This is a genomic window from Glycomyces rhizosphaerae (genome assembly GCF_042647865.1).
In the GTDB taxonomy this organism is placed as follows: Bacteria; Actinomycetota; Actinomycetes; order Mycobacteriales; family Micromonosporaceae; genus Glycomyces; species Glycomyces rhizosphaerae.
This window is the reverse complement of the sequence record NZ_JBHRWO010000021.1, coordinates 56913-100463: the sequence shown is the minus strand read 5'-3', so window position 1 is coordinate 100463 and position 43551 is coordinate 56913. Positions and strand designations below refer to the sequence as shown.

Genomic DNA, 43551 nt, shown 5'->3' with positions numbered 1-43551 from the left:
TGTTCCCGCTAAGGAATTCAGAATCCGGGAGCGTCCTCGCGAAGGGCCCTGTCGCTGCGGGCCGGCGTCGTCACGCCGGCGGAGTCCCAGGGCTCAGCTTTTGGGAGTTCGTCGGCGTTCGTCGTGAAGTTCTCGACGATGTCGCCGAACTTGGTGCCCTTGATCTTGTCCTGGGCCGCGTTCGCGACCTTGTTCGCCTGCGTCCGCACCGACGAGGCGGCCTGCTGGACCTTGTCGTTCCCGGTCACGCGCCTGGTGTACTCGACGATCTCGTCGTAGCGTTCCCGCCCGGCCTTCGCCCCCAGGATGTAGCCGACCGCGAACCCGGCTACGAGATACCACTTCCGCATATTTGCCTCCCCGGCCGACCCGCGGGCCGAACGCTGCTCTGGTTTCACTGTGCTCTGAAGTTCACTGTGCGTTGCCGCATATAGCGGCCATTCTGCCCCATACATGGGTGCCCACGCGGGCCATGACGGAAACGCGTCGCCCGTGTCGACTCCCCACCGGACGCCCCGGCACCAGCCGAACCAGTCCTCCCATTCCCCGCCGAACCGCCCCCGATCTGACCTACGCCACACCCACCCCGGTGGCACCCGCCCCCGTCGGTCCTGTACTGTCATATCCGGTTCGCACGGCGAAACGCCGAACTCGAACCCCTTCCCCAATAGCTCAATTGGCAGAGCAGCCGACTGTTAATCGGCAGGTTCTTGGTTCGAGTCCAAGTTGGGGAGCCACCTTGAGACAGTGGGAACGGCCCGGACGGCGAAAGCCGGTCCGGGCCTCTTCTTTTCTGGACATGTCTCGCCCTCTGATCCGACGAGCGTCGCCGAGGAGTCCGGCGATGCGTCCGATGCCGCGTGGCTGACTTCAATTCCATGCGGCCAAGACGTCTTCCGGCCCCCACACGAGGTCGGCGGCCACGCCGTCGGCCACACCGGACCGGCTGACCACCACCATGCCGCTCTCATCTTCCGAAGCCCCGGGGACCGCCCCCGCGGTCTTCCTGAGACTGTTCAGATCATGGCGGTCGAAGGGCGTGCCGAGCCATTTGATCGAGCCCGTATAGAAGACCTTCCTCGCCACGGGTCCACGGTCTGCTCCGACGAGGTCCACCTCGGGGTCGAAGCTTCGCGGCCACCAGCCACCGACCTCGACCGCCTCCGGCCACGGAAACTCGTCCGAGGCGGACGCGCGAGCGAGCGCTTCGCGAACCACCGGCTCGATCGCCCGGCCGCGCCAGCTCTCCCATCGCCGCTTGATCGTCCGCAGTGCCTGCTCATGGCGATCGCGCTTCACTTCCTCATGGGCGCCGGCGAGCATCGCCAGGTACAACCGCAGATACGAATCGGCGACGCGGTACAGCTTGCCGCCATTGCCGGGTCGGGTGGCGAGAGGCTGATCGAAGGCGATCGCGTACTTGTCGTGGAGCCGGTTGAGGATGGGACCGAGCGAGCCTGACTTGATCGGTTCGTCCGGGCCCCGCCCCGCATGGGCTGCGATATTGCCGAAGGTCCGCTCACCGCTCCCGATCGCCGAGAACACCTTGCGGGTCTGATCCGGTTGCGGGAACTCCGAGTCCAACATCTGCTCACCGATGGTGAACAGGGGACTCGTCGCTCTGCGGCACTGCTCGGCGAAGAAGTCCAGGGCGTTCGAACCGTCGCCCCACGTTCTGCAGAGCGCAGGGAATCCGCCGGTGATCAGGTAGGCGTCGAGCGCGTCGACTCCGCTCAAGCCGGTGAGCTCCGCAGTGTCCGCGGGGTTCAACGGCTTGACCACCATCGGATCCGCTCGCCCGTAGAACGGACGGTCATAGCCGATGAACGCCTCCATCATGTGGATATCGCTGCCCACCAGTAGCAGTAGCACTGGCTTGCCTTTGAGCAGCCGATCCCATGCTGTCTGCAGATAGCCTTCGAGGCGCGAATCCTGCTGGAACAACCATGGGATCTCGTCTATGACCACGACCGAAACCCGGTCCTCGGGCAGAGCGAGCGCGAGCAGCTCGAACGCCTCCAGCCACGTTCGGGGCCCCGCGTTCGGCAGAGCAGCGGCCCCCGGGAGGTCTGAGGCCCGAAGCGCGGCCATGAACAGCTCAAGCGATTCGGCGGTTCCAACCCCCCTGCTTGCTTGGAAGTACAACCTCGGCAGTGCCGCCTCGACGCAATACTGCTCGACCAGTCTCGACTTGCCCGCCTGCCGACGGCCCCGGATGGCGACCGCGGCACCCTCGCCATCACGTTCGACCAGTTCCTGCCTCCACCGCAGATCTGCCATTTCTCGTTTGCGCCCTACGAATGGAGCCTTGCGCATGCCGCCCCCGACGAGCTCGGATCTAACTTAGATGCTCCCTAAGTTAGCACGGATCTAAGTGAGCAGGTTCGGGGTCCATGAGAGCCGTGAGACGGTTGCGCATGGCTACTACCTGCGGGAATAGGCCTTGAGGAGGGGAGCCACCTTGAGACAGTGTGATCGGCCCGGACGGCGAAAGCCGCCCGGGCTTTTTCGTTTCCCGTTGCAAAGTCCCCGTCTCACCGCTGGTGCCGGGTCTGCTCCCAGGCCAAGGGCTCGGCTTCAAGAACCTCGCGGGCGAGCCGCTGAGCCGTATCGGTCTTCAAGGCCGCAAGGCTGCTGTCGATCCACCGGCCGACGGTGGCGACTCCCTGATGGCGGTACTCGACAGCCTGGATCAGGCATTCCAGCTTGTCGGCGTCCTTCGCGCAGACGGCCTCTGGCGTCTCCCCCGCTTCGAACTCGGCGATGGCGTCGCGAACGGTCTCGGTCATTCGGTCGGGGCAATCCGCAGTCTGGTCGGCGACGACCTCTCTTGGATCCGCGGCGGTGAGGTAGTCGCGGCCGATCTTGGGGATGTCACCGATACGAGTCTCCGGGGTGTCATGGAGAACGCAGAGCATGGCGGTCCGGGCCGGATCGGCGCCTTCGAGGCTTGCGATGACCATGCCGGTCAGAGCCGCCCGCCAGCTGTGTTCGGCAATGCTCTCGGGGTCACGAACGCCGGCGATCCACCAGCCGGAGCGGCGAGCGCGCTTCAGCATCCCGGCTTCGAGCAGATATCCGGCGGCACCTGCGAGATCGGTCATGACTGCCCCTTCGCTAGCGGAATCCGAGGCCACAAAGCCCCTCGGCAACTGAGCGTAGTTCGAGCCGGTACTGCTCGGATACCCAGCTGCGCCGGTCAGTCCTCGCGGCACCAGAGCTGGCGCAGCTGTTCGTTGAAGGCTATGGCCGCGAAGAGGATCGCTCCTGGCACGAAGTACCACACCGCGGGACCGGGAGTGTCATCCGTTTCGGGTTTCGCCGCTGCGAACGTGAGCAGGACGGGCGCGAGCGTGCCGATCAGCAGCAGAACGGCGACGATCTGGGCGGTCCGGACCAAGCCGGGACCAGCCCAGCGGCGCCACGTGGCGAAGCAGAGCCCGACCGCGGTGAGAATGCAGGCCAAGAGCCCCAGGAAGGCCAACCCCATCGCGGCCCCGAAGCCTTCCTCGTCCCCGTTCTCGCCGAGCGACCCGAAGACCTCGAATGGAGCGGTCAGCAGCCGTACCGTCATCGGGTCGAACGCCCGTGCGTCGGTGAAGGTCGGCAGCGCACTGCCGAGCATCAAGAGACACGCCGCAACGAAGGTCAGCGAGCGGATCGCGATCGACTCGAGGGTGTGGACCCGCACCTCGAGGTCCAGTAGTCGCCGCCGGATCCGTTCGACGTCGGTTTCATTGTCAGCCATGCTGTTTCTCCCCTTCGTGCTGCCTCTGCAAGCAGTTTGCGCTTCACCTGCCACCACGAGACAGTGGGAGCAGCCCGGACGGCGAAAGCCGCCCGGGCTAATTTGTTTCTCCGGTTTTGTGTGCTCGGGTTAGAGGGGTTCGATGCCTTCCAGGGTCGGCACGACGGGACGGATGGTGCCGTCGGTGTTGAAGTAGAGGCGGTCGATCATGGTTTCGCGGTGGGTGCCGTCGCCGTTCGGGATGGCGAAGCGGTGGTAGGCGATGTACCACTGGTCGGTGCCGGGGACCTGGACGACCGAGTGGTGGCCGGTGCCCTTGATGCCCTGGGCGAGGTCCTTCTGGAGGATCAGCCCCATGCGCGGCCCCCAGGGGCCGGTCGGCGAGGTGCCGGTGGCGTAGGCGACCCGGTAGTCCTCTGAACGGGTGTCGTTCTCCGACCACATGAAGTAGTAGGTGCTGCCGCGCTTGACGACGAAGCTGCCTTCGTTGTAGTTCGTGGGGTTGTAGGTGCGCACCTGCGAGGAGTTGAACGAGACCATGTCGGCGTTCAGCGGCACCTGGTGCGAGGCGCCCTGGCCCCAGTACAGGTACGACTGGCCGCCGGTGTCGGTGAAGACCATCGGGTCGATGGCCTGGCCGGTGTAGGCGCCGGCGGAGACGAGCGGTTTGCCTAGGGCGTCACGGAACGGGCCGGTCGGCGAGTCCGCGACGGCGACACCGAGGTGCTTGCGGGTGTCGCCGCTGGCGAGACCGGCCGAGAAGTAGAAGTAGTACTTGCCGTTCTTCTCGGCGATGCCCGGGGCCCAGGCCGAGTTGTCCGCCCATGCGATGTCGGCGGCGACGTCCAGGATCACGCCGTGGTCGGTCCAGTTGACCAGGTCCTTGGAGGAGAACACCCGGAACTGGGTGCCCGACCAGCCGGCGAAGCCGTCGGTGGTCGCATAGAGGTAGTACGTGTCGCCGAACCGCACGATGTTGGGGTCGGCGAACAACCCCGGGATCGCGGGGTTGGAGACCAGGTTCAGCTCCCACCGCTGGTTGGTCCCGGTGCCGCATGCCTGCTGCCGGAGCCGGGTGCCGTTCGCGGTCGAGGCGCCCGGGACCTCCAGGCATTTGCCGGAGTGCCGTGCGATGAGCCGCGTGTTCCCTGCGGTGTTCTCGATCTTCCACTGCTGGTTGGTCCCCGAGGAGCACGACCATTGGATGACCGCCGCGCCGTCGGCGGTCGAGGCGCCCGAGACGTCCAGGCACTTGCCCGAGTTGCGGGCGGCGAGCCGGACGTAGCCGTTGCCGAGGTCGTCGATCTGCCACAGCTGGTTGAGCCCGGAATTGCAGTCGTACTGGCCGACCTGGGCGCCGTCGGCGCTGGAGCCTGAGATCACGTCGGCGCATTTCTGCGAGTGCTGCGCAATGAGATTGACCGAGGTGCCCTCGGTCAGATGGTGGGCGGCCGAGGCCGGAGCGGCACCGGTCAGAAGCAGGACGGCGGCCAGTGCCGCCGCCAGGGCGAGTGAGAGGGCTCGTCGCATTATGGACTTCTCCTTGCGAGTGCGTCCGCCGAAGCGCGGGTTCGTGAGATGATATCGATAACACATCGAGACAGTCAAGAACTTCAATATTTGGGACGAGACGACTGTGTTGCGAGGAAGGGCTCTTCTGCTATTTGCGTTGTGCGCCTTCGGGCCAGATGACCGCGACCTGCAGTCCTCGGGCGCGGGCTTCGGCCACGGCGTCGGCCGTGCCTCCGGTCTTCGCGGACGGGACGCCGTCCCAGACGGCCAGCAGGAGGTCGATCGCGTCGAGCATCGCGGCGTTCGCCTCCGCATAGGCCTGCGTCGAGGAGGCTTCGGCGATGTACCGGACGTGCTCGGCGCGGTCCGCCAGCGCGTCGAACGCCGGCAGGTGATCGGCACTGACGCGGGTGCCGCGGTAGTCGGGGGCGGGGAGGATCGCCTCGACGCGGCCGCCGGTGTCGAGGACGGCCTGCGCGAAGATCGAGTCCGCGCCCTCGGCGAGGCACGACACTCCGGTGAGGGTCGCCGGGTCGAATCGGCCGAGTTCCCGCAGCAGGGCCGCCCGGACCAGGTCGACCGTGGCGTCCGTGAGGTTCATGTGTCCGGTGATGCCGATGCGCACCAGGCGCTCCGATCAGTTCGAGGTGAGCCGGCGCCGGGCTTCCATGAGGGCGAAGCCGAGCAGGTTCAGGCCCTTCCAGGTGCTCGGGGAGGCCGCGAGGGGGTCGGTCGCGCCGAGGCCGATGCCCCAGATGCGGTCGCGGGGGCTGGCTTCGACCAGGACCCGGCGCTCGGTCCCCCGGAGGTAGGCCGACAGGTCCTGGTGCTGCCCGAACTTGGCCACGTTGCCGCGCACGACGATGCCGAACCGTTCGGCCTCCCAGACGGTCTGGTCGAAGCCGCGGACCTTCCGGCCGAGCGCTTGGGCCTCGCCCGGGTGCCCGGCGGCGAGGATCTTCTTGGCCGCGTCGGCGTCGTCGAAGAGCCATGCCTTGTGCGCCATCATGTAGTGCTCGGCGGAGGCGAACCGGCGTCCGTCCTCGGTGAACGGCGCTGGCCACCATTGGCTCAGGCAGCCGCGGCCGGCGCTGCCGTCCGCTTCGGGCGAGTGGCCCCAGAAGTGCACGTACTCGAAGGACTGGCCGGCCGACTCGGACGCGACCGCCTCGGCGACGTTGCGCGGCAGCGCGAGAACCTCAGACATCCCCTCACCTTGCCACAGGCCGCGATCCGCCCATGGCGGAGTCGCCGCCGTCCTTTGCCTTGCCGGACGGCTAGTAGGGTCGGGGCACCGAAACTGGAAGGGTGTTCATGGGCGATCCGCAGCTGGCTGCCTTGGCGCAGCAGTACTTCGACTTTCACCTGGCCGACAACCCCACATCGGCCAGTTTCTACGGCATTCCCGGTTACGACGACAAGCTGCCGGACCCGAGCCGGGAGGGCGATCAGACCCGGCTCGCGCACCACGCGGTGGTGCGCGCCGGGCTCAAATCGATTGACGCGGGCTCGCTCGGCGGGCAGGACCGGATCACGTACTCGATGCTCGCGCGCCTGGTGGCCGACCAGACCGCGAGCATCAACGCGGCCCTCGGCGAGGTCGCGCTTTCCAACACCATCACCGGGCCCGTCTCCACGATGCTGTCCTCGCTGCCGCGCATGAGCCTCGACTCCGAGCAGCGCAGCCGGGACTACCTCGTGCGGCTCGGCTCGCTCGGCGACTACTTCGACGCCGTCCTGGACCGGTACCGGCAGGCCGCCGCCGAAGGGCGGCACCAGACCCGGCAGGGGGTCCTCGCCGTCATCGAGCAGATCGACGACTATCTCGACACTGCGGTGGAGCGGGATCCGCTCGTCGGGCCCTCCCCTACCGGGGTTGAAGCGGAGGGTTGGAAGGCGGAGGCCGCCGAACTGGTGGCCGCGCGGGTCCGGCCCTCGCTCCGGAGGTGGCGGGAGGCGCTCGAATCCGAGTTCCTGCCGGTCGCCCGCACTGATGAGCAGGTCGGGGTCTGCCACGTTCCCGGCGGGCTCGAGGGCTATGCCGCGGCTTCGCGGCAGTTCACCACGACCGATCTGAGTCCCGAAGCGGTGCACCAGATCGGGCTCGACGAGGTCGCGCGGCTGCGGGACGAGTTCGCCGAGATCGGGGCCCGGGTCCTCGGGACCGCCGATGTCGCCGAGGTCGTGGACCGGCTTCGCAACGACCTTTCGCTGCGGTACGAGTCAGAGGACCAGATCCTCTCCGATGTCACGCTCGCGCTTCGACGGGCCGAGGACGCGCTGTCCTCAGCGTTCCTGGACTACGACATCGCCCCCTGCTCCGTGGAGGTCATTCCCCCTGCCGCGGCGAAGGGTTCGACCCTCGCCTACTACACCGTCCCCGCCTCGGACGGGTCCCGGCCGGGCACGCACTGGGTGAACACGTACGAGCCCGCGTCGCGGGCCCGGTTCGAGTACGAGGCCCTCGCGTTCCACGAGTCGGTGCCCGGGCACCACCTGCAGTTCGCGCTCGGGCAGACCCTGGACGGGCTGCCGCAGTTCCGGCGGTTCGCGTACGTCACCGCGTTCGGCGAGGGCTGGGGCCTGTACACCGAGCGGCTCTGCGACGAGATCGGGCTCTACAGCGGCGATCTGCAGCGGCTCGGCATGGTGTCCTTCGACGCCTGGCGGGCCTGCCGGCTCGTGGTCGACACGGGCATGCACGTCTTCGGGTGGTCCCGCGAGCGCGCGATCGGGTACATGAGGGACAACACCGCGCTCTCGGAGGTGAACATCGCCAACGAGGTCGACCGCTACATCGCCTGGCCCGGCCAGGCGCTGGCGTACATGATCGGTCGCAGGCACATCGGCGCCCTGCGGGAGCGGGCCCGGAGCGAGATGGGGGAGGCGTTCGATCTGCGGCACTTCCACGACCGGATCCTCTCCAGCGGGTCGATCCCGCTGGCGACGATGACCGAGGTCGTGGAGGACTGGATCGCCGGGGCGAAGTAGGCGTCCTATGTGAATTCTCGGCGGCGGGGCTTTCGGCCCGACGCCGATTGCTTTGCGTCGCAAGGAGAACACGGGCCCCAGTGGGACCGGCCTCCGAGGCTGACGCCTTGGTGTCAGATTGGCGACAGACAGTACCCGCCCGTTCCGGCACGCTATGAGCGCGGCGGTGGCTCCCCCCGGGCGCCGCCGCAACTCAGTCTTTCCGACCTCGCACGATGCGCCTTCCGCTTGCGGCGCAGTCGAGGTCGAACGTCCTCAGGGGACATCGAGCCGCATTGGCGGCATCTCGGGTAAATGCCTTAGTCAGGCCCGTATCGCAAGAATTCGTGGAGAACGTCACCATTCGGGATGGGCCCTTCTGCGCGCTCATGATTTAGGTTAGCCTAACCTACACGTTCCCCGGCATCCCGAGCCCGTCCCTCCATGCTGTCCCGCTTCGAAAGGTGACCCTCCGTGCTGACAAGCGCCGACCTCCGTCCGGCCCCCGCATCGCTCCCCAGTGCCGGCCCGCCGGCCCTCCTGGGCCGCGATTCGGCCGCCGCCTACCGCGGCCTCATCGCCGATGTCGCCGGCCGCCTTGCGGATCGGTTCACCGACGTCGAACGGCCGTGGACCGGCGCCGCCCCCGCGGACCTCGGCCCGGCCATCGCCGCGGTCGACCTCGACCGGCCCCTGGAGTCCTTCGAGGACGCGTTCGAGGAGATCGGCGAGCTCTACCTGAAGGACGCGGTCTGGTTCCACCACCCGCGCTACCTCGCGCACCTCAACTGCCCCGTCGCGCTCCCGGCGGTCGCCGCCGAGACCGTGCTCGCCGCGGTCAACACCTCGGTCGACACCTGGGACCAGAGCGCGGGCGGCACCTTCATCGAGCAGCGCCTCATCGACTGGACCGCCCAGCGGATCGGCCTCGGCCCCGACGCCGACGGGGTCTTCACCTCCGGCGGGACGCAGTCGAACCTGCAGGCGCTGCTGCTCGCCCGGGACGAGGCCGTCGAGGCCGCGCTCCTCAAGCACCGCATCGAGGTCGGGACGCCCCTGCGCGGGGTGGAGGTGCTCCCCCGGTTGCGGCTGTTCGCCTCGCCCCACTCCCACTTCTCCGTCGTCAAGGCCGCGCGGCTCCTGGGTCTGGGCGAGGAAGCGGTCATCACCGTGCCCGCCGACGACTGGTTCCGGATGAACCCGGCGGCGCTGGACGCGGCCATCGAGACCTGCCGCGAGCAGGGCCTCATCCCCACCGCGGTCGTCGCCACCGCCGGGACCACCGACTTCGGGTCCGTCGACCCGCTCGGGCCGATCGCGGAGATCACTGCGGCGCACCGGGTCTGGTTCCACGTCGACGCCGCCTACGGCTGCGGCGTCCTCGTCTCGACGAAGCACCGCGGGCTCCTCGGCGGCATCGAGCACGCCGACTCGGTCACCGTGGACTACCACAAGTCGTTCTTCCAACCGGTCAGCTCCTCGGCGCTCATCGTGCGCGACCGCGCCTCGCTGCGGCACGTCACGCACCACGCCGACTATCTGAACCCGGCCGAGGCCGTGTTCCCCAACCAGGTCGACAAGAGCCTCCAGACCACGCGGCGCTTCGACGCGTTGAAGCTGTGGATGACCTTGCGCACCTTGGGACCCGACGCCGTGGGCGCCATGTTCGACCGCGTCTGCGCCCTCGCCGACCAGACCTGGGACTGGATCGCCTCCGACCCGCGCTTCGAGGTCGCCGCGCCGCCCTCGCAGCTGTCGACGGTGCTGTTCCGGCTCGCCGGAGCGGACGACGACGTGCACCGCATGGCCCGGGAGTCGCTCGCGGCCTCGGGCGAGGGCATGGTCGCGGCCACCAGGGTCGAGGGCCGGATCGCGCTCAAGCTGACGCTGCTGAACCCCGAAACGGGCCTGTCCGACATCGTCCCCGTGCTCGAAGCGCTGGCGCGCCACGGCAAGAAGGCGCAGGAGTCCGCGTGAAGACCTACGACTTCATCGGGATCGGCCTCGGGCCGTTCAACCTCGGTCTCGCGGCGCTGACCGCGCCGATCGCGGACCTCGACGGGATCTTCCTGGAGCGCAAGCCGAACGTGGACTGGCACCCGGGGATGCTCATCGAGGGCACCACCATGCAGGTGCCGTTCATGGCCGACCTCGTGACGCTCGCCGACCCGACCTCCGAGTACTCGTTCCTCAACTACCTCAAGGAGAGCGGGCGGATCTACCCGTTCTACATCCGCGAGTCGTTCTTCCAGCTGCGCACCGAGTTCCAGGACTACCTGCGCTGGGCCGCCGAGAAACTCGACAACCTGCGGTTCGAGCGCACCGTCACCGCCGTGACCTGGGAGGACGGCGTCTACGCGGTCCGTTCCGAGGGCCCCGGCGGTGCCACTACGGACTACGCCCGGCGCCTGGTGCTCGGCACCGGCACGCCCCCTTGGATTCCGCCCTCGTGCCGGGAGCTGGAGAGCCCCACCGTCTGCCATGCCTCGTCCTATCTGGAGCACCGGGACCGGTTGCGGGAGTGCGGTTCCATCACCGTGGTCGGCAGCGGCCAGAGCGCCGCCGAGATCTACCGGGACCTGCTGGTCGACATCGAGGGCGGCGGCTACGAGCTGAACTGGGTCACCCGCTCGCCCCGATTCTTCCCGCTCGAGTACACGAAACTCACGCTGGAGATGACCAGCCCGGAGTACGTCGACTACTTCCACGAGCTGCCCTCCGCCAAGCGCGACGAGCTCAACGCGGCGCACAAGAACCTGTACAAGGGCATCAACGCCGACCTCATCAACGAGATCTTCGACCTCCTGTACCAGAAGCGGTTCGAGCGCGGCACCGTGCCGACCAGGCTGTTCACCAACTGCACGGTCGAGAAGGCCACGGGTTGCGGCAGCGTCCGGCTCTCGGTGCGCCAGCACGAGCAGGACCGGTCCTTCGAACTCCAGACCGAGGGCCTGGTCCTGGCGACCGGCTACAGTTACCGCGTCCCCGAATTCATGAACGAGGTCCGCGACCGGCTGCGCTTCGACGCGACCGGGCGCCTGGAGGCCCGCCGCGACTACAGCGTCGACGCCGAAGGCAACGGGGAGGTCTTCGTTCAGAACGCCGAACTCGCCACCCACGGCTTCGTGTCGCCCGACCTCGGCATGGCGGCCTACCGCAACTCCTGGATCATCCGGTCCCTGACCGGCCGGGAGGTCTATCCCATCGAACGCCGCATCGGCTTCCAGGAATTCGGAGCACCCGCATGAAGGCCCCAAGCACCTTCTACCACCTGCACCCGCGGCTGGGCGACTTCGGCCTGCGCGCGGTAGACCCGCCCACCGACTCGCCGCTGCTGCACGAGTGGGTGACGCACCCGAAGGCGAAGTACTGGATGATGCAGGACGCCTCCGTGGCCGACGTGCTCGCCGAGCACGAGGCCATCGAGGTCAACCCGGGGCACTTCGCCTACATGGGGCTCTACCACTACCGGGCCCGGTTCCTCGTCGAGGTCTACGACCCGGCGCAGTCGGAGCTCGCGGGCGTCTACGACCCCGCCGAGGGCGATATCGGCATGCACGTGCTCACCGCCCCGACCGAGCAGCCGATCCCCGGATTCACCAAAGGCGTCATGGAGACCGTGATGCACCTGCTGTTCGACGGGTTCGGCGCGAAACGCGTCGTGGTCGAACCGGACACCGGCAACGAGGCCATCCACCGCCTCAACGAGTTCGTCGGTTTCAAACCCGAGCGGGCCGTGGACTTGAAGGACAAGCAGGGGCTGCTGAGCTTCTGCACCCGAATCGATTTCGAGCGGTCCGCCGCGAGAGGAGTGAACGCGTGAGCGCCATCGACCACCTCACCTCGGAACTGTGGCAGGCCGCCACGAGGAACCTCCTCGCCAAGGCGATCGGCGAGTTCGCGCACGAGCGGCTGCTGGTGCCCGTCAAGGACGGCGAGAGCTTCACGCTGGCCGCAGGCGCGGAGCAGTACCGGTTCGCCGCGCACCGCTTCAAGCTCGACCACTGGGTGGTCGACCCCGCCTCGATCGAGCGCACCGACGCCACCGGCGACGGCCTGGAGCTGGACGCGGCCGCGTTCTTCCTGGCGTTCAAGGGCGAACTGGGCTTGAGCGACACGGTGCTGCCGGTGTACCTCGAAGAGGTCGCCGCGACCGTGAACCGCGGCGCGTACCAGCTCGGCGAGGGCCAGCCGAGCGCGGCGGCCCTCGTCGACGCCGGGTTCCAGGCGATCGAGGCGGCCATGACCGGCGGGCACCCGTGCTTCGTCGCCGGCTCGGGCCGGCTCGGCTTCAGCTCGGAGGACTACCGGGCCTACGCGCCCGAGACCGGCGCGGGCGTGCGCCTCATGTGGCTGGCGGCCCGGCGCGAGCACGCGATGTTCGCGGCCTCCCCGGAACTGGACTTCGGATGGCTCCTGGACACGCAGCTCGACGCGGACTCGCGCGAGTACTTCGGGTCCATGCTCACCGACCAAGGCCTGTCCTATGAGGACGTCTACCTGATCCCGGTGCACCCGTGGCAGTGGCGCAACAAGATCTCGGTGACCTTCGCGCCCGAGATCGCCGCCGGACGGCTGGTGCCGCTCGGCGAAGGCCACGACGAATTCCAAGCGCAGCAGTCGATCCGGACCTTCTTCAACCGCACCCGGCCCGAGACCGACTACGTGAAGACCGCGCTCTCGGTGCTCAACATGGGCTTCATGCGGGGGCTCTCCACCGAGTACATGGAGGTCACGCCCGCTATCAGCGACTACGTGGCCGACCTCGTGCACGGCGACCCCACCTTGAAGCGGCACGGCGTCACGATCCTGCGCGAGCGGGCCGCCGTCGGCTACCGCCACCCGGCCTACACCGCCGGCGCCCCGAAGGGCTCGCCCTACCGGAAGATGCTCGCCGCGCTGTGGCGCGAGAGCCCGGTCCCGAAGCTCGCCAAGGGCGAACGGGTCGCCACCATGGCCTCGCTGCTGCACGTGGACACCGACGGCAAGCCGCTCGCCTCCGCGCTCATCCGCCGCTCGGGACTGCGCCCCGCCGACTGGCTCCGCGGGTACCTCGACGCGTACCTCGTGCCCGTCGCGCACTGCCTGTACAAGTACGGCCTGGTGTTCATGCCCCACGGCGAGAACGTGATCCTCGTCCTCAAGGACGGCGCGGTCGAGCGCGTGTTCTTCAAGGACATCGGCGAGGAGTGCGCGGTCATCGAGCCTTCGACGGAGGTGCCCGAGGAGATCGCGCGCATCCGCGCCGAAGTGCCCGACGACGTGCGGACCCTGTCGATCCTCACCGACGTCCTGGACTGCTTCCTTCGCTTCCTCGCCGGCCACCTGCACCTCGACGGCGTGCTCAGCGAGGACGAATTCTGGCGCGTGGCCGCCGAAGCCCTGAAGGACTACCAGGCCGCGCATCCGGACCTCGCCGAGGCGTTCGCGCGCTTCCCGCTCTTCGAGGACAGCTTCACTCTCTCGTGCCTGAACCGCCTGCAGCTCAAGAACAACCAGCAGATGGTCAACATCGAGAACCAAGAGGAGAGCCTCATCTACGTGGGTCGTCTCGACAACCCGTTGGCGCCCTGGCGTTAAAGGCCCGGGGCCGGTCGGCGAGGGCCGGCCCCGTCACCCGGCGGATTGAAGGGACGAGCCGACACAAGTCATGATGTACGGCATGCATCTCAATAGCCCTGTCCTCATCACCGGAGCGAGCCACGGTCTGGGTATGGCAACGGCCACGGTGCTCGCCGCCGAAGGCGTGCCGTTGGCGCTGTGCGCGAGGAACGCCGCCCCGCTGAACGAGTTCGCCGAGAAGCTGCGCGCCGCACATGACATCCCTGTCGCCACCAGGGCGCTCGACGTCAACGACACCGAGCTGATGGTCGAGTTCGTGCACGAGGCCCAACGGCGCCTCGGCGACCTGAAAGGCTTGGTCGCGAACGTCGGCGGCGCCCGCGGCCGCAGCCTCATCGACACCGAGCCGAACGACTGGGCGTACTCCCTGAGCGTCAACGTCACCAGCGCGATGACCGCCCTCAAAGCGGCCCTGTCGCAGCTGCGGCGCACCGGCGGCTCGGCCGTCCTGGTCTCCTCGATATCCGGCGCGAAGCCCTCCCCCGGACTCGCCTACGGCTCGACCAAGGCCGCGCTCAACCACGCCGCCACGATCCTCGGCCGCGAGCTCGGCCCGAGCGGCGTCCGCGTCAACGCGGTCGCGCCCGGCTCCATGCTCATCCCCGACCGCAACTGGGACCGCCTGCGCCTGGCCGACCCGGGGCGTTACGAGGCGTTCCTGGAGGAGTTCCCGAACCGCGAACTGCTCGACCCGCGCGACGTCGCCGAAGTGATCGCCTTCCTCTTGTCGGACAAGGCGAAGGCGATCAACGGCGCGGTGATCCCGGTCGACGGCGGCCAGAACGCCCCGAGCGCCTACGGGTATTAAGCGGCCTCTTCAGCGGGCGTGGGGCCCGTGAGTCTGCCCAACAGGAACGGGAACACCAGCAGCGCGACCACGGCGCAGAAGACGCACAGGATGCCGTAGCTGGCGTACTCGACGATCGGGCCCGACGCGAGACCGGCCGCCATGGCGGCCAGGCCCATCACCAGGTCCGAGAAGCCCTGCGTGGACGGGCGTTCGGCCGGGGAGACCGCGCCGGTGACGAGCGCGGCCGAACCGACGGTCATCGCCGACCAGCCTATGCCGAGCAGGACCAGGCCGATCGAGATGCGCACGTGGTCGGATGCGGGCGAGGAACCCGCGACCGTGCACGCCGCGACGAGGATCGCGGTGCCCGCCACCAGGACCGGACGCGAACCGTACTTGTCGACGAGGCGGCCGATGATCGGCGCGAACGCGTACATCCCGCCGATGTGGAGGCCGAGGATGACGCCGACGACCGTGAGCGCCTCGTCGGGGTCGGCCATGCCGTGCTTGATGTGCAGCGCGGTCATCGCCATGACGCCGACCATCACGAAGTGGCCCAAGGCGGCGGCGATGACGCCGGTGCGCACGGCAGGGTTCGTCCTGGCCGTGCGGTAGCCGTCCGCGATCGAGCGCTTCGGCGCGTCGGTCTCACCGCTGATCTCGCGGGCGGTCAGGAGCGGGTCGGGCCGCAGCAGCGCCAGGATGATCGCGGCCGTGATCAGGCACAGCACCCCGATGGCCACCATCGAACCGACGTAGTCGGGACCGCCGAACCATCCGGTCCACGCCCGCTCGGCGAGCCCGGCGAGCGAAGGTCCCGCGACGGAGCCGATCGTGGTGGCCCACACGATGATCGCCAGGTGCGAGCCGCGGCGGGCCGCGGGAGCGAGGTCGGCGGCGGCGTACCGGGACTGGAGCCCGGCGAACGAGGCCGCACCGAGCAGGAAGTAGCCGATGACCGCGAGGACCGCGGTCTCGAGGTGGATCGCGGTCACGACGACGACGGTGCCGACGACCGCGCACGCGTAGCCGAAGGCGAGGCCGCCGCGGCGGCCGAACCGCTCGGTGATGCGCACCGCGGGCACGACCACGAGCGCGGAGCCGCCCACGAAGAGGCTCTGGGCGAGCCCGGTGAACGTCGAGGAGCCCGTCATCCCCTCGATGAGCAAGGCGCCCACGGCGATCCCGATGCCGACGGCGAGGCCGCCCAGGATCTGGGTGAGGAACAGCGTGCGCAGGACGCGTTTCTGGAGTACTGCGGTGTCGGGGAGGGTGGCTATCACAGGGGGTCCCTTCTGGAGTTATGAGCCGCGGGGGCGGCGTGTCAGGTCAGATCGGCGGCGACGCCGGACCTGAAGCCCGGACGATGGCGTCGGCCACCGCCGGGGCGAGCTTGGGGTCGAGCCGGGCCGTGCTGACGCGGATGCCCTGGTGGCCGTGGAAGGAGTACGAACGGCCAGGAGCGACCGCGAACCCGGCGTCGCGGAGCGCGACGACCGCGGCGGTCTCGTCGGCCACCGGCACCCACAGGTTGAGCCCGGAGCGGCCCCACACGTCGATCCCGCGTTCGGCGAGCGCCTCGCGAAGGGCCCCTTGGCGTTCGGCGTAGGTACGCCCGGCCAGCGCCACGCGTTCGGCCACGACCTCGTCGGTCCAGGCGGCGATCACGAAGTGCTGCAGGATGCCCGAGACCCAGCCGTGAGCGATGGCCATGCGGCCCTGGACGCGGGCCTTCGTATCGGGGTCGGCGGCGACGAGCGCGCAGCGCAGGTCGGGACCGTAGGGCTTGGAGGCCGAGCGCACGAACATCCAGCGTTCGGCCGCGTCCGCCACGAAGTGCAGCGGGATCTGCGAGAGCTCGGCCCAGTGGTCGTCCTCGATCACGAACACGCCGGGGTGGCGGGCGATGACCTCGCGGAGCGCGGCGGCGCGTTCGGCCGAAACGGCTGCGCCCGTGGGGTTCTGGCCGCGAGAAGTGAGGATGAAGGCTTTGGCGCCGCCGGCGAGGGCGGCCTCCAGCTCATCGGGCAGCGGGCCCTCGCCGTCGATGATGACGGGAGTGACCTGGTAGCCGGCCGAGAGGAGCAGGTCGCGGCCGTTGGACCAGGTGGGCTCCTCGACCGCGACGGTGTCGCCGGGTTCGAGCCGGGCCGCGAGGCCGCGCTCGAACGCGTCGAGAGCGCCGGAGGTGACGGTGAGTTCGCCGTGGACGCCGTCTGCGGCGAAGCGGTCCCGCGCGAGGTCGAGCAGGTCCGGGCAGGGCCCGCCGTCCCGGTAGTTGCCGTGGGAGATCGTGACGCGCGGTTTGAGCGCGGCGAGGTCGGGCAGGAGGTCGGGGTCGGGTTCACCCGAGACGAGGTCGTGCACTCCCGAAGGGACCGTGAGGGTTCCAGTGGGGGTGAAGGCGGAGCGCTGGCGGATGACGGTGCCCGCGCGGCCGCCGGTCTCGACGACGCCCCTTTCGCGCAGGCGCCGGTAGGCGGAGGCGACGGTGCCTGGGGCGACGCCGAGGTCGGCGGCGAGTTTGCGGACGGGAGGCAGGGTGCGGCCGGGCGCGAGCTGCCCTGAGCGCACGCCGGACTCGACGCTGGCGGCGATCTCGGTTGCCGCCGATCCGGTGATCTGATACTGTACCGACATAACGAAAGTATTGTATCAGTACAAAAATAGCGATCGGAGCCGCCCCCGATGTCCGCCCTCGAATGCCCCTACAGCGGCCAGTTCACCCAGACCGAGCGCACCACCCCCAAGCGCTCCCGCGAGCGGGTCACCTACGAACGCGAGGCCGCGTACGGGGTGCTCGACGAGGCGCTGTTCTGCGACGTCGCCTTCGTCGGTCCCGACGGCGCACCGCGCGTGCTCCCCACCTTCCATGTGCGCGTTGGCGACACGCTGTTCCTCCACGGCTCGACCGGGTCGAGCATGGGCCTGGGTGGGCGCGAGGAGTTCCCGGTGAGCGTCACCGCGACGATCGTCGACGGCCTGGTGTACTCCAAGTCCTGGTTCCACCACTCGATGAACTACCGCAGCGTCGTCGTGCACGCGAACGCGCGGCTCATCACCGACGCGGACGAGCGCTGGTCGGTGTTCAAGGCCCTCATCAACCGGATGGCCGAAGGCCGCTCGGACCGCTCGCGGGCGGCCAGCGACAAGGAGAACGCGATGTCCGCGCTCCTGGCGATCCCGCTCGAAGAGGTCTCCATCAAACAGCGTTCGGGCCCGCCCGTCGAAGAGCCCGAGGACGAGGACCTGCCGTACGACAACGGCGTCGCCGAGGTGACCACGGTCGTGGCGGGGCGGTTGTAAATGGTGGCGAGACGCCTTTAGACTGCGATCCGCGCGGTGCCGGACCGGGATCGACCTTCAAGCGAAATGACCGCTCGGAGTGTGGGTCGTGGGAACTTCCCTCTTCGATGTCGGTCCGGCGCCGTCTGGCGCGGGAGGTGCACCGCGCGGATCGCTTGAGGACCGGGCGGGCCGCAGTTCGAGACGGCCCGCCCGGTCGACGTTCACGCGACGGCGTGCTCTTTCGCGGACTCGGCTTTGTCCAAGCGCCACACGGCGATCGAGCCGCCGCCGGCGACCGCGACCACGAACAGCACGAACGTCAGGGTGTACGGCCAGGCCGGGGCGGCGTCGTCCGAGTTCTGGACCAGCGCGCCCTCTTCGCCCGCGCCCCACCAGACGGCCTGGCGGATCAGCTGCAGGAAGTCCCGGTCGCCCCAGGTGTTCCCGTCGCCGCCCGGAGCGGCGTAGAAGACGCGGAGCGAAGCGTGGTTCCAGACCACCGGCGCGCCCGTGCCGAGCTGCGCCAGGACCGTCGCCTTCGGTTGCGCCGGTTCGGGATCGAAGGTGTACCAGCGCTCGGTGACCTTGAGTTCCTCGTCCAGGCCCTCGGTGATCCGCGAGCCGGAGTTGAAGCTGATCGCCTCTTCGGTCGCCGGATCGGACGGCGGCCCGACGGCGGTCGTTCCGAGCACGTCCCGGTACCAGGCCCAGTCCGGTTCGGTGGTCACCGCGGAGTTGGTGGCGATGAGGCCGCCGCCGCCCTCCACGAACTCCTGGACCGCGGCCTGCTGCGGCTCGTCGAGCAGCTCTTCACCGGTGTTGAGGAACATGACCACGTCGATCTCCTCGAGGTCGGCCAGGTCCTCGGCCGTGCCCTCGATGAGCGTGAAGTTCCAGCGTCGCGCCTCCATCTCGAGGCGTTCCACCGCGTAGTCGGCCACGTCCTGCGCCGCGTTCCCGGTCGTGATGACCAGGACCTGCGGCCCTCCGGCGGCGAAGGCCGCCGAAGGGCCGAAGGCGGGCGCGCAGGCCAGCGCGACGATCGTGCACAGTCGCAGCAGGGTTCTCACGCGCCCAGCCTAGCGTTCTCGGTCAGCCGCAATGGCTCCAGCCGCTCGTCCAGGTCGTCGACCCGACCGACCCGCCCCACTTGACGCAGGTGTTCGGCGCGGACTTCTTCACGGGCCCCGCGTAGTAGGCGAAGCTGCCCGAGTCCGTGCCGACGGTGCCGCCTTCGGCCTGGAGGGTCGCGGAGACGGCGCTGGGGGTGCCGACGCTCGTGTACTTCAGGGTGACCACGCAGTTGTAGCCGTTGGAGTTGTTGTACATGAGGTAGATCCGGCCGACGGTGCCGAGCGCGTGGGTGTCGATCTGGCTGTAGCCGGAGCCGCAGACCTCGCCGGGCGTGTACGGGTTCCCGCCGCCGCAGCCGTTGGAGGAGGTGATGGCCTTCTTGGTGCCCAAGGGGACCTGGATGCCCTCGACGACGGGGGTGACGACGGAGCCGGAGGAGTTGCGCTGTTCGTAGTGGAGGTGCGGCGCGTTGGAGCCGCCGGTGGAGCCGACGGTGCCGATGATGGTGCCCTGGGAGACGGACTTGGAGGTGCCGACGGCGCCGATCATGGTCGCGAGGTGCGCGTAGCGGGTGCGGGTGCCGTCGGAGTGGATGATCTGGACCCACTTGCCGTAGCTGGTGCTGCCTTCGCTGTAGAAGTAGGCGGTGCCGCCGGCGGTGGCGCGCACGTTCTCGCCGTTGATGTCGTCGCCGCCGTAGTCCTGCCAGTCGATGGTGTTCGACGGGTTGTGGCCGCCGGTCCAGTTGTTGGCGTAGAAGGTCTTGTTGCAGTTGAACGGGCTCTTGTGGCTGACCGCCTGGATGCTGACCTCGTCGGCGTTCGACATGAGGGCCGGGGCGAAGGCCGCGGCGGCCGCGGCGAAGAGCGCGGTGATGAGGAGGGCGATGCGCCGGTGCCGCGATCGCGGGTGGGGGCTTTGGGGGTAAAAGCGCTGTCTCATAACAGAACGGTATCGAAGAAAATCTTCGTTGTGAAGGTCACACTTGAAGAATTTTTTCTTACAGAACGAGGTCGGCCGCGCTTCCGGCGATGGAAGCGCGGCCTGCTGCTTGACCTAGTTCTATTTGTACAAGGCCTTCGCCAACCGCTTCTGCGCGATCCACATCCCCGTCACGCACAGCGCCATGAGATAGGCGACGTGGACGAACATCATCGGGCCCGGCTGCCCGAGGCTGAGGCCGCGCACCAGCTCGATGCCGTGGTAGAGCGGCATGACGTAGACGATCGGCTGCGCGAACGCCGGGTAGGCCTCCACGGGCGTGAAGGTGCCGCCGAACAGGAACATGGCGAACACGACCGCGTTCATCCAGTCGAAGTCGGGCCAGTCGCGGAACATCGTCGCCAGGGTCAGGCCGATCCCGGCGAAGGCCAGCGCGATGAACACGCACGCGGGGATCGCCAGGAGCGACCACCACGAGTCGAGGAGGCCGAAGAGCCCCATGACGACCACGAACGCGCCGATGTACGTGCCGCCGCGGATGAGCGCCCACCACACCTCGCCGAGCGCGACGTCCCAGGGACGCAAGGGGGTCGCGAGGATGCCGTCGTAGACCTTCATCCACTTGAACTTCGCGAACACGTTGATGGAGGTCTCCGCGAGCACGCCCATCATCGCGGCGTTCGCGAGGATCGCGGGGGCGACATAGGCGGTGTAGGAGACCGTGGTGCCGTCAGGGAGCGTGATGTCGCCGACGAGCGCACCCACCCCGAACCCGAAGGCGAACAGGAAGAGCAGCGACTCGACGGCGCCGGAGATCACGAGGATCCAGGCGCGGCGCATGGCCACCCAGTTGCGGTTGAGCAGGGCGCCCGAGGACTTCAGGGAGGCGCGGGCGGCGCCGTAGGCGATGACCGACATGCTGGGCTCCTAGAAGTTCAGGCGGCGCTGGACGGCGTGGCGGGCGGCGAACCAGCCCGCGACGGCCAGCACCGCGAGGTAGGCGATGTGGGCGGCCGGCGGCAGCGCGGGCGCCACGTTCGCGGTCGCGGCCCGGGCGAGCTCGGTGCCGTGCCACAGCGGCGAGACCCAGATGAGCGGCTGCAGGAACCCGGGCATCTCGCTCGCAGGGAAGAACACCCCGGAGAACAGCGAGATCGGCATGACCGCGAACCGGAAGATCATGTTGAGGTTCGCGTCGTTCTTGATGCTGGAGGCCCAGAAGTGCAGCCAGGGCGCGAGCGCGGCCGAGGTGAGCGCGGCGGCGATCACCGCGAACGCCGCCCACCAGGAGGCGTAGACCCCGAAGAACCCGAGGACGATCGCCACGACCGTGCAGTTCGTGAAGGGCCGGAAGACCACCGCGTAGCCGAGGTGGCCGTTGAGGATGTCGACCGGGCGCAGCGGGGTGGCGCGCTGGGCGAGGTAGTGGCCGCCCCAGTCCTGGTAGCCGCCGAACACGGGGAAGACCATGTCGTTGCCGAGCATCATGACCGCGACCGAGCAGATGAGGCCGGGGGCGATGAACTCGGCGTAGTCGAGGCCGCCGAGGGAGGCAGGGTCGATATAGGCGCCGACGCCGATGCCGATCGAGACCATGTAGAGGATCGGCAGGAGCACGGAGGTGAAGACGGTGCCGTGCCAGACGTGCCGGAAGAGGGCGAGCTGGAGGTTGAAAGCCCTCCAGGCCGCTTTGGCCGGGGTCGGCGCGGAGCGGTCGACGAGTACTGCGGTCACGCTTCGTCCTCCACGAGGGCGCGGCCGGTGAGGCGCAGGAAGACGTCTTCGAGGCTGGCCCGGCGGGCCAGGGTCGAGGTCGGGTGGATCTCGCGGGCCTCGAGCGCGGCGTTCGTGTCGTCCGCGTCGTCGGTGTAGACGAGGATCTTGTCGGGCAGGGCCTCGATCTGCGCGCCGATCCCGTTCAGGGTCAAGGCGAGTTCGGCCAGCTCGCTGGTGTGGGCGGTGCCGAAGCGCAGCTCCACGACCTCCTTGGTGACGTGCGTGTCGATGAGCTCGCGCGGGGAACCGGAGGCGATGATGCGGCCCTCGTCCATCACGACGAGGCGGTCGCACAGCTGCTCGGCCTCGTCCATGTAGTGGGTGGTGAGCAGGATCGAGACGCCGCGGTGCTTGAGCTGGAACAGCCGCTCCCACACCAGGTGCCTCGCCTGCGGGTCGAGGCCCGTGGTGGGCTCGTCGAGGATCACCAGCTCGGGCTCGTTGATGAGCGAGCGGGCGATGGCGAGGCGGCGCTGCATGCCGCCGGACAGCTCGTTGACCTGGTCCTTCGCGCGGGACGAGAGCTGCACGAACTCGAGGAGCTCGGCGGCCTTCGCCTTCGCGACCTTCTTCTTGATGCCGAAGTAGCCGGCGTAGACCACGAGGTTCTCGAAGACGGTGAGCATCCCGTCCAGGGTGTTGTCCTGGGGGACGACGCCCAGGCGCGCCCGGATCTCGGCCCCCTGGGTGAGCGGGTCGCGGCCGAAGACCTCGAGGGTGCCGCCGGTGGGCTGCGAGACGCAGCCGATCATCCTCATGGTGGTGGACTTTCCCGCCCCGTTCGCACCGAGGAAGCCGAACGCCTCGCCACGGCGGATCTCGAAGTCGACGCCCCGCACCGCCTCGTGCTCGCCGTAGCTTTTCCGCAGGTCCCCGGCGCGCACCAGGATCTCGTTGTCATCAGGCATGTCGCAACCCTAAGCCGGGGCTCCGACATGAGTCCACCTCTTTTCGAAGGAATTCCTTCATAAATAGGTAGGGCAAGCACTACCCCAAGAGACGGGTCAGCAGTAGTTACAAATCACGCTTGACACGGGAGGCTTGAGTAGTCGAACACTTCCCGACAGATCGGACGCTCTCCATGACGCTCATCGCCGAAAAGGCATCGCCCGCTGAAGCGCGGCCAAGAGTCGGCAGCGACTTCGCCGAACTCGGCCGACGGATCAACCAGGCGGGGCTCATGAACCGCCGCCCCGCGTACTACGTGATCCGCTTCGCGCTCATGGCGATCGTCTTCGTCGGCGGCTGGACCGCCTTCGCCTTCATCGGCGAATCCTGGCTCCAGATGTTCACGGCAGTGTTCATGGCCCTGGTCAGCACCCAGGTCGCGTTCCTCGGCCACGACCTCGCGCACCGCCAGGTCATCCGCAGCCGCTCCACCTCCGAGCGCCTCGGCTGGTTCACCGGCAACCTCGCCAACGGCATGGGCTACGGCTGGTGGAACGACAAGCACAACCGCCACCACGCCAACCCCAACCACGAGGAACTCGACCCCGACGTCTCGCCGGGCCTGTTCGTCTGGTCGAAGCGCCAGGCGGGCTTCGCGCAGGGCATCACCACCTGGTTCGGCAAGTACCAGGCGGAACTGTTCTTCCCGATCCTTCTCCTCGAAGGCCTCAACCTCAACTGGTCGGGCATCAAGTCCGTCCTGAAGCCCGGCCTGAAGAACCGCGGCTGGGAGGCAACCTTCCTGGCCGTCCACTGGGTGGCCTACATCAGCGCCCTCTTCATCGTGCTCACCCCCGGCCAGGCCATCGTGTTCCTCCTCGTGCACAAGGCCGTCTGGGGCCTCTACATGGGCTCCGTCTTCGCGCCCAACCACAAGGGCATGCCCACCTTCGTCGGCGAGACCGAACTCGACTTCCTCCGCAAGCAGGTGCTCACCTCGCGCAACGTCAAGGGCGGCTGGTTCACCAACTTCGCCCTCGGCGGCCTCAACTACCAGATCGAGCACCACCTCTTCCCGGCCATGCCCTCGGTCAACCTGGCCAAGGCGCAGCCCATCGTCGAAGAGTTCTGCAGGGAAAAGGACATCCCCTACCACGCGACCGGCCTGATCCAGTCCTGGCGGGAAGCCCTCACCGAACTCCACGCCCACGGCGAACCCCTCCGGAATCCGGTACCCGCAAAGGTCTAGGGACCACAAGCACGAAGCAGCCGCCCGCGGATCCCGCGGGCGGCTGTTCGCGTTCAGCTTGCCGAGACGAAGAAGCGCTCGCCCCCGGTCCAGTAGTCCTCGACCGAGATCGCGGCGTTCTCCACGCCCGCGGTCGGCACGGCGAGGCAGAAGTCCCCGGCCGCCGTCCCGCCCGCGAACACCTCGGGAGCGACCGACAGGTGATCGGGGATGAACCCGCAGCCCTCGGTGTACACGGTGTTCTCGATGTAGACCCCGAACAACAGGTCGGCCCAGGCGGTGCTGGAGGCTTCGCCCTGGTACGTCGCATCGACATGGAACATGAAGAACTGGAACCCCTCGGACGGGGCCACGTTGAACTCGTCCGCGGCCATGACCTCCGCAGTGGCGTCGAGAACGACATCGCTGATGGCCACGGTCCAGTTGCCCGTGGTGATCTCGGTTCCGGCCGGCAGCGGAGCGGTCGGATCGGTCCCGTCGACGACCTCGTCCTTCGGCTCGTCTTCGCTCTCCTCCAACTTGGACGGCCAGTCCTCAATGATCTCCTCGGCGGACCTGCCGACCGCAACGGTGATGATGATCGCGACGATCAGGCCCAAGACGGCCAGGGCGATACCGATGATCGCGAACAGCCGGTGCGAGATGAAGATCCCGATGATGCCGAGCACGATCGCCGCGATCCCGAACAGCCCGCCCAGGAAGATCCCCGCAACCGGAATCAGGCTGAACAGCAGCGCCGCCCCACCGAACACCAGCGCGAGAATGGAGATGGTCTTGGACGGCTCCGGCGGTGCCGGCGGTATCGGCACGGAATAGCGCGGCTGTTCCGGCGGCATAGGAGGCGATGGCGAAGCAGGCGGCTGGGACATGACTCCCCCAAGTGATTCAGTAGGCAAGAATCGCCTGTCACCCGCATCACAACACGAGAATCAGAACATGTCTCAGATAGCGAATGAATCCACGTTGGGGTTCGAAGCGTTGGGGTTCGAAGTTCGAGGTTCGTTGCGGGCGGGGTTCAGGCGGCGGCGACAAAGGGGAAGGGGGCTCTCTTGGTTGTTGTTCGGTTTCGAGGTTGGTTGTGGTCGGGGTTCGGGCGGGCGGCGACAAAGGGGTGATTGGGAGGGTGGGGTGGGTTGTGCGGCCGCCAGGCAGCGCGGGGGTTGGGGCGCTGGGCGTCGGGTCGGTTGTGGGCGCTGGCCGACACGCCCGACCCCGGGGGACAGTGCCGTTGACCTGCCCAAACATCGATGATTCACCCGATTGGGCGATGACAGGACACCCTTGCCCGATCTATGCTTGATACAGCACAAACAAGCGAAAACAGCCAGATCATTCGAGAACAGCGGAAGGGAGGCGAGACCCCGATGAGCCACTGCACCACCACCCCGATCACCGCCTCGGTCGCATCGGACCGCCGCTCCCAGGCCCAAGCCATCCGCTCCACCCTCGACCATGCCGCCGAGGCGATCAACTCCCACCACGCCCAGGTGCTGGCCGCGGTGATCGAGATGAAGACCGCTGGGCTGCATCGCTCGGAGTTCGGGTTCTCCGCCCTCCGGGACCTGCTCCTGTCGCAGTTCGACTTCACGTTCAACACCGCAGGATCCATCGCCGCCATCGCCAGACTCTCCGGGAAGTTCCGTCTCCTGGCAGAGGCGGCGACGACAGGGACGGCCCGGATCGACCAGGTCGCCTTCGCGGTCCGCCAGTTGGACAAGACCCCCGCGATGCGCCTGTTCGCCCGCACCCCCTTCACGACACCGGTCCCCTCCCCCTTCGACGCTTCAGTCCAGTGCGCGACACCGGAAGCCATGGTGGCCGAGTACTGCGCCCATGCTTCGTTCAAAGACCTGCAACGCCACCTCGACGAGCTCTGGGCCTCCATCGCCGAGGAAGCCGAACTGCTGGACGAGTTGGGTGCGCAGTCCCTGCAGCGCCTCGAACTGATGCCGCAAGACAACGGCATGTGGAGCCTCTCCGCGGAACTCTCCGACACCACGGGCCGCCTGTTGGACAAGTACCTGCAGACCGCCTGCCCGCCACCCCGGCAAGAAGACCAAGACAGCGACGGTCTCCTGCCCCCGCAGGAGCACCGGCACGCTGAAGCCCTCCACCAGCTCCTCGCGGGCTACGGGTCTTCCCCGCAGGCAGCGACCCGCCACGGGCACACCGCCACCCTCGATCTCACGGTCGATATCGAGACGTTGCAGGGCAAGGACACCGGCCGCCTCCCGCTGCTGGAGGGCGACCCGATCTCGGTTCCCAGGGCGCGCCTCCTGGCTTGCGAGGGCGTGGTGATCCCCTCGGTGTTCAACTACGCCACAGGCGAAGCGGTCGAACTCGGCCGGGCACTGCGCCTGCCGAACACGGCCCTGCGCAGGAAGCTGGAGCTTGAGCAGCCAGGAGGTTGCGCCTGGTCCGGGTGTGGGCGCCCGGTCGCCTGGACCGAAGCCCACCACATCCAGCACTGGGCCGACGGCGGCCCCACGATCGCGGAGAACCTGATCCTGCTGTGCCGGTTCCACCACGGCCGCATCCACACCACCGGCTGGACCGTGACGAAGACCGGGCCCGGACAAGCCATCATCACCCACCACGACGGCCACCACACGACGAGCGCCCCCGGTGGGAACACCGGGTGCGGCTGCTCCGACTGGCGCACGGACCAGGACATGGACATTGAGCACCACGGCACCGACTGGGACGTGTTCCCGACCGGGCTGTACCGCTCTGAATGGTCCGAGGCCATGAAACCCGACCTCGATGCCCTGGCCGAGGCCATCGACCGGGACCGGGCCCTCAAAGCCATGAAGGCAGCGAGAGCGAAATGCCGAGCGAAGTTCACGACACCGAACCAAACGACACCGGCACCGACACCGACACCGACACCGACACCGACACCGACACCACCGATCACGCCGCCGATCGTCAAGGCCCCCAAGCCTTCCGAACCGATCGGAGCACCCAGGACCCCGAAGGTGATGGCTGGTCCGGCCCGGGAGGTTGACTACGGGGATCCACCGTTCTTACTCTGCCCTCAGCGGGCGACTGCTGAGGGGAAGCGCCGCAACACCAGCAGCGCAGCCCGACACCCGGAAGGGTTCGGGCCCCTCAGCATGCCCAGGGAAGAAAGCAGCCCTGGCAAGACCCGGAACAGGCACCGCCTATAGCCGAAGAGCGAGCCCAGCCCGCCACTCAGCCCTTTGTCGCTGCCCGCCTGAACCAGAACCCAATCCGGCCCCGCAGGCCGAAGAACTCGCCCGGGTTGACACCACCTCGTCGTCGCTGACTGCCTTGACCGCAAGCCCCGAGAGATCGAAGCCGAAGACCAGGCCCGGGACGCAACCACCCCGTTGTCGCTGCCATCTTGAACCCAGGCCCAGCCCCACCCGGGGCCGAAGAACTCGCCAGGGTAGAGGCCACCCCGTTGTCGCTGATTGCTTGAACCAGAACCCAATCGCTCCGCAGGTCGAAGTTCGGGCCCGGAAGGTCGCTACCTCCTCGGTATCGAGTGGGCATTGAATGCTGTCGTTCGCCGCCTTGTAAGCCAAGGCGAGTTCGAAGAAGGCGGCGTCGAGTTCATCATGAAGTCGGCATCGAGCTTGGGTACGCCGGAGCAATTCGGGAGATCGATGCGGTCGAGGCGGCGTTGGGGATCTCGCTGCCGCCGGACTTCCGGACTAGTCTGCGCATCCACAACGGAACGGAGTGCGGCGATCCGAGCACGGTGCCGCTCGATTACCTGTTCAACACGGGCGACATTCATGAGATGACGCGGGCTTGGCACGCTGAAGAGGACCAGGAGTTCGACGATCCCAGCGCCATGGCGTGCCTCATCGATGAGGGCATGATCCACGTGAAAGGGCCGGTGCGACCCACTTCGAGCCTCGCGGGCAGGGCAGTCGTCGGCACGATGAACGGCGATGTCAACTGGTTCCTCGACCTCGACCCGCCGAAGGGAAGAACACGCGCAGGCGCACCGCCCGAGTACCTGAAGTCTGTCTCGCAATTGGTTGGGGTGCAGGGCCTTAGGATGTGACGGCTTCGGAGGGGCGCTGGATCGAGCCGTTCGCGGAGCTGCGACCGAGGACCTTGGCCAATCTCGTCCGCGAGGCTCAACGCGAAGGTGCTGGAGCTCTGGATGGCCGTCCACAACGCTTCCCACCGTCCAATCCGCGTCCGCGTCGAGCATGCGTTCGCGCGGATGAAAGCGTGGAAGATCCTGCGGGACTGCCGCCTGCGCGGGGACGGAGTCGCGAATGCGATGCGCGGCATCGTGCGATTCCACAACCTCGCCTACGGCCGGTGACCCAGACCGCCACCGACCGCTAGAGCGCCTCAGCAACGCCGATCGCGAGTTCACGGTGGGACCGCGCCATGGCCGTCAGCCTCGCCCGCAGGTCCGCCATCCACTGGGGTTCGTCTTCGCCAGGGGTGTCGAGGGCGCTGTCGATGCGAACGAGCGAGCAGACCGCGTGCGCGCCGGCGAACAACCGCAGGTTCGCCAGATCGGCTTCGCCGAGGGGTCGGACACTGCGGTATCCGGCGATGAACTCCTCGGACCGCTGCCGGTGTTCTACTGCGGGGAGCCCATCCGGTCCGGTCAGGTCGCGCAGGGCATAGGCGATGTCGGCGGCGTACCAGGAGAAGGCGACCTCGTCGAAGTCGAACGCGGTCGCTCTTCCCTCGTCCCAGGCCAGGTTGTCGAGTTCGAAATCGCCGTGGACGATCCCGAATCGGGAACCGTCGCGAGGCAGACCGGCGATCCGGTCGGCCAGGCGCAAGGCGGCTTTCACGAGAGCCGGATCGTGGGGGTAGAGGTCGGTGATCTCGGACAGTTCGGGGAACGCCTCGGGCAGGTCGGCATCGATCCCGGCCATGCTCTCGTGGACGGCCGCGAGGGCGGCGCCCCAGGACCGGGCGCGGTCCTCGTCCAATTCCTCGACGTCGAGCTCCTCGCCGGGTGCGGCCTCGACCACCATGGCGTGCATCAGCCCAAGCGCTGTCGGCACCGTCGCCGTCAGGGTCCCGGCCAGTGTCGGGACCGGGCGCACCACCGCCGCGCCGCCCGCAACGAGCCGGTCCATCAGCGAGCACACCGCCGCGACCGGGCCGGCACTCCGGTTGGCGTCGGGCACGAACCGCAGGTAGCGCTTCCCCTCCGGGTCGCGCAGGACGAACACGTGTGAAGCGCTGGAGCGCCACCACTTCGCGGTTCCGGCTGGGTATCCCCATGCGGCGGCGACCTGGTCAGCGACGGGGCTCTCCCACGCAGGCGTCACGGTTCGCTTCAAACGATCGATCTCAATCAATGGCATCATCACCAGCAAGTCTCGCCACGCACGCCCCACTCGTGCAACTTGATTCCCAGCGGCCGATCCCGGCCCGCAGCATGCCCGGAGCCGATTGCGGGACAGGCTTTAGACGAGACGGAGGATGGTCTCTTCGATCTCGGCGTCCCGGCCGGAGGCATAGGACACTTCCGTGCCGATCGCTTCAAAACCCGCCTTCTGCAGGACTTTGAGCGATCCGATGTTGTCGCTGGCCGCACGGGCGCAGATGGGCCGGATCTCAAGGGTCTGGAGGAATTGCGCGAGCGCTCGGCTTGCCACTCCTTGCCCCCAGACAGAACGGTCGATCCAGTAGGTGAGCTCGGTTTCGCCGTCGATGATGAAGCTGGCGATGCTGCCGACGAGTCGGTCGTCGCGGGTGATCGCGCGCATGGTGACGTCCGGAGTGGACCGCACCTTCGCCATGTGGGCGTCGAATGCCTCCCGGTCGTTCGGATCCTTTGCGGTGAAGGCGGCCATCCGCACCGACACCGGGTCGCGCATCAGATCGAACAGGACGTCGAGATCGGCATCGTCAAGCGATCGCAGTGCCACAGCCGCCACAGTTATCTCTCCTCTGGTCATCCCCCATTGCACAGGCACCGTAACAGCGACCTCCGACACTGCCGGGCAAGGTTGCGCAGCGCCCGGTCAAAGGGCGAGAGCCGCAAACCGCTTCTGCCCCATAGGCTTGTCGAATGGATGATCAGCTGCGTTCACTGTCCAGTGTCGAGATACAGGAACGCGCCGCCGAGCCGCGGGTCAGTGCTCGTGCCGTGGTCGTGGATGAGGAGGGACGGGTACTCCTCGTCCGGCACAGCGACAACGGCCGAGCGTTCCATGTGCTGCCGGGCGGGCGCGTCGAACCCGGGGAGACGGCTGCCGAGGCGGCCTGCCGTGAGGTGCATGAAGAGACCGGCCTGCGGGTTGAGATCGGGGACCTGCTCTGGGTCCGCGAGTATCTGCCGGAGCGGCACCCCGGGCATCCCTACCACCGAACCCGGATGCAGCAGCTCCAGCTGTACTTCAGCGCGAAGCCGACCTCCGACGGAGCGTCCCCGCCGCCGGCGCCGGACCGGACGCAGACAGCGGTGGTCTGGCATCCCCTGGCCGCAATCGGCGATCTGGTCCTGCTGCCGCTCGGGCTGGCGTCGTCGCTCATCGCGCTGGACCCGGGATCGACGGCTGACGGTGCCGTGTACCTCGGCGACTTGGCCTGACTTCGATCTGAGCGATGAGCACGCCGCAACGGGGTCAGGCGGTGAGGTCGCGGAGGGCTTGGGCGGCTTCGTCGGCGAATTGGCGGCGGAGGCCTTCGGTGCCGAGGGCGAGGACGGCTTCGAGTGCTCGGCGGTTGGCCTCGGGGAGTGCTTCGGCGGCTGTGGTCGGGACGTCGGGGGTGACGCCGGTGCCTTCCCAGTTGCCGCCGGAGATCGGGCTGACCGAGCGGGCGGTGGGGATGGTGACCTCCAGGTGGGAAGCCACGCGGAAGCCTTCGCGCGGATGCGCGCCGCCCCGGGTGCGTTCGCCCATGACGACCGCGCGGCCGTTCTCCTGGAGGTCGAAGCTGAGTGCCTCGCCGCCGGAGAACGTCGTCTTGCTGGTGAGCACCCAGACGGGCTTGTCGGGGCCGAACTTGGCGCCGGGCACGTGCGAGGTCCACAGCTGCTTGAAGTCGGCGGGGTCGCGGTGCGCCATGCCGGTGAGCTGCACGGGCTCATGGCCGGTGAGATAGCTGTAGGCCAGGGCGACCATCAGCGGGTCGCCGCCGAGGCATTCGCGGAGGTCGATGATGAGGGCGTCGGTGGCGGCGAGGAGGTTCATCGCGGCGCTGATCTTGTCCCCGGCGACCACCGGAGGGAAGAGCAGCGGGGCGATCTTGAGGAGTCCGATGTTGCCGGGCAGACGTTGCGCGTGGGCTACACCGCCGCAGGTCAGGTCGCTCCATTCGGCCATCTGGCGGATCTGGGTCGCTTCGTCGTCGTGGGTGTCGCTGAGTTCGATCTCGCTGAATTTCAGCCGCAGGTGCAGGTCGGAGTTGACCGATTGCAGGTCGGCCGTGACCAGCTCGGCCAGACCGGCCTGGTCGGCGTTCGCGTACCGGCCTTCGGCCAGGCCCGCGGTCAGGACGGTGTCGAGTTGGGCGGCGACGTCGGGGAACACGTAGTGCTCGTGGAGCAGCCGGGTGACGTGGGGAATGACGGTGGTCGCGGTCGGCGGCATCGGATCCTCCATGGGGGAAGGGGGGACTGTGCACAGACAGTGAAGCACCGAATTGACAAAGTGTCCAGTTTTTTGGACACTTAATCCATGACCTCACCCGACGACGAAACGACGATCGCCACGCCGCAGCAGTACCGCGCGCTGGGACATCCCGTGCGGCACCGGCTGCTGTTCGCCCTCGGGCAGGAGGCCGCGACGTTGAGCCGGCTCGCCGCGGACCTGCGGATCAGCAAAGGCAGCGCCGCCCACCACCTGAAGATCCTGCGGGAGGCGGGCCTGGTGCACCTCGACCACACCCGGCAGGTCAGAGGCGGGACCGAGCAGTACTTCAAGCGGACCGCGAAGCGGCTGAAGTTCGACACCGGCGAGGCCACCAAGTCCGCGCTTGCGGCCGTGGCCGACGAGATCGTCACCGACGAATCCGACCCGCTGCTGCTGGTGCGCAACATCCGGCTGACCCGGCCGCAGGCCGAGCGATTGCGACGGACGTTGGAGGAGATGGTCCACGACCTGTCGGAGGACGAGAGCGGGTCGCGGCATGGGGTCATGGTCGGCCTGTACCGACCGCGCCAGTCCGGCGAGTGACCTCGGCGCACTCCCCGCCCCGTGTCAGCGGGCGTGTCAGGCCGGTGTCAGGGCGCTGCAAGTCGGGCGGCCGATAGTTGCTTCATCAACAAGGAACGCAACACCGAACCGACACTGGAGAACACGATGAACGTCAACCTCACCGCCCAGGACAAGTCCACCCTCCGCACCGCCGCCTACGGCGCCGTCACCCTCATGTCCTTTGCGGGCATCGCCGGATCGGCCCACAAGGTCGCCACCGACGGGACCCTCGCGCTCGCCTCGGCGACCGGCACGGTCGGGCATGTCCTGGCAGAGAAGGAGAAGGACTTCAAGCTCGAAGCGAAGTCCGGTGCGGCCCTTGCCGACCAGGTCCTGCCCGCGCTCACCGCATCGGTCAAGACGCTGGCGGCGCAGGACGCGGCCGAGGCCGAGAACTTCAAGGCCACGGTCCTGATCGCGGTCGAAGCCGCCACCCGCGCCCACAAAGGCGCGCCGAGCCCGACCATGGCCGCGATGGGCCGCAAGGTCAGCGAGGCCCTCGACGCCGCCTGATCGGGAGTCGAACGGAGCCGAGCCGCACCCGGGCCGACCTTGCGTCGGTCCGGGTCGGCGGCGTTGCGGGACGCTATTCGAAGGCGTTGGCGGCTTGGTCCCGCAGGGAGCGCACGTGCTGCTCCAGACCCATGAGTTGGCCGAAGAGCTTCATGTACTCGTCTTTGTCGGTGCTCGGGTTGATGCGCTGGAGGCGGCGCTTCAAGTCCGCCACTTCGGCTTCGACCACCGGGCGCTGGATGCGGGCCAGGATGGTGCGGACGTAGACCTGATCGGGTTCGCCCGCGAGGCGGAGCTCCTCGACCGCGAGTTCGCTCACCATCGCACCGGCCGCGATCTCGGTGCAGGCGTTCTGGACCGCGGCGATCCAGTTCGGGCCCGCGGCGGCCCTGGCCGCTCCCCCGGCCGTCGCGATGGCCTCGCGGACCGCCCGGTAGTTCGGGTCGGTGTACGGCGTCGCGTCGACCGCGTCGAAGTAGGGACCGGCGATCTGCGGCTGCTGCAAGGCGACCTTGAGGACCTCGCGCTGGGCCCGGAGCTGGGTCGAGTCGGTGCGGACCTCGCGCTTGGGCCCGGTGGGGGCCTCGGGCTGCTGGCCGGCGGCCGCGCCCTGGACCGCGCGGCGGAGCTCGGCCTTGTCCTTGCCGAGGCGCCCGGCGTAGACGCTGAGGTACTCCTCGACGAGGCCGCGGTCCTTGACGCGGGCGAGGAGGGGCGCGATGGCGCGCGTGGCGTGCAGGCGGCCCTCGGCGGTGTCCAAGTCGTGCTTGGCGATCGCGCGTTCGAGCGCGAACTGCACCAGGGGCGTGTGGCGTTCGATGAGCTCGCGCACCGCGACGTCGCCCGCGCTTTGGCGCAGCTCGCAGGGGTCCTGGCCGCCGGGCGTGACGGCGATGTAGGTCTGGGAGACGAAGCGCTGCTCTTCATCGAAGGCTTTGAGGGCGGCGCGCTGGCCGGCCTCGTCGCCGTCGAAGGTGAAGATGATGCGGCCGTCGGCGGACTCGGAGTCGAAGAGGAAGCGCCGCAGGATACGGATGTGCTCGGGCCCGAAGGCGGTGCCGCAGGTGGCGACGGCCATGGGGACGCCGGCGAGGTGGCAGGCCATGACGTCGGTGTAGCCCTCGACGATGACGACCCGGCCGGTCTTGGCGATCTCCTTGCGGGCCAGGTCGATCCCGTATAGGACCTGCGACTTCTTGTAGAGCGGGGTCTCCGGGGTGTTGAGGTACTTGGGGCCCTGGTCGTCGTCGAAGAGCTTGCGCGCGCCGAAGCCGATCACCGAACCGGACGAGTCCCGGATCGGCCAGACCAGGCGGCGGCGGAAGCGGTCGATGAGGTTGCCGGTGCGGGAGGGCTTGGTGAGCCCGGCCGTGTTGAGTTCTTCCGCGGTGAAGCCCTTGGCGCGCAAATGCTTCGCGAGGGCGTCCCAGGAGTCGGGGGCGTAGCCGCAGCCGAACGTGGCCGCCGCGTCGCGGTCGAAGCCGCGGGCGGTGAGGAACTGGCGGGCGGTCAGCGCTTCAGGGGAGAGGAGCTTGGCGGTGTAGAACTCGGCGGCGGCGGTGTGGGCGTCGAGGAGGCGCTGCTTGAGACCGGGCGCTCCGGAGGGGCCGCGCTGGACGCGGCCGTCGACGTCCTCGTACGTGAGCTTGAGCCCGGCCTTGGCGGCCAGGCGCTCGACCGCTTCGACGAAGGTGAGGCCGTCGAGCTCGGTGAGGAAGGTGATGGCGTCGCCGCCGACGCCGCATCCGAAGCAGTGGTAGACCCCGCGAGCAGGGGTGACGTTGAAGCTCGGCGAGCGCTCGTCGTGAAAAGGGCAGAGGCCCTTGAGATTGCCGCCACCGGCGTTGCGCAGGGTGACGCGCTCGCCGATGACATCGGCGATATCCACGCGCTCGCGCACCAGCTGGATATCCGCGTCCCGGATTCGCCCCGCCACTGTTCACCTCTTCTCGCTGCACCACCATTCTGCCCGGTCCGTACGACAACCCGCTCGCAGACGCCGCCCGGTGTGAGCCCTTGAGTAAAAGAGCGGCAGCGGAGGGGAAGGCCGGGCGCGGCCCAGATGGAGGAGCACGGCACCGGTCGGGCACGTCGGGTGATCGTTCGGCCACGTTGGACGGGTCGTGGACGTCACCTCTCGAATCTCGTTAGCGACAACCGTTGGCGCAGATCAGGTTCAGTGCAGACGTACCGCTGTACCATGGTTCCCGGCAGCACCTTTCCCGACCACGCCTCACGGATGCGCGGTCCGATCCGCTAGAGTCGCCTATCATGCCGGACCCATCGCCCGAGCAGCCGCCCTCCTGGCCTCCCACCAGTGAACCGGCGGCCACACCCACCAATCCGCCCCGAATCACCGCGCGCGGAGTGGGCCACCTGCCTTCCAAAACGCCGGACGAAGAGCCGTCGGCCGCTGACCGTTTCATGCGACCGCCGCAAGGCGGAGGCCTCTACGGCGAGCCGCCCCAGCAAGGGGGGCCGTTCGAGGACCTCGACCCCGAGACCCGCCGCAGCGAATGGGGCGCCTTCGACGATGCGACCCCGGACGTGCCGCAGCAGGCGGGACCGCAGTACGGCGAGGTGCCGTACGGGGTGAACCCGGGCGCAGCCCAGGCACCCGCGCCGCAAGGCGACTGGACCTCCCAGAACGCAGGCGCCTTCCAAGACCAAGGCGCCCAGAACCAGGGCGACGCCCCCGACTGGCCGCCGAAATCGAGCCAGGACTGGATGCACCAGCAGTCGCAGACCGGCTGGGGCCTGAGCAGCGGCAGTGCCGCGTGGGCCGGACCAGAGTCCGAACCCGCGCAGGACGTGCCCGACCCGTCGCAGCGCCCCGATGCTTCGCCTCACGGCGCACCGGCACCCGCGCCCGGCTTCGACCCGCCGACCTACGACGCACCGCGCCAGCCCGCCGCCGAGCAGCAGGGCGGCCTCGAATTCCCCGAGCTGCGCTCCGACCCGTACGAGGCAGACGTCTACGGCCACCCCCAGTACCGCGGCGACGCCGGCGGCCAGGACCTCTACCAGTCCGACCCGTATCAGGCCGATCGCCTCCAAGCCGAGGCCCAGCAGGCCCGCGAGCAGTACCAGGCGCAGCAGCAGCCCGAACCGTTCCCGCCCGTGCCGCAGCAGGGCGGCTACGGGGAGCCCGCCGGCCCTCCATACGGTCCGGGACCGGACGCCTTCGGCTCCAACGGGAACGAACAGCCGGACCCGTACGCCGCCCCGCCGTCCGCCTACGGTGACCAGGCGTTCCCCGAGTCCGCCTTCGCCGACCAGAGCTTCCAGAACCAGGGCTTCCAGGAGCAGAGCGCACCTGAGGCGCCCGAGGCCGTCCCCGCGCAGCGCATGGGCGAGGAGACCCCGGCTCCGACAGAGCCCGCGGCGAGCACGGTCCGCGTCTCGCCGCCGACCCACCGCGGCGTCCGCTACGCCATCTACGGCATCGGCGGCCTCATCACGCTCGGCCTGATCATCGGCATCGTCCTCATGCTCGGCGCCGAACCCCCGCGCGAGCCGACCGAGCCCGGTGGTGGCGACGAAGGCGGCGGAAGCGAGAGCAGCGGCGCCGACGAGGCGCTCACGCCCGAGCGCTACGGCGAACTCGCCGCGAACGCGGGCACCGCCGAATGGTTCTCCTGGCGCTACGGCGAAGCCGGCGAGAACGGCGCCGAAGAGCTCGCGGCCGTGAGCGGCGACGCGCTCGCCACCGACCCGATGCTCGACGGCAGCGCCGACCAGAGCATTCAGGGCCAGCTCGGCTACGTCACCGACGAATCCGGTTTGAGCGGGATCGACCACGTGACCGCCGTCGAGACCACCGATGACCTGATCGGCATCACGCCCCGCGCGGGCGGAAGGTTCACCGAAGAGGGCAAGCCCGAACTCGAACTCCAAGAGGGCCCGACCGCCGACTGCATCGCCGGACTCGGCACGGACCTCGGCAATCCCGTGGCGCTGGCGCGGCCCGAGCAGAGCGAAGAGGTCAACGCGCACTCGGTGATCGCGTTCTCCTCGGGGATCATCGCCACCGCGGGCATCAGCGGCGCGCAGGGCGGCACCTGCCTCCAGCTGCCGGCCGGGCAAGTCCCGACCGATGTGGCGCTCACCGACGGGAACGAGCTCGCGCTCGTGACCACATGGACGCCCGAGTCGCAGACCGGTTCGCTCGTGGTGATCGCCATGGGCGACAAGAAGGGCGAATACCAGTCGAGCTGGTCGGAGTCCTACCCCGGGCTGCCTAACACCGGGCATTTCGGAGCCGCCGAGATCCTCGGCGCCATCGAACTGCCGTTCACGGCGCCGACCTCGGTCGACGCCTGGTCGAACTCCAGTGGATCGCTCTCGGTCGAGCGCACCACCGTCGAGGACGGGGCGGGACGCGACCAGGTCGCGTCCGCCGGTTACGCGATCGTCGGCGACCTGAGCGCGAGCCAGGTCGCGGTCGTGGACCTCGCCTCGACGTTCGAAGGACTGGCCGCGAAGTACTACGACGGCACCGAGTTCGCGTTCGACGCGACCGCCGGTGAAGCGGTCGGCTTCGAAGGCGGGATCGCCGACGTGGCCGCGACCGAGGGCGCCTCAGCCGTCGCCACGGTCGACGGCACGGTGCACGAACTGGACGGCTCGCTGAAGGAGACGGCCGCGACCGAGGTCGGCGCGAACCCGACCTGCCTGGTCGTGGGCGCCCAGAGCGGCGCGTTCATCGCGACGAGCCGCGGCGAGGCCAAGATCAGCTGGGTCTCGGGCGGCAAGGTCGAGAAGGAACTCGCCGACTCGCGCATGACCGACCCGCTGTGCGCCTCGGAGACTCCGGCGCTGAACGCGAAGGGCTACGAGGGCACCGCTTCGGTCGTACTGGTCTCGGACTACGAGGGCAAGATGCTCCACTCGTACCTCGACGGCCAGGCCTCGGTCCCCGGCGGCGCCACGGTCGGCGGCGACGGCTTCTCCTACGGCGGTGCCTACGAGGTCTCGGGCAACCCGTGGAGCACCTCGGTGACCGTCGACATCCAATAGCAGACCACTGGTCCGAGGGCCGCCCGGCGATCGCCGGGCGGCCCTCGGCTCATTTGGGCCGCGCGTACGGGTTACCTTGTGCGGACCCGCTTCTGATGAAGGGAACCATGGACGGTTACGGATTGAACCTCGCGCTCGTCGGGGTGCTCGTGCTGCTGAACGCGCTCTTCGCGGGCAGCGAGATGGCGCTGGTGTCGCTGCGCGAGGGCCAGCTGCGGGAGCTGGAGCGCGCGCCGGGCAAGGGCGGGCGCACGCTCGTGCGGCTCGCACGCGACCCGAACCGGTTCCTCGCGACCATCCAGATCGGCATCACCCTCGCCGGGTTCCTGGCCTCGGCCACGGCGGCGGTGTCGCTGGCCGAGCCGATCGTGCCGCTGCTGAGCTTCCTGGGCGGCGCGGCGGACGCGGTGGCGGTCGGGCTGGTCACGGTGGTCCTCTCCTTCCTCACCTTGGTGCTCGGTGAGCTCGCCCCCAAGCGCCTCGCCATGCAGTACTCGCTGCGGTGGGCGCTCATGGCGGCCAAGCCGCTCGACTTCCTGTCGACCGCCGCGCGCCCGGCCGTGTGGGCGCTGAGCAAGTCGACGAACCTCGTCGTGCGGGTCTTCGGCGGGACGACGGAGACCGATTCGGAGCAGATGAGCGCTTCGGAACTGCGCGAGCTCGTGGCCGGGCAGCGGGCGCTGAACCCCGAGCAGCGGGAGATCATCGTCGGCGCGCTGGAGATCCACGCGCGGCGCCTGCGCGAGGTGCTGGTGCCGCGCCGCGCGGTGTTCCTCCTCAAGTCCGACATGGAGGTTCCGGAGGCGCGGGCACAGCTGGCGGCATCAGGCCATTCGCGCGCGCCGGTGACCGGCGAGACGGGCCTGGACGACGTGCTCGGCGTAGTGCACCTGCGCGACCTCCTCGACGACGACACGACCCTGACCGAGGCGATGCGCCCCGCCGTCGTGTTCCCCGAATCGCTGCGCGTCTCAGAGGGGTTGCGCCGTTTCAAGGCCGACCACGAGCAGTTCGCGGTGGTCGTGGACGAGCACGGCGGGATCGACGGCATCGTCACCATCGAGGACCTCCTGGAGGAGATCGTCGGCGAGATCTACGACGAGACCGACCGGGACGTCATGGGCGTGCAGCACCGCGCCGACGGCCAGATGACCGTGCCGGGCACGTTCCCGATCCACGACCTCGAGGACCTCGGCATCGAACTGGTCGATTCGCCCGAAGGGACCTTCACCACCGTCGCGGGCCTGCTGCTGGCCCGGCTCGGGCGGCTGCCCGAGGCCCCCGGCGACACGGTGCGCCTCTCGGGCTGGGAGTTCGAGGTCGCCGAGGTCGAGCAGCACGCGATCACGACGGTGCGGATCAGGCGGCTGCCGCGCCGGACCGAAACGTGAGTGCGGGTGCACCGCGTCACCGGGCAGGGCGGTGGCCCGCGTCCGCTGGAATAATGGACGGGTGACACAGCAGCTCGCGCTCGCAGGCGCCCCGGTCGACCCGCCGGTGGTGCTGGCTCCCATGGCCGGGATCACGAACCTCCCGTTCCGCAAGCTCTGCAGAGAGCAGGGCGCCGGGATCTACGTGTGCGAGATGATCACGACGGTGGCGCTCACCGAGCGCAACCCGAAGACCATGCGGCTGATCGAGTTCGATCCCGAGGAGAAGACCCGCAGCCTGCAGCTCTACGGGGTCGACCCGGCCGGGATGCGCAAGGCCGTGCAGATGGTCGCGGACGAGGACCTCGCCGACCACATCGACCTCAACTTCGGCTGCCCCGTGCCCAAGGTCACTCGGCGCGGCGGCGGCTCGGCGCTCCCGTGGAAGCGGCGGCTGTTCCGCGAGATCGTGACCGCGGCGGTCGGCGCGGCCGGGAGCATCCCGGTCACCGTGAAGATGCGCAAGGGCATCGACGACGACCACCTGACCTATCTCGAAGCGGGCAAGATCGCCCAGGACGCGGGCGTCGCGTGGGTGGCGCTGCACGGGCGCACCGCGGCCGAGCGGTACTCGGGCACCGCCGACTGGGACGCGATCGCGACCTTGAAAGAGCACCTGGACGTCCCGGTGCTCGGCAACGGCGACATCTGGGAGGCCGACGACGCGCTGCGCATGGTCGAGCAGACCGGCTGCGACGGCGTCGTGGTCGGGCGCGGGTGCCTCGGCAGGCCCTGGCTCTTCGGGGACCTGGAAGCCGGGTTCAACGGCAGGACTGAGCGCCGCATGCCGCAGCTCGGCGAGGTCGCGAAGGTCATGCTCCGGCACGCGACGCTGCTCGTCGAGTGGCTCGCCGGAGCCGAATCCTACGAAGCGCGCCGCAACATCTCCGCGGAAGAGCACGGCTGCAAGGAGTTCCGCAAGCACGTCGCCTGGTACCTCAAGGGCTTCCCGGTCGGCGGCGAACTGCGCCGGGCCCTGTCGATGGTCTCGACCCTGAACGAGCTCGAAGACCTCCTCGGCAAGCTCGAGGCCGACGCGCCGTTCCCCGAGTCGACCATCGGCAAGCCGCGCGGCCGCACCAACAGCCCCGGCAAGGTCACGCTCCCCGACGGCTGGCTGGACGACCGCGACGACTGCACCGTTCCCGAAGGCGCCGAGCTCGACTCCTCCGGCGGCTGACACCCCCTAGCCTCGCGGGAGGGGTCCCGCACCTCGTGGCGGCACAATGGGAACCGAGCCCCATCTGCCCCGAGAGGACGGTTTCCAGTGACCGACCAGGCGTTCTTCCCGCAAGTGCTCCCGCCGTGGGTCCGCAGCCTCGCCGCCGGCGTCCCCGCCGCACCGCCTGAAGAGGACCCGCTGCCGACGCCGCCGCTGGGAACGGTCTTCGCGCTGTCGGCGCACCTGGGCTGGGCGGTGCCGCCGCGCCGGTTCGAACTGCTCTTCGGGCGCGACGAGGAGAACGTCAACATCCCACTCGGCGTGAAGGACCAGCGGATCAGCCGCTGCCACGGGCGGCTCATCTGCCACGGCAGCGAATGGACGATGCGCAACGAGGGCCGCCTGCCGATGCTCTTCCCCGGCGACACCATGCTGCTCCAGGGCCAGGAACGGCTCGTCGAGGACGCCTACACGCCCGTCTACATAGGCAACCCCCGCGAAGAGGTGCACTTCCTGGAGGTGCGCTTGATCGGCGGCAGGCGCCCCGACGGGGAGGCCACACCGGAGGACGAGACGGCAGTGCCGGTGGTGCACAACCTGAGCGCGATCGAACGGCTCGTGATCGCCTCGCTCGCGCAGCGGTACCTGCGCGGCGTCGCACACCCGCAACCCGTGTCCTGGAAGCGGGTCGCCGAGGACATGGAGCGGCTGCCCGGCCCGCGGGACCGGGACTGGAACGAACGGACCGTGGCCCGCGTCGTCGCCGCCGTCCGCGAGCGCCTGTCGGCCCCGGGCTACCGGCACCGCGTCTACGGCCTGCGCCGCAGCGAGGTGTTCGGCGAGCCGCTGGGCAACGCGCTCAACGACAACCTGATCCGGGCGCTGCTGCAGAGCACCACGCTCGCCCCCGGCGACATCGAGCCGTTCGACAGGGCTGAACAAGCCCGCGCGGAACGGAATGCCGCCGGGTAGCGGGCGCTCAGAGGTCCTGAACGCACATGATCCAGTGGATCCGGTCGGTCTCGGGGTTCCAGTCGCGGTCCGGATCGGCCCTGGTGGCCGAGTCGGACCAGTAGTAGTCCCATTCGAGGCCGTTGCCGCCGCAGGCGACCCAGGCCGCGTCCTCGTGCTCGGCCTGGCTGGGGCTCGGGTCCTCGGGCTGGTACACGATCTTGGTGACCACCTCGATCGCGAGCTCGGAGTCGCAGGCGACCACGAACCAGTCGTCCGCGTCGTCCATGCACTCCCCCACGACCGGGTAGCGCTCGGCCCGGTCGGTCCCGGTCACGGGTTCGACCGTGGGCGAGGGCGGGGGGAGGTTGACCGTGGGCGATTCGGAGGTGGTCTCGGAGGCGTCGCCCGGGTCCGCTCCTGCGGCGTTGCCCGTGCTTTCTTCGGCGCCGAAGAGCTGGTAGAGCAGGAGGCCGCCTGCGAGCGCGACGGCGAGCACCGCGGCCAGGGTGCTGAGCAGCATGAGGCGGGTCTGCCCGGGGGCGGCGGGCGGCGCGGCCGGGGCGCCGGCGTAGGCGGTGGTGTGGTCGGGGTCGGGGGTTCCGGTGCGGAGGCGGTCCTGGATGTCCCGCAGGATCGGCAGGGCGGTGCCGTCGCCGGTGACGCCGAGGGCCTGGGTGAGCGCGGCGGCGAGGTCGCCGCAGGTGCGGTAGCGCTGGTCGGGGTCGAGGTGCATGGCTTTGGCGATGACCGCGTCGACGGCGGCGGGGGTGGCGTCGCGGAGGGCGCTGACGGGGACGAGTTCGCCGTTGCGCTGCAAGCCGTCGGCGACGCTGTCGTCGTCGTGGTCGAAGGGCCTGCGGCCGGTGAGGCAGTGGTAGAGGACGGCGCCGAGGGAGTAGACGTCGCCGGAGCGTTCGCGCGGGGTGCAGGGGAGCATGCGGGCGGGGGCGGGCGGTTCGGTGGTCGCGGCGTCGCCGGTGCGGGCGTCGAAGACTTCGGGGGCGGTGTAGCGGCGGGTGCCGATGGTCTCGCCGGTGGCGGTGAGGTCTTCGCCGTAGTGCTCTTTGGCGACGCCGAAGTCGGTGAGGTAGACGTGCTGTCCGGGTCCGAAGAGGATGTTGCCGGGTTTGACGTCGCGGTGGACGACGCCGCGATCGTGGGCGTAGTCGAGCGCTCGGGCGGTCTGGGCGATGAGGTCGGCGGTGGCGGTGAGGTCGAGGCGGCCGGCGGCGAGGAGGGTCTTGAGGTCGTGTTCGGCTCGGGGCATGACCAGGTAGAGCATGTAGTCGTTCTCGGTGGAGGCCGTGATGACGTACATGATGTTGGGGTGTTCGAGGCTCGCCATGAGCTGGATTTCGCGCAGGAACCGCTTGCGGTAGACCGGGTGCACCGCGAGGTAGTCGGCGATGATCTTGACCGCGACCTTGCGGTGGTGGAGCCGGGTGTCGGTGGCGAGGTGGACCTGGCTCATGTTGCTGGTGTTGAGGGGCTCGGGGTCGAAGACGTAGCCGGGCAGGAGTCGCGCGAGCCTGTCGTGAGCGGGGAATGGCGAGGCGGTGTCGTCCATCGGCTGGAACCTTCACGATCGGGTTGCAGTAGGGCACTGTATGCCGAACACGGTCGAAACCGGTTCCCCCCGGAGCAAGAACCATGAAACCAAATGAACACGGGACGAGGCAAGTCGACCCGACGGAAAAGGGGGACCTCCGGTGCCGGGAGGTCCCCCTTCGTACTTGTGCCCTGTTACTCGGCGGGCTTCCTGCCGTACTTCTTGTTGAACTTGGCGACTCGGCCCTGGTCGTCGAGGACGCGGCTCTTGCCGGTCCAGAACGGGTGTGAGGCCGAGGAGATCTGGACGTCGATGACCGGATAGGTCTTGCCGTCCTCCCACTCGACGGTCTCGGCCGAGCTGACCGTGGACCGGGTGAGGAAGGCGAAGTCCGCTGCGCGGTCGCGGAAGACGACGTAGTCGTATTTCGGGTGAATACCTTGCTTCATTCCTGATTCCTCTCCTTGCTTTCGAAACAACCTTGGAAGGGGTCGGGGTATTCCCGCCAGGCGGCTTCGCCTTCGGCGAGTTCGGCGTCGGTGAGGAGGCAGGCGTCGAGTACGGCCGCGACCTCGTCGGCGGCGAAGTGGAGGCCGACGAAGGCGAGTTGGATCTCGCGGTCGCCGAAGTCGGCGTCCCAGTGCAGGTCGGCGTTGACGCGGCGTTCGGGGCTGGATTCGTCCCATTCGTCGTCGGGGGTGGCGGCGAGCCAGCGCCCCATGTCGCCCATGGAGACGCCGCCGCCGCTGGATTCCCAGGCCACGATGTGGTCGGGCTGTCCGGCGAGCCAGAGGTGGCCGCGACCGCGGAGGGTGCGGCCGGCGAGGGTGGGCAGGGCCCGGTGGAAGCGTTCGGGGTGGAAGGGGCGGCGGTTCCGGTAGAGGGTGGCGACGACGCCGCAGTCGG

The 43551-nt window shown here is 68.8% G+C and carries 39 protein-coding genes, 1 tRNA gene and 1 pseudogene (1 of these 41 cut by a window edge); 19 read left to right on the top strand and 22 right to left on the bottom strand.

All coding sequences use genetic code 11. The features are described from left to right. Positions 1-17: 17 nt before the first annotated feature. Positions 18-350, bottom strand: a complete 333-nt coding sequence (locus ACFO8M_RS20775) for a hypothetical protein (RefSeq protein ID WP_387979115.1) — start codon at positions 348-350, stop codon at positions 18-20. Between the two features lie 311 nt (positions 351-661). Between ACFO8M_RS20775 and ACFO8M_RS20770 the strand changes: the two genes are divergently transcribed. After that, positions 662-737 (top strand) — tRNA-Asn (locus ACFO8M_RS20770). A gap of 133 nt (positions 738-870) precedes the next feature. On the opposite strand, the gene ACFO8M_RS20765 is transcribed toward ACFO8M_RS20770, so the two are convergent. The 6 genes from ACFO8M_RS20765 to ACFO8M_RS20740 all read right to left on the bottom strand — a co-directional run bounded on the left by ACFO8M_RS20765 (position 871) and on the right by ACFO8M_RS20740 (position 6467). After that, on the bottom strand, positions 871-2280 hold the full coding sequence (locus ACFO8M_RS20765; protein WP_387979113.1) for an AAA family ATPase: 1410 nt from the start codon (positions 2278-2280) through the stop codon (positions 871-873). Between the two features lie 254 nt (positions 2281-2534). Next, the gene (locus tag ACFO8M_RS20760; RefSeq protein WP_387979111.1) at positions 2535-3104 is read right to left on the bottom strand and encodes an HD domain-containing protein; all 570 of its coding nucleotides are present in this window, start codon (positions 3102-3104) and stop codon (positions 2535-2537) included. A 95-nt stretch (positions 3105-3199) separates the two neighbouring features. Beyond that, the gene (locus ACFO8M_RS20755; RefSeq protein ID WP_387979109.1) at positions 3200-3748 is read right to left on the bottom strand and encodes a hypothetical protein; all 549 of its coding nucleotides are present in this window, start codon (positions 3746-3748) and stop codon (positions 3200-3202) included. Positions 3749-3877: 129 nt separating this feature from the next. After that, positions 3878-5278 (bottom strand): family 43 glycosylhydrolase, encoded by a 1401-nt coding sequence (locus ACFO8M_RS20750; RefSeq protein ID WP_387979107.1) that lies wholly within the window; start codon positions 5276-5278, stop codon positions 3878-3880. Positions 5279-5408: 130 nt separating this feature from the next. Then, positions 5409-5885 carry a hypothetical protein gene (locus ACFO8M_RS20745; RefSeq protein WP_387979106.1) on the bottom strand — a complete coding sequence of 159 codons (477 nt, stop codon included), beginning with the start codon at positions 5883-5885 and terminating at the stop codon, positions 5409-5411. Positions 5886-5897: 12 nt separating this feature from the next. Continuing rightward, on the bottom strand, positions 5898-6467 hold the full coding sequence (locus ACFO8M_RS20740) for an NADAR family protein (RefSeq protein ID WP_387979104.1): 570 nt from the start codon (positions 6465-6467) through the stop codon (positions 5898-5900). A 107-nt stretch (positions 6468-6574) separates the two neighbouring features. On the opposite strand from ACFO8M_RS20740, the gene ACFO8M_RS20735 reads away from it, so the two are divergent. The 6 genes from ACFO8M_RS20735 (at position 6575) to ACFO8M_RS20710 (ending at position 14660) form a co-directional block, all read left to right on the top strand. Beyond that, positions 6575-8251 carry a DUF885 domain-containing protein gene (locus tag ACFO8M_RS20735; RefSeq protein WP_387979102.1) on the top strand — a complete coding sequence of 559 codons (1677 nt, stop codon included), beginning with the start codon at positions 6575-6577 and terminating at the stop codon, positions 8249-8251. 456 nt (positions 8252-8707) lie between these two features. Then, positions 8708-10207: a pyridoxal phosphate-dependent decarboxylase family protein gene (locus ACFO8M_RS20730; RefSeq protein ID WP_387980768.1), complete on the top strand. Its 1500-nt coding sequence runs from the start codon at positions 8708-8710 to the stop codon at positions 10205-10207. Beyond that, positions 10204-11478, top strand: coding sequence for a lysine N(6)-hydroxylase/L-ornithine N(5)-oxygenase family protein (locus ACFO8M_RS20725; protein ID WP_387979100.1), 1275 nt, complete (start codon positions 10204-10206; stop codon positions 11476-11478). Before ACFO8M_RS20730 ends, ACFO8M_RS20725 begins: the two co-directional genes overlap by 4 nt. After that, positions 11475-12053: a GNAT family N-acetyltransferase gene (locus ACFO8M_RS20720; protein ID WP_387979098.1), complete on the top strand. Its 579-nt coding sequence runs from the start codon at positions 11475-11477 to the stop codon at positions 12051-12053. Before ACFO8M_RS20725 ends, ACFO8M_RS20720 begins: the two co-directional genes overlap by 4 nt. Next, positions 12050-13810, top strand: a complete 1761-nt coding sequence (locus ACFO8M_RS20715; protein ID WP_387979096.1) for an IucA/IucC family protein — start codon at positions 12050-12052, stop codon at positions 13808-13810. The genes ACFO8M_RS20720 and ACFO8M_RS20715 overlap by 4 nt, the downstream gene beginning before the upstream one ends. A gap of 82 nt (positions 13811-13892) precedes the next feature. Then, positions 13893-14660, top strand: coding sequence for an SDR family NAD(P)-dependent oxidoreductase (locus ACFO8M_RS20710; protein ID WP_387979094.1), 768 nt, complete (start codon positions 13893-13895; stop codon positions 14658-14660). Here ACFO8M_RS20710 and ACFO8M_RS20705 read toward each other — a convergent pair. Further along, positions 14657-15925: an MFS transporter gene (locus ACFO8M_RS20705; protein WP_387979092.1), complete on the bottom strand. Its 1269-nt coding sequence runs from the start codon at positions 15923-15925 to the stop codon at positions 14657-14659. The two genes, ACFO8M_RS20710 and ACFO8M_RS20705, sit on opposite strands and share 4 nt — an antisense overlap. 46 nt (positions 15926-15971) lie before the next feature. Beyond that, complete coding sequence (locus tag ACFO8M_RS20700; protein ID WP_387979090.1) at positions 15972-17282, bottom strand: aminotransferase class I/II-fold pyridoxal phosphate-dependent enzyme; 1311 nt, start codon at positions 17280-17282, stop codon at positions 15972-15974. Between the two features lie 48 nt (positions 17283-17330). Between ACFO8M_RS20700 and ACFO8M_RS20695 the strand changes: the two genes are divergently transcribed. Beyond that, positions 17331-17948, top strand: a complete 618-nt coding sequence (locus tag ACFO8M_RS20695) for a pyridoxamine 5'-phosphate oxidase family protein (RefSeq protein WP_387979088.1) — start codon at positions 17331-17333, stop codon at positions 17946-17948. A 203-nt stretch (positions 17949-18151) separates the two neighbouring features. Here the strand turns inward: ACFO8M_RS20695 and ACFO8M_RS20690 are convergent, their stop codons facing one another. The 5 genes from ACFO8M_RS20690 to ACFO8M_RS20670 form a co-directional block, all read right to left on the bottom strand. After that, a complete protein-coding gene (locus ACFO8M_RS20690; protein ID WP_387979086.1) occupies positions 18152-19000 on the bottom strand; it encodes a ThuA domain-containing protein in 849 nt (282 codons plus the stop codon). 22 nt (positions 19001-19022) lie between these two features. Beyond that, the gene (locus tag ACFO8M_RS20685) at positions 19023-19946 is read right to left on the bottom strand and encodes a M23 family metallopeptidase (RefSeq protein WP_387979084.1); all 924 of its coding nucleotides are present in this window, start codon (positions 19944-19946) and stop codon (positions 19023-19025) included. Positions 19947-20066: 120 nt separating this feature from the next. Beyond that, complete coding sequence (locus tag ACFO8M_RS20680; protein WP_387979082.1) at positions 20067-20864, bottom strand: ABC transporter permease; 798 nt, start codon at positions 20862-20864, stop codon at positions 20067-20069. Between the two features lie 9 nt (positions 20865-20873). Continuing rightward, the gene (locus ACFO8M_RS20675) at positions 20874-21680 is read right to left on the bottom strand and encodes an ABC transporter permease (RefSeq protein WP_387979080.1); all 807 of its coding nucleotides are present in this window, start codon (positions 21678-21680) and stop codon (positions 20874-20876) included. Next, positions 21677-22630 (bottom strand): ABC transporter ATP-binding protein, encoded by a 954-nt coding sequence (locus ACFO8M_RS20670; RefSeq protein ID WP_387979078.1) that lies wholly within the window; start codon positions 22628-22630, stop codon positions 21677-21679. The genes ACFO8M_RS20675 and ACFO8M_RS20670 overlap by 4 nt, the downstream gene beginning before the upstream one ends. A 173-nt stretch (positions 22631-22803) precedes the next feature. On the opposite strand from ACFO8M_RS20670, the gene ACFO8M_RS20665 reads away from it, so the two are divergent. Beyond that, positions 22804-23859 (top strand): fatty acid desaturase family protein, encoded by a 1056-nt coding sequence (locus tag ACFO8M_RS20665; RefSeq protein WP_387979076.1) that lies wholly within the window; start codon positions 22804-22806, stop codon positions 23857-23859. A gap of 53 nt (positions 23860-23912) precedes the next feature. Here ACFO8M_RS20665 and ACFO8M_RS20660 read toward each other — a convergent pair whose 3' ends face one another. Next, a complete protein-coding gene (locus ACFO8M_RS20660) occupies positions 23913-24668 on the bottom strand; it encodes a hypothetical protein (RefSeq protein ID WP_387979074.1) in 756 nt (251 codons plus the stop codon). 555 nt (positions 24669-25223) lie between these two features. Here ACFO8M_RS20660 and ACFO8M_RS20655 point away from each other — a divergent pair. The 3 genes and pseudogenes from ACFO8M_RS20655 to ACFO8M_RS20645 form a co-directional block, all read left to right on the top strand. Continuing rightward, positions 25224-27029: an HNH endonuclease signature motif containing protein gene (locus ACFO8M_RS20655; protein ID WP_387979072.1), complete on the top strand. Its 1806-nt coding sequence runs from the start codon at positions 25224-25226 to the stop codon at positions 27027-27029. Positions 27030-27370: 341 nt separating this feature from the next. Continuing rightward, positions 27371-27898 (top strand): SMI1/KNR4 family protein, encoded by a 528-nt coding sequence (locus tag ACFO8M_RS20650; RefSeq protein ID WP_387979070.1) that lies wholly within the window; start codon positions 27371-27373, stop codon positions 27896-27898. Between the two features lie 99 nt (positions 27899-27997). After that, a pseudogene (locus ACFO8M_RS20645) lies at positions 27998-28168 on the top strand (IS5/IS1182 family transposase); the annotation flags it as partial. Between the two features lie 19 nt (positions 28169-28187). On the opposite strand, the gene ACFO8M_RS20640 reads toward ACFO8M_RS20645, so the two are convergent. After that, positions 28188-29141, bottom strand: a complete 954-nt coding sequence (locus tag ACFO8M_RS20640; RefSeq protein WP_387979068.1) for a phosphotransferase enzyme family protein — start codon at positions 29139-29141, stop codon at positions 28188-28190. A 138-nt stretch (positions 29142-29279) separates the two neighbouring features. Further along, positions 29280-29753, bottom strand: a complete 474-nt coding sequence (locus ACFO8M_RS20635) for a GNAT family N-acetyltransferase (protein ID WP_387979066.1) — start codon at positions 29751-29753, stop codon at positions 29280-29282. 134 nt (positions 29754-29887) lie between these two features. Here ACFO8M_RS20635 and ACFO8M_RS20630 point away from each other — a divergent pair, with 134 nt between their 5' ends. After that, positions 29888-30409, top strand: a complete 522-nt coding sequence (locus ACFO8M_RS20630) for an NUDIX domain-containing protein (protein ID WP_387979064.1) — start codon at positions 29888-29890, stop codon at positions 30407-30409. Positions 30410-30443: 34 nt separating this feature from the next. Here ACFO8M_RS20630 and ACFO8M_RS20625 read toward each other — a convergent pair whose 3' ends face one another. After that, on the bottom strand, positions 30444-31412 hold the full coding sequence (locus tag ACFO8M_RS20625) for a S41 family peptidase (RefSeq protein ID WP_387979062.1): 969 nt from the start codon (positions 31410-31412) through the stop codon (positions 30444-30446). Between the two features lie 87 nt (positions 31413-31499). Between ACFO8M_RS20625 and ACFO8M_RS20620 the strand changes: the two genes are divergently transcribed. Beyond that, positions 31500-31997: a helix-turn-helix domain-containing protein gene (locus tag ACFO8M_RS20620; RefSeq protein ID WP_387979060.1), complete on the top strand. Its 498-nt coding sequence runs from the start codon at positions 31500-31502 to the stop codon at positions 31995-31997. Positions 31998-32123: 126 nt separating this feature from the next. Beyond that, positions 32124-32531, top strand: a complete 408-nt coding sequence (locus ACFO8M_RS20615; RefSeq protein WP_387979058.1) for a hypothetical protein — start codon at positions 32124-32126, stop codon at positions 32529-32531. A 73-nt stretch (positions 32532-32604) separates the two neighbouring features. Here the strand turns inward: ACFO8M_RS20615 and dnaG are convergent, their stop codons facing one another. After that, positions 32605-34467, bottom strand: a complete 1863-nt coding sequence (gene dnaG / locus ACFO8M_RS20610) for a DNA primase (protein WP_387979057.1) — start codon at positions 34465-34467, stop codon at positions 32605-32607. A gap of 488 nt (positions 34468-34955) precedes the next feature. On the opposite strand from dnaG, the gene ACFO8M_RS20605 reads away from it, so the two are divergent. The 4 genes from ACFO8M_RS20605 (at position 34956) to ACFO8M_RS20590 (ending at position 41114) form a co-directional block, all read left to right on the top strand. After that, positions 34956-37550: a hypothetical protein gene (locus ACFO8M_RS20605; protein ID WP_387979055.1), complete on the top strand. Its 2595-nt coding sequence runs from the start codon at positions 34956-34958 to the stop codon at positions 37548-37550. Between the two features lie 107 nt (positions 37551-37657). Then, positions 37658-38941, top strand: coding sequence for a hemolysin family protein (locus ACFO8M_RS20600; RefSeq protein WP_387979053.1), 1284 nt, complete (start codon positions 37658-37660; stop codon positions 38939-38941). 61 nt (positions 38942-39002) lie between these two features. Beyond that, positions 39003-40160: a tRNA dihydrouridine synthase DusB gene (gene dusB / locus ACFO8M_RS20595; protein ID WP_387979052.1), complete on the top strand. Its 1158-nt coding sequence runs from the start codon at positions 39003-39005 to the stop codon at positions 40158-40160. Between the two features lie 87 nt (positions 40161-40247). Beyond that, on the top strand, positions 40248-41114 hold the full coding sequence (locus tag ACFO8M_RS20590; protein WP_387979051.1) for an FHA domain-containing protein: 867 nt from the start codon (positions 40248-40250) through the stop codon (positions 41112-41114). 7 nt (positions 41115-41121) lie between these two features. Here the strand turns inward: ACFO8M_RS20590 and ACFO8M_RS20585 are convergent, their stop codons facing one another. The 3 genes from ACFO8M_RS20585 to ACFO8M_RS20575 all read right to left on the bottom strand — a co-directional run. After that, the gene (locus ACFO8M_RS20585) at positions 41122-42663 is read right to left on the bottom strand and encodes a serine/threonine-protein kinase (protein ID WP_387979049.1); all 1542 of its coding nucleotides are present in this window, start codon (positions 42661-42663) and stop codon (positions 41122-41124) included. A 176-nt stretch (positions 42664-42839) separates the two neighbouring features. Next, positions 42840-43094 (bottom strand): type B 50S ribosomal protein L31, encoded by a 255-nt coding sequence (locus tag ACFO8M_RS20580; RefSeq protein ID WP_387979047.1) that lies wholly within the window; start codon positions 43092-43094, stop codon positions 42840-42842. After that, positions 43091-43551, bottom strand: the 3' end of a protein-coding gene (locus ACFO8M_RS20575) for a CobW family GTP-binding protein (RefSeq protein WP_387979045.1). Its footprint extends 796 nt past the window's final position; 461 of the gene's 1257 nt are visible here — the last part of the coding sequence; the start codon falls outside the window, past its right edge; the stop codon is at positions 43091-43093. The genes ACFO8M_RS20580 and ACFO8M_RS20575 overlap by 4 nt, the downstream gene beginning before the upstream one ends.

Coding starts and splice junctions, on each gene's coding strand:
- ACFO8M_RS20775 (WP_387979115.1), bottom strand. CDS start 350: ATGCGGAAGTGGTATCTCGTAGCCGGGTTCGCGGTCGGCTACATCCTG.
- ACFO8M_RS20765 (WP_387979113.1), bottom strand. CDS start 2,280: ATGGCAGATCTGCGGTGGAGGCAGGAACTGGTCGAACGTGATGGCGAG.
- ACFO8M_RS20760 (WP_387979111.1), bottom strand. CDS start 3,104: ATGACCGATCTCGCAGGTGCCGCCGGATATCTGCTCGAAGCCGGGATG.
- ACFO8M_RS20755 (WP_387979109.1), bottom strand. CDS start 3,748: ATGGCTGACAATGAAACCGACGTCGAACGGATCCGGCGGCGACTACTG.
- ACFO8M_RS20750 (WP_387979107.1), bottom strand. CDS start 5,278: ATGCGACGAGCCCTCTCACTCGCCCTGGCGGCGGCACTGGCCGCCGTC.
- ACFO8M_RS20740 (WP_387979104.1), bottom strand. CDS start 6,467: ATGTCTGAGGTTCTCGCGCTGCCGCGCAACGTCGCCGAGGCGGTCGCG.
- ACFO8M_RS20735 (WP_387979102.1), top strand. CDS start 6,575: ATGGGCGATCCGCAGCTGGCTGCCTTGGCGCAGCAGTACTTCGACTTT.
- ACFO8M_RS20720 (WP_387979098.1), top strand. CDS start 11,475: ATGAAGGCCCCAAGCACCTTCTACCACCTGCACCCGCGGCTGGGCGAC.
- ACFO8M_RS20710 (WP_387979094.1), top strand. CDS start 13,893: ATGCATCTCAATAGCCCTGTCCTCATCACCGGAGCGAGCCACGGTCTG.
- ACFO8M_RS20700 (WP_387979090.1), bottom strand. CDS start 17,282: ATGTCGGTACAGTATCAGATCACCGGATCGGCGGCAACCGAGATCGCC.
- ACFO8M_RS20695 (WP_387979088.1), top strand. CDS start 17,331: ATGTCCGCCCTCGAATGCCCCTACAGCGGCCAGTTCACCCAGACCGAG.
- ACFO8M_RS20685 (WP_387979084.1), bottom strand. CDS start 19,946: ATGAGACAGCGCTTTTACCCCCAAAGCCCCCACCCGCGATCGCGGCAC.
- ACFO8M_RS20680 (WP_387979082.1), bottom strand. CDS start 20,864: ATGTCGGTCATCGCCTACGGCGCCGCCCGCGCCTCCCTGAAGTCCTCG.
- ACFO8M_RS20670 (WP_387979078.1), bottom strand. CDS start 22,630: ATGCCTGATGACAACGAGATCCTGGTGCGCGCCGGGGACCTGCGGAAA.
- ACFO8M_RS20665 (WP_387979076.1), top strand. CDS start 22,804: ATGACGCTCATCGCCGAAAAGGCATCGCCCGCTGAAGCGCGGCCAAGA.
- ACFO8M_RS20655 (WP_387979072.1), top strand. CDS start 25,224: ATGAGCCACTGCACCACCACCCCGATCACCGCCTCGGTCGCATCGGAC.
- ACFO8M_RS20630 (WP_387979064.1), top strand. CDS start 29,888: ATGGATGATCAGCTGCGTTCACTGTCCAGTGTCGAGATACAGGAACGC.
- ACFO8M_RS20625 (WP_387979062.1), bottom strand. CDS start 31,412: ATGCCGCCGACCGCGACCACCGTCATTCCCCACGTCACCCGGCTGCTC.
- ACFO8M_RS20620 (WP_387979060.1), top strand. CDS start 31,500: ATGACCTCACCCGACGACGAAACGACGATCGCCACGCCGCAGCAGTAC.
- ACFO8M_RS20615 (WP_387979058.1), top strand. CDS start 32,124: ATGAACGTCAACCTCACCGCCCAGGACAAGTCCACCCTCCGCACCGCC.
- ACFO8M_RS20605 (WP_387979055.1), top strand. CDS start 34,956: ATGCGACCGCCGCAAGGCGGAGGCCTCTACGGCGAGCCGCCCCAGCAA.
- ACFO8M_RS20600 (WP_387979053.1), top strand. CDS start 37,658: ATGGACGGTTACGGATTGAACCTCGCGCTCGTCGGGGTGCTCGTGCTG.
- ACFO8M_RS20585 (WP_387979049.1), bottom strand. CDS start 42,663: ATGGACGACACCGCCTCGCCATTCCCCGCTCACGACAGGCTCGCGCGA.
- ACFO8M_RS20580 (WP_387979047.1), bottom strand. CDS start 43,094: ATGAAGCAAGGTATTCACCCGAAATACGACTACGTCGTCTTCCGCGAC.